The following is a 57671-nucleotide window of genomic DNA, read 5'->3' on the forward strand; positions in this document are numbered from 1 at the left end:
TGATCCTTGACGCCCTTCGTCATGCCCGCAGGGGTTTCAGGGATTTCCCATCAACGATCTAGGGCTGCGCCCCATCGCACCGGCTGTCGCAGCGCCTCAAAACCAGATGCGGGGCGGGCGTCGGGAGGCCTAGGGTTCCGGCGACGCCAACGGAAGGTGGGCCCTGTGCGACTGGGACCGGAGTTCCGGCGGATCTGGCTGGGCAACGCGTCCTCGAACCTGGCGGACGGGATCACCTTCGTCGCGCTGCCGCTGCTGGCCGCGACGGTCACGCAGGACCCGCTCGCCGTGGCCGGGCTGAGCGTCGCCTACACCGTGCCCCGGGTACTGGCCGTGCTGGGGATCGGGGTGCTCGTGGACCGGGCGGACCGGCGGCGCCTCCTCCACCTCTCGAACTTCTCGCGGGCCGTGGTCTTCGGCCTCCTCACCCTGCTGGTCTCGCTGGACATGGCGCCGCTGACCGTCCTGTACCTGGTGTTCGCCGTGATGGGTGTGGTCGAGACGGTCTCGGACAGTTCTGCCTTCGCGGTCCTGCCGCAGGCGGTGCGACCACAGGGTCTGGACCGGGCGAACTCGCGGATCGCCGGGACGCAGATCGTGGTGGACGAGTTCGTGGGGCCGCCGCTGGGCGGGTTCCTGTTCGCCGCCGCCGCACTGGCGCCGAGCGCGGTCAGCACACTCGCCTTCCTCGCGGCGGGTGTCGCGTACTACTCGCTGCGGGGTGACTACCGGCAGGCCGGGGGGCCGCGGGAGAACGTGCTCTCCGAGGTCCGCGAGGGCGCGGTGTGGGTGTGGCGCGACCCGGTGGTCCGCACGCTGGTGGTGATCAGTGCCCTCGCGAGCGTGGCGTACATGATCCCGTTCTCGTACCTGGTGCTGTACGCGGGACAGGTGCTGGGGCTGGGCCCCACCGGATACGGGCTGCTGTTGTCGGCCTCGGCGGTGGGCGGGCTGGCGGGCGCGTGGATCGCGGGGAGGCTCCGCGCGCGTTGGGGCTACCACCGCTCGATCACCGGTGCGCTGCTCACCGGAGCGCTGGCGTTCGCGGCGATACCTCTGACCGACCACGTGGTGGTGGTCGCGGCACTGCTCGCCGTCTACATCGGCCACTCGGTGGTGTGGAACGTGCTGGCCGCCTCGGTACGCCAGAAGGCCGTCCCGGCACGGCTGATGGGCCGGGCCGGGTCGGTGAGCCGCCTTCTGGGGATGTCGGGGCTGGCGCTGGGCGCTCTCCTGGGAGGCACTCTGGCCTCGCTGTTCGGCCTGCGGCCGCCGTTCCTGGTGGCGGGAGCGCTGTTCCTGGCCGCCGCGGTGGTGTGCGTGCTCGCGGCGCCGGGGTTCCGGGAGTGGGAGCGGGAACAGCAGGCCCGGGAAGCCACCGACGAGCACGGATAGCGCTAGAGGCGGACGGTCTCGCGCTTGGCGTCGGTGAGCATCCTCGGGTCGCGGTCACGCAGCAGGGCGATGATCGGGGCGACCGTGTCGGCCTGCTGGGCGTACTCGCCCTCCTCGGCCATGAGCCCCACGACCTGGAAGAACAGCACCAGGCCGTTGTCGGTGTCCAGGATGCGCATGTCGGCGTCGGGGACGAGGGCCAGCGAGGTCATGTCGCCGTTGGACTCCTCACCGCCGAGCGGGGACGGGGTGACGATCCAGTGGCCGACGTCGAGCTGCACACCGGCGACGTACTGCCCGGCCAGGGCGTGCAGGACACGGAGGATCCACGCGGGCACGGTCTCGTCGCCGTCCTCGCGCGGGATCCGGCAGGTGAACTCGAACCCGGCGCCGGAGACGCGCTTCTCCTCGCTGGTCTTCTCCCCCAGTTCGGTGAGGCCGAAGGTGACGAGCAGCCAGTACCCCTCCATCGGGTAGGCGAGCACCCCGTCGATCCCCTGCTCGGACCCGCTCGGCGGGAACTGGATGGTCAGCGGCTGGACGTCCGGGTGGTGCTGCGCCCAGCCCTCGTAGATCTGGGTGAGTCCGGGCAGCAGTTCCAGCATCGTGCGCTCTCCAGGTTCGGGGTCGGTGCACCTCAGAGGATATGCGGACGGAGCTCGGCAGCGACCGGGGCCGGGACGGGGCGGCATGGCGGTGCCGCCCCGTCCCGGCCCACGGGATCAGACGCCGGGATCAGACCCCGGCGAGCACCCGGCCGATGTCACGGGCGGCGGCCAGGGCCTGGGCGTGCTCCTCCTCGGCGAGGTCCTTCAGCCCTTCCATCCCCGGGGTCGTGGCGGCCAGGGTGAGTTCGCGCTTGATCAGGGTGAGGTCGGCCTGCCAGACGTCGCCGACCACACGCTTCAGGTAGGGCGTGGAGTGGTCCCAGCCCTCACGCGGGGTGCCCGGCCCGTACCCGCCGCCGATGGTGGTGACCAGCGCGGTGGGGGTGCCCTTCAGCACCGGGTTGGTGGGCCCTGCGCCGGCGATGACCAGGTCGACCCAGGTCTTGAAGTGCTGGGAGACGCCGAAGTTGTACATCGGCACGGCCAGGATCACGGCGTCGGCGCTCTCCAGTTCCTCGGCCAGCCGGGCGGCCAGGGCGAGGGCCTCGTTCTGGGCCGGGGTGCGCTGATCCTCGGGGGTGGCCCCGCCCGTGGTCGCCTGCACCCAGGCGTCGGCGGGCAGCGGCGCGGCACCCAGGTGGCGGCGGTTCACGGTGCCGCCGGGGTGTGCCGCGGTCCACTCGGCCTCGGCCCGGTCAGCGATCTCGGCGCTGCTGGAGACGCTCGGGAAGATGCTGCCGTCCAGTCGGAACAGGTTCATGGGTCTGCTTTCTCCAAGGGGTGTCGGGGCCGCGGGTCGAGCAGGCGCCCGGATGCGACTCCACAGGACAGTAAGCGGACTTTACCCCGCTTGTGCCGTTAAGCGGACTTTACCCCGCTTTATATTCCCGGGGTACATTGAACCCGTGGATGTGCCTGTGGTCCCCTTCGGAAAGCCGCGCGGCGAGCGGGCCGACGCTGCCCGCAACCGCGAGCACCTGCTGGCGACGGTCCGCGCGATGATCGCGGAGGACGGGCCGGAGAAGGTGACCATGGACGCCCTCGCCGAGCGCGCGGGGCTGGGCAAGGGAACCGTCTTCCGCCGCTTCGGCACCCGGGCGGGCATCTTCAGGGCCGTGCTGGACGACGCGGAACACCGCTTCCAGGAACAGGTGCTGTACGGCCCGCCGCCCCTGGGGCCCGGCGCCGACCCGAGGGAGCGCCTGATCGCCTACGGGAGCGGCCGCATCAGTCTGCTCAGGAGCAACCACGCCGTCGTCCGCGCCGCCATGGACCGCTCCGGGACCCCCGCGGCGGCCGTCAGCATGTCACCGGCGCACATCCGGATGCTGCTCCGCCAGGCCGATCCGCCCCTGCCCCATTCGGACCACCTCGCCCTCCAGCTCGCCGCCGCCCTGGAGGGCCCGCTGATGCTGTACCTGACCTCGGAAGAGGTGGCCGGCCCCGCAGGGGAGTCCGACTGCGGCCGGCTGGCCGACAGCTGGCGGACGCTCGTCGAGCGCCTCTTCAACGGCTGAGGCCGTCCTCCGGAGCGTGCCCTCGGCACCCCCGGCCCGCCCCTGAACCTGTCCTCCGGGTGACACTTTCCGACCCCGGCCGTGGCGGGTCTTGTCCCTCCGCGGAGTGGAATGTAGCTTCCTTCCGAAATCAGATGCCCGGATGAAAACTACCTTCACTGCCCCTGGCGGTAGCGCCCCCTCGAACCCGCTCACATGAGGTGGACAGCGTGCACACTCCCCCGACCCTCCCCCGCCGGCCTGCCCGGAACCTTCCCTCGGCCCTCGCCGCCGTGGCCGCCGCGGTGCTGATCGCCGTGTCGCCCCAGACGGCGCTGGCCGCCCCCGCGCCCGACAACGACCCCGACACCCCGGTCCAGTTCGTTCCCACACCGGCCGACACACCCGCCGAACGCGCCGAGGCCGACCGGGAGGCGCTGGAGCAGAAACTGGCCGCCACGGCCATCCCTCCCGGGCCGCTGACCTTCGGCGCCCAGCCCCTCGCGGCCGCACGGAGCGCCGCCGAGAGCGCGGCCGCCGGGGCCTCCTGCGCGATCTCCCAGGAGCAGGCGACCGCCCTGGCCCTGGCACCGGTCTGGCCCGAGGTCTCCGCGGGCTCCTCCCTGGCGCCCTCACCCATGACCCTGTCGAGGTACGACAACCAGTCCGGCCTGTACGACCCGGCCGGACGCGACGGACTGTTCTTCAACCCCGGTGTCGGCCTCTGGCAGATGGACTCGGCGGGGTTGGGGGCCGGCAACACGGCGGGCGAGGCCATCGACTCCGTGTGGGTCTCCGACTTCGTGGTCCCCTACATCGTGAACAAGTACTGCACGGCCCTCAACGGGGGTTCCGCCGCGCCGGCGGCCCGGGCCACCGCGTGGGCGGACTGGAACGCCTGCTCCGACGGCGACTGCGACACCATGTACTGGCGCGCGATGAACACCGGGATCGGCTCGGACCCGGGTGTGGGCCGCTACGGCGGCGCCGAACCGCGCACGTGCGAGTTCCGCGGCTCCTCGTACGACTGCCTCTTCGTGGACGTGGCCAGGGCCCAGGGCGCGGACTGGTGGACCAGGCCGGGCAGCGGCCGCTCCCCCGTGCCGCACCCGTTCTACGTGCTCAGGACGGCGTCGGGCGGTGGCACCCAGGAGGTCCGCGTCTGGCTCGCGGAGGACTCCGGCCACGGGGTGGACGTGACCGTCACCCGGCCGTTCGGCGGCAACGCCCGGGACGCGCTGTCGTGGACCGACGGCCAGGGGTTGTGCGACACGACCGCTGGACGGGGTTCCTGCTGACCGCGGAAAGCAACACATGAATTCGGGCTCTGGTGCCTTTCGGAACCAGGGCCCATATCTGCTTCCCGGTGTTTACCTTCTTACGTGGGGGAGAACCTGGGGCCACACCAGGGAAAAGGATCAATACAACCTCTATCGACTCGCGCCGACGCATGTTATTTTCTTTCCCGCCCGGGGGATCCGCAAGGAAGATACGAACGAAGAGGCCACAATGCCCCATTCGACGGCGCCAGAGATCGACCTGCCCGAGCTGAACTTCGACGACATGGAGGTGATGAGCGTCCGCGAGGCGGTCGCCGTCCCGGAGACCGGCGCCACCAGCGGCTCCAGCTCCTGCACCTCCACCTCGTGCTGCGGCTCCAGCAGCTGCTGCTCCGGCGGCTCCTGCGGCTGACGGAGCACTCCGCGGACTCCGCCTGAGCCCCGAGGACGGGCCACACACTGTCCCCGGACCACCATCCCCTTAAACCCTCCGACTGGAATTTACGCACAACCCCCAGATCAAAGCGTCAATTCCCCTACGTACCACCTGGCGCGCCCTTGACGGTGACGCGCCCGTATCCCCCGACAACCCAGAAGAAGGTGCCCGATGGCGATTCAGGAATCCCCGACGATCGAACTCCCCGACCTGAACTTCGACGACATGGAGGTGATGAGCGTCCGCGAGGCGGTCGCCGTCCCGGAGACCGGCGCCACCAGCGGCTCCAGCTCCTGCACCTCCACCTCGTGCTGCGGCTCCAGCAGCTGCTGCTCGTCGGGCTCGTGCGGCTGACCGGATGAACCGCTGACCGGCGGACCCCGCCGGTCGACCCGGGCGGCCCCTCCACCGGGGCCGCCCACCCCCGCACACCCCATGCCCTACCCCCCAGAAGAAGCACGACGAGGGCCGCACGTGTACGCGATCAACGCCACGGACATCACCAAGGACTACGGGAAGGGAGAGGTGCTCCACGGCATCTCCTACCAAGTGCCCACCGGACAGATCGCCGCCCTGCTCGGCCCCAACGGGGCGGGCAAGACGACGCTGATCGAGATCCTGGAGGGCCACCGGGGACGCACCTCGGGACAGGTGGAGGTGCTCGGGCTCGACCCCGGCAACCGCCGCGACTTCGCCGAACTCCGCACGCGCATGAGCGTGGTCCTGCAGCAGACCATGCTGGAGCCGGGGCTGTCGGTCCGCGACATCCTGCGCCGCCACGCCTCCTACTATCCGGACCCGCTCGGCGTGGACGAGGCCCTCGAGCAGGTGGAGCTCACCGAGAAGCGGTCCGCCCTGGTCAAGTCGCTCTCCGACGGCCAGCGCCGTCGGCTGGACCTGGCGTTGGCGCTGACCGGCCGACCCGAGCTCCTCTTCCTCGACGAGCCCACCACGGGGCTGGACCCCGTCTCACGCCGCCGGATCCGCGCCCTGGTGTCCGGGCTGAGGGAGAGCGGCACGACCGTGGTCCTCACCTCCCACGACCTCACCGAGGTGCAGGAGCTCGCCGACCGCGTGGACGTCATCCGGGACGGTGCCTTCATCGCCTCCGGCACCCCGGGCGACCTCGTCCGCGGTTCGGCGGCGTTCACGGTGGTGGAGTTCGCCCGGCCCACAGGGGTCGGCGACCGCCTGCCCGAGGGGGCCGAGCTGGTCGACGACCGGGTGCGCATCCTCACGGACGACCAGGACGCGGTGGTCGAACGCGTGCAGTCCTGGGCCAGGGACGAGGGGACGCGGATCAGCGGCCTGACCATCGTGCCGCCCAGCCTGGACGACGCCTACGTGGCGATGTTGGAGAGCGGAACGGCCGAGAACGGCACGGCCAGGAGCAAGGCGGGGAAGAGCGAATGAGCACCACCGAGACCGACCCCGGGGCCGGCCCCCGCGCGGCACGCACACGCCGCCCGTCCACGTTCTGGCTGCACGTGGACGGCGAGCTCAAGGAGTTCTGGCGCTCCCCCATCACCCTGGCGTTCATCGTGCTCATGCCGGTGATGTTCTACGTGGGCTTCGGGCTGGCGTTCCGCTCCCAGGCGGACGCGATCCTGCGCCTGGGCGATCACGAGATCACCCAGGCCAACATGAGCTTCGGCGGTGTCCTCGGCTTCGCGCTGATGTCCGTGGCCTTCGCCAACGTCGCGATCGGCCTGGCCATCCGCCGCCACCACGGGCTGTTCAAACGCTTCCGCACCACTCCGGTCAGCCCAGCGACGGTGATGGGCGCCTACCTGGTGAACACCCTGCTCACCGCCGTGATCGTGCTGGGCGTGGTGACCGCGATCGGCCTGCTCGGCATGGGGGTGAGCATCGACCCGGCGCGTCTGCCCCAACTGCTGACGGCGCTGCTGCTCGGCTTCGTGTGCCTGGCCCCGCTGGGCGCGGCAGTCTCACTGCTGCCGCCCAACGCCGACGCCGCCGTGCCCATGGTGAACGGCATCTTCTTCCCGACCGCGTTCCTGGCGGGCGGGTTCATGGTCCTGCCCCTGGGCGACACGGTGGGCGCGGTCGTGGACCTGCTGCCGGGCCGTCCGCTCACCCTCCTCGTCCAGGGCGCCCTGTCCGAGTCCGGCCCCGTGTGGGACTGGTCGGCGGTGTGGCTGCTGCTGGCGTGGTCGCTGCTGGGAACCGTGGTGGCACTGCGCTGGTTCCGGTGGGCCTCGGAGCGGGAGCCGCGCGGGTTCGGTTCGGCCAAGCGCAAGGACAAGAAGCCCGAGGAGACCGGGGCTTGAGCACACCTTCCACCGACATCCCCCTGACACCCGACCCCTCACGGGCCTTCGAGATCGTGGAGGGGCCCTACCTGGTCTCCCGCGTGAACCCGTACCCCCACCGGCTGCTGCGCGGCGGGGAGGCGGACGCCGCGCCGTTCCGTACCCTCGCCGAACTGGAGCGCAAGCGCGACGACCTGCGCGAACCACTCCTCGAAGCCCTGCACCGGGCCGCCCCTGAGCTGGGCGCGCACCGGAGTGCGGCGCTGTCCGCCAAACGTGCGGTGTTCAACCGGCGCCCGCCCCGCGACGACCTGTACGGCCACCCCGTCACCCGTGAGATCCCGCTCCTGGGCGAGTGGGCGGCCAACTGGCACCGGGCCCTGGCCGCGGCTGAGCGGGTGGACGCCGAACACGAACCCGCGCTGCACGCCGAGCGCGCGGTTCTGGCCGAGTGGGCCCGCGACCCCGCGGTGGACCGGGCCACCGCGCTGTCCAGCCCCGACCTGCACCGCGCGGTGGCCGCCCGTGCCGCCACGTCGGCGGCTCCGAACAAGCGGATGCGCAAGGCCGAGGCCGCCCTGGTCCGGTACTTCTCCCGGTCCACGGTGAAGGTCAGCCCGTACTCGATGTACACGGCGGTGCACTTCGCGCCGTTGGAGGACCCGACCGCTGGTCCGGACCCGGACCAGCCGCTCCGCCTCACCTCGCACGCCGAACTCCGGCGGCTGCTCCCCCGGCAGGCCGCCCGGGCCCTGGCCGCCGACCCCGAGGCCCGGCTGGGCCTGGAGTGGGCGCTCACCGGAGGAGCCCGCAGGGAAGCCGACGGCCGGGGCGAACGCCTGGTGGTACGTCGACGGCGCTGGGCCCCGCCCGTCGCCGGGCTGCGCGCGGAGGCCTTCGGCGAGGAGGAGGTCCGGCTGCCCCTGACCGGCAGCTGGGACCGGCTCGTCACGGTCCTGGAGAAGCGGGCGGCGGTGCCCGTGCGGCTGGACCGGCTGCGCGACGCGGTCGCCGCCGACCTCGGCTGTGGTCCCGATCGGGCGCTGGACGTGCTGGACCAGCTGATCGGGGTGGGTGTCCTGGTCCCCCGGCCGCCCGTGCCCGAACAGTCCCCGGACTTCACGCGCCACTGGCACGGGCTGGCCCGGACGCTTCCGGGTGAGGCGGCGGGCCGGGTGGCGGCCGCCTTCGAGGAGACGGACCGGGTACTGGCCGGTTTCTCCAGCTCCGACGGGGCCGGGCGGGCCGGCGACGTGCTGCGGCTGCAGCGGCTGTGGTCGGCGGCGGTGGGCGCGGAGGGTTCGGCCACCTCACCCGTGGTGGAGGACTGCCTGGTCTCACGCGGTGTCCCGGTGGGACGCGCCGAGACCCGGGGGTGGTCGGCGGATCTGGGGCGGCTCATGCCGCTGCTGTTCGCCCTGGACGACCAGCGGGTGCTCTCGGGCGCGTTGGAGCAGGTGTTCGTGTCCCGGTACGGCCGGGGCGGGCGCTGTTCCGACCTGGAGGGTTTCGCCCAGCACGCGCGGGCGGCCTTCCCCATGACCCAGGCGCTCATGGGCGACGACCCCGCCGCCCTGGCCGGGGCGGACGAGGAGCTCACCCGGGTCCTGGCAGCACGCCGGCGGGCCGTGGACCACCTGGTGGAGCTCGGCCGGTCCGGCGGAGAGCGGGCTGAGGTCGACCCGGGGGTGGTGGACGAGGTCGCGGCGATGCTGCCGGACCGGGAGTTCACCGCCCGCCGCTCCTTCGCGGTGTTCGGCCAGGCCGTCCCCGGCGGGAGCGGCGGCGACGGCGGCCTGGTGGTCAACCACCTCTACGGCGGCCGGGCCCGCTACTTCAGCCGGTTCCTGGGGCAGATGCCGCAGGCGGTCCGGGAGCGGGTCGCCGAGCACGTGCGGCGTCTGGGCCCGGAGGGCGCCGACACCGTGCACATGCGGTCGGCGCTGGGGTTCAACGCGAACCTGTCGCCCCCGCTGGCCGACGAAGAACTGTCCCTGCGCGACGAACCCACGCAGCTCCCCGGTCCCGCCACCCGCGACCTCACCCTGGTGCACACCCCTGGGGGCCTGCGCCTGGTCCGGGAGGACGGACGCGAGATCGACCCCGTCTACACCGGTTTCCTGGTGCCGCACGCGCTGCCCTACGACGAGATGCTCGTGGCGATGGTCGCGGACTCACCCTTCTTCTCCTTCGGTGACCTCACCATCGACCTGCACGAACGCTGGACCGAACAGGGGTTCCGGGACGGGACCCCCAGGATCTGCTTCGGCGGCCTCACCCTGTTCCGCCGCAGGTGGGGCATGGGCACGGACGAGTTCGCGCTCCGGGCCGAGGAGACCACCGCCGAGCTGCACCGGCGGCTGAACGTGGAACGCGAACTCCGGGGCATTCCCGAGCAGGTGTTCGTCCGCCCGCTCCAGGGGGCCCGGCTCGGTCCTCTGGAACGCGCCATGGCGCCCAAACCCCAGCACGTGGACTTCCTGAGCAGGCTGCACACCGGGACCGCCGCCAAACGCCTGGCCCACCTGGGGCCGGCGCTGCTGGTGGAGGAGATGCTCCCCGGCCCGGACCACCACCGGGTGCGCAGTCCGGCGGGAGCGCACACCAGCGAGCTGTTCCTCGAACTCTCCACGGTGCCGCACGGCGCGCACACCGTTCCCCCGCCCGCGCGCACCGCCCCCGTTCCCTCCCCCCATCCCCCAGGCGAAGCGAGGCTGACCCCTTGACCGTCGGACTCAGAGTCAACTACCACGACAGCGACAAGAGCGCCCTGCTCGGCGACTGCCTCGTCCCCGCCGCTCGCAGGGCCGCCGCGCGCGAAGGGATCACCGCGGCCTGGCTGCACCTGCACTGGCGGCGCGGCCCGCACTGCGTCCTCTACACGGACGGCGACCCGGCCGCGGTCGAGGCCGCGGTGGCCGAGGCCGGGGAAAGGGTCCGGGACTTCCTGGAGCACCACCCCTCCCGGAGTGTGCTCGACCCCGCCCGGTACGAGGCGTTCTCCCGTCACATGGGACGCCTGGAGCTGGTGGAGGGGCCCTACACCCCGATCGAGGCGGACAACACCACGCGGCTGCTGGTCGGCGACCCGGTCGACACGTTCCTGCGCGGCCCCGAGGCGATCGCGCTCAAGGGCCGGGTGCTCACCGACGGCCTCTCCCGGGTGGCCGGTCAGGTGGGCGGGCGCGGCGGCGAGCGCGCGGTGTTCGCGAACGTCTTCGCCGGGATGGGGGCGATCGCGACGCGTTACCCCGAGTGGGGGCTCAGATCCGGCTACCAGGCCTTCCTGTCGCACTGGAAGGAGTACTTCCACTGGTCGGACCCGGAGGCAAGGGCACAGGAACAGCTGGCGGCCTCCTACCGGACCCAGCGCGAAGGGCTGGTGGAGTCCCTGCGCGCGGTGCACGAGCGCACCGGCGAGGACCCGTTCGCCCTGGCGTGGGCCGAATGGGTCGACCGCTGGCTGCCCGAGGCGATCGCCCTCGCCGAGCAGGAGCACATCCTGCCGTTCCCGCACCCGGAGCGGCAGGAGCAGGCGGCGAAGTTCGGCGACGACGTCCGGGTGCGCTGGAGCGGCGCCGACGACCGCTCCTACAGCGACTTCCACCAGGAGTTCCGCAAGCTCGACTTCACCAGGCTCGGTGACGGGTACGGGTTCGCCGCGTTCCGGTTCCTCATCAACTGCTTCTTCGACCTGCTGCCGCTGATGGGCGTCGCCCCGATCCAGCGGTACTCGGTGGCGTACCTGTTCACCGAGGCCGCGCAGGAGGTGGTGGGCGAGCGCTGGGAGGCGACGGTCCGCAGAGTGGTCGACCACCAGCGCAGCGACCCCGAACTGAAGCCGACCCTGCCGTGGGTGGGCGATGCCTGAGACCACCGAGACCCAGCCGCTCCCCGCCGCCGGGACCGCTCCGGCCGTGCGGCTCAAGAGCGCCGTCCGCGCCCGATCGCTCGCCGCGGAGGGGGTGGCCCTGAGCATGGGCGCCACCGCCGTCGTCATCAGGGGAGTCAGGGCCGACACCGTCTGGCAGGCGCTGGAGCCGACCCTGCGCGCCGGGTTCCACCGCCCCGAACTGCTGGAACGCTTCCCCGAGCAGGGGCGCCCCTTCCTCGCGGGCATCCTCGACCAGCTGGCGGAGCACGGTTTCCTCCGCGAGCTCGAACCCGAACCCGCCTCCCTCACCGAGGCCGAGCGGGCCGTCTACCCGCACCTGGAATCGGTGACCCACCGCCCCTACGCCGCACTGGCCGCGCTGCGCACGAGCACGGTGCGGGTGTGTTCGTCGTGCCCGCTGCTGGAAGCGGAGGTCCGGCGGGCCCTGGGCCGCGCCGGGTTCGGTGAGGTCCGGGCCGACACCGCGCCCGCCCCGGAGGGGCCGGTCCTGCTGACCGCGGGGTTGGGGGAAACGGGCGGGACGACCGAACACGTGGTCGCCGCGGACGGCGGCCTGTGGGTGGCCGGGCCGCGCAACCGTCCGGGCACCCCGGACCTGACGGGGCGGTTGCGCGCCTGGTTCGCCCGGCGGGAGCCCGATCCGGCGTACCGGGAACCGGACGGTTCCGCACTGCGGGTCACCCGGACGCTGGTCGCCGCCCAGCTGGCACTGGCCCTGGTCGCCCATGTGGCACGGAGCGTGGCGGGCACCGCGCCGGACGCGGACCCCGAGTTCATGGTGACCACGGACGAGCTGGTCAGCGAACCGCACACGCTCCTCGCCCCGGAGACCCTGGACCCGGCCGCGCCCCAGCCGCTGCCCGCCCCGGAGCCCCTGGACACCGTGCCGGCCGAGCCGCTGGAGGTCCCCGACCGCCTGGACGCGGTCACCGGCCTGTGGGACCGCGTCTTCGGCCCGGTCGACGAGCCGGTCCCCGGGGACCTGTCCCAGCTGCCGGTCGGCCTGGCTCTGTCGGGCGCCCGTGCCGGATGCGGCTTCACCACCGCCCAGGCAAGGGAGAACGCGCTGGTCAACGCCCTGAACCACGTGGTGTGGCGTACCCCGGGAGCCACCGGGACCGCCACGGGTGGAACCCGCACCCGGACCGGTGGAAGCGGCACGGGCGAGGACGACGGACCACCCGGTGGCAGGACCGCCGGAGACTCCGGAGCCGCGGACGGTCGCGGGCTGGGGCTGACGCCCGTCGCCGCGATCGGAGCGGCGGTGGGCGACCTCGTCCTGCGGGCGCCCGAGGAACGGTGGAAGGACGTGGAACCCCCGGTCCTGTCCCCCGCCGCGCGACGGCTGTGGACCGCGCTCACCCTGAGGTTCGGCGTTCCCGTCGAGCTCGCCCTCCAGGAGCTCGACGGAACGGGCGTCCGGCGAACGCGAGTGGTCGCGGACGGCGGTGAACTGCTGGGGACGAGCGCGGCACCCGAACCCGACGCCTGTGTCCAGGAGGCGCTGCTCCGCGCGGTCGCGCGGGTCCGCCTGGCGGAGGAGGCCCCGCACGCGGTCCTGCCCCCGGCGGCGACCGGAACGGAGGCGGTGGCCTCGGCGCTGGTCCGGTGGGCGTTCGAGACGGGCCGGGTACGGGTGTCCGCGCCCGGCGGGGCCGACAGCTGGCGCTCCCGCGGAGTACACTCGGCGGTGGCCACGTGGACCTGACCCCGGCCCCGGTTCCCCTGGGGCTCTCCCCGGTCGGCGCGACCCTGGAGCACCCGTACACGGTGAGCGCGGCGGGCGGGCTCCTGCACACCGCGATGAGCGGCGCCCTGGCCGTCCTCGGTCCGTGGACCCCCGACGGATCCTCGGGCTGCTCCCGCTGCGCCGGGCTCTGGCGCGCCGACGTGGAGGGCGAGCACGCCCCCGACCGCCCGGCACCGCACGACCTCTTCGCTCTGTGGAAGGACGTGTTCAACGAGCTGGCCGCCGCCACCGCCCCCACCGGACTGCGCCTCTGCCTCCTGGCCCTGGACTGCCGCACCGGCGAGGTGACCCGGCACCGGTTCGTCCCCCATCCCCACTGCGGCCGCTGCTTCCCCGACGGGCGGGGGCTCGCGCCGCCGGACTCGGGCGACGACCTCGACCTCGCAACCCCGCTTCCGGTCGTCGGCGACTCCCTGCGCACCCGCGCCATGGACCGGAACGGCCTCCGGGCCCGGCTGCTCGACTTCAGGTTCGGGCCGGTCGCCCACGTCTACCGGGACGAGGAGTCGCCCCTGGCCCTGATGACCTGCGAGACCGTCGCTCCCGGACACGCCCGGCGGGAGGGCGGGTACGGGCGTTCCACCCGGTTCGCCGCCAGTGAGGTGCCCGCCTTCCTCGAAGGGGTGGAGCGGGTCACCGGCGGGCGGCGGCTCTCCGGCGCCCCCGTCGTGCACGGCTCCTACGCGGACGTGGCCGAGGACGCCGTCGACCCCGCCGACCTGGGCCTGCACGAACCCGAATGGTACGGACACCCCTCCTTCGAGCCGGTCGCCTACACCCCGGACACACCCACCACCTGGGTGTGGGGCTGGTCCACGCGGGAGCGGCGCCGTGTCCTGGTGCCCGAGCACGTGGCGTACTGGCACGCGGGCAGCGCCGGGGAACGCTTCCTGTACGAGTCGTCCAACGGCTGCGCCGTGGGCGGGACGCTGGCGGAGGCGGTCCTGTACGGGCTGTTCGAGGTGGTGGAGCGGGACGCGTTCCTGCTCGCCTGGTACTCGCGCACCCGGCTGCGGGCGATCGAGGGTGCCGACGACCCGGACCTGCTGCACCTCACGGACCTGCTGACCGAGCGCGGTCTGGCCCTGCGCCTGCTCGACCTCACCTCCGACCTGGGGGTCCCGACCGTTCTGGCCATGGTCACCGCGCCCGAGGAGGCCGTGCGCGAGGGGCGGGCCCCCGCGCTCAGCCTGGCCACCGGCACCCACCCGGACCCGCGCCGCGCACTCATGGCCGCGGTCGAGGAGACCGCGACCAACGCGCTGATGTACCCCAAGTGGGTGCGGATGCGGCCGTCGGTGTCGGTGGAGCGGTGCCGCCCCATGCTCGACGACTTCACCCTGGTGCGGACCCTGGAGGACCACACCGGCCTGCACGGGCTGTGGGAGGCCCGCCCCCTCTGGGAGTTCCTGGACCACCCGAGCGGAAGCGTCGGCATGGACCGGCTCACCGCGGGCCGGCCGTCCTCCTTCGCCGGGACCGACCTCGCCTCGGTGCTGCGCGAGCGGTTGGCCGCCGTCCACGGGCTGGGGCTGGACGTGGTGGTCGTGGACCAGAGCAGCGCACCGTACACGGAGGCGTCCGGGACCCGCGCGGTCAAGGTGATCGTGCCCGGCGCCCTGCCGATGACCTTCGGCCACACCCACCGCAGGACCCGCTCCCTGGAGCGGCTGACCCGAGCGTCCACGCTGTTCGAGGGAGGGGTTCCGTGGGAGACACCCGGCCGGACGTACCCGGCACCGCACCCGTTCCCGTGAGCGGCGGGACCCTGCGCGGCGAGCTCGAGGACGCGCTCGCGCACTTCCACGCGCAGTCCTACGACAAGGACGTGGCCCAGGTCGAGACGCTGTTCTTCGGCCCCGGCCCGTCCCACGGCCTGGCCCGGCCGGTCCCGGGTCAGGTCCGGCCGCCCCTGCCGGCGCTGTCCCCGCTGCGCGGCCTCGACGCCGCGACCCCCGTGCTCGGTGGAACGTGGTCACCCGCCCAGCGCCTGCTCGCCGCGTGCGTGGAGGCGGTGCGGGTGCGCCGGGTCTCGGCGGCCGACCGGTATCCGGTGCACCGCGCCTACCCCTCGCCCCGGGGCCTGTTCGGAGCGGACCTGTTCCTCCTGCCGGCCGAGGGGGCCGCGTGGTGCCTGCGAGCGGACCCGCAGTCGCACGCGCTCCAGCCGGTCGGGAAGCACGCGGCGCCGCCGGACCTCGAAGCCGCCCTGTCCGGATGCCGTCTGGTGGTGGCGGTGGACCACCACCGCTACCCGCCCGAGTACGGGAGGCTGCGCCCCTCCCTGGCCCGGTTGGAGGGGGGCCACCTGCTGGCGACCCTCGGTCTGACCCTGACCCGTGCGGGGCTGGGACCCCGCACCCACCCGGACCCGGCCCACCCCGCGTGTGCCGAGGCGGCCCCGCTGCTGCCCGAGGGCACGGTTCCCGTCGCGGCCGTCACCCTCGCTCCCGGCCGCGGCACCGCCCTCTCCCCCGAAACCACCGCGCGGGTGGCGGCCTCCGTCGCCCCCGCGGGGCGACCGCTGCGTACGTGGTTGGACGAGCGGACCAGCGGGGTGTCCACCGCCAACCTGGTGACGAGCGCCCACGTGAGCCCGGAGCGGGGTTCGACGGTGACGTCCGGGCTGGTCGGTGCGCTTGCCACGGTCCACGCGGTCCTTCCCGAACCGGGGGCCCTGCGGTTGTACCGGCACGTGCTGGAGGGTGACCGGGTGGACGACCGCGCCGTCCGCGAGCTCTTCGCGGACGGCTCGTACGGGCCCGCACGCCCGGTTCCGCGCACCGGGGAGACCAACTTCTCCGCCACACTCGGCTACACCCTGGCCGTGGACTTCCCCGTCTGGGCCCGGGCCCACGGGGCCGAACACGCGGAGACGGTCCTGCACACCCTCCTCGGGTGGATCGCCCAGTGGGGCTGCCTCGGCGCCGCCGCCACCGGCCTGTGCGCCCGCCCCATGCGCAACTACTCCGAGGAGGACTGGGCGGCGGCCCTGGGGCTGGACCCCGGGCAGACCCCCTCCTACCAGCTGTGGGTGCGCGCCGAACGCGGCACCTACATGGACATCCCCGTCGACGCCGCCTCTCCGGAGCTCCCATGACCCGCACCTGGTCCGCCGTGTACGTCTACCTGCACCGCAGCCGCGCCGACATCGACTCCTTCCTCCTGGAGCACCTGGCCCCGCAGGCGGAGGAGCTGGTCGGGGCCGGGCACGCGCGGGCCTGGTTCTACCTGCGCTACTGGGACGGCGGGCCGCACCTGCGCGCCCGCTTCCTGGACGCCGACGGCGACGCGGTAGCGGGCTTCGCCGACCGGATGCGCGCCCTGGCCGAGGAGACCTCGGCGGCCGCCCTCGACCTGGACAGCGGCGCCTACTACACGAACCTCCCCCAGGCCGATCCCGCCCGCTGGCACGCCGACGGCGACGTGGTGGACGCGGTGTACGAGCCCGAGACGGAGCGGTACGGCGGCCCGCGCGCGCTGGAGGTCTGCGAGGACTTCTTCGCCGTGAGCACGCGGATCGCGCTCGCCGTCCTGCGTTCGGCGCCGCAGCCGCACCAGCGGCAGGTGGTGGCGGCCGACCTGACCTCCCTCGCCTTCGGGGCGCTCGGCTTCGACGACGTGGAGGCGGTCCGGCAGGCCCGCGGGTACTACGCCACCTGGGACTACTCGGCGGAGGTCGCGCGCGGCGGGACCCAGGCGCGGGCCGAGGCGGAGCGGCTGTTCCACTCGGCGCCCTCGCGCTGGCTGCAGCGGCGCCCGCAGGTGGAGCGGCTGGTCGCGGGTGAGGGAGCGTCCACGCACCACCTGTGGGACCGGGCGCTGCGGGACACGGTCGGGCGGCTGCGGCGGATCCGCGCGGAGGAAGGACTGACCAGCGGTCTGGACCGGATCGTCTGGTCGTTGCTGCACATGACGCACAACCGGCTCGGCCTGGACATCGACGACGAACGCCGGATCGCCTGGCTGCTGTCGCTGTCCTACCCCAGGTGGGAGCCGCCGGGAGACTACTTCGACCCCGGGGTGAACGCACCGGACCGGACCTACGCCGCGGCCAGCAAGTACCGCCCGGACACGATCGCGGGCGAGCACCTGCCGCGCCCGGTGGCACCGGAGGGGACGAGGGAAGGAGCCGTGGAGGCCCCTGTGGTCGCGCTCCCCGAACCCGCTCCCCTCACCGCGCCGCTGAGCGAGGTGCTGGCCGAACGGTCGAGCGGGCACGGGGACTACGGTTCGCGGCTGGACCTGGCCGAGCTGTCGGCACTGCTCGGCCACGGGGCGGGAATCAGCCGAACCCGCTCCGACCAGCCCGGACGCCAGGTTCCGCCGCGCACCTACCCCTCGCCGGGGGCGGCCTACGCCACGGAGGTGTGGGTGGTGGCGCGGTGCGTGTCCGGGCTCGAACCGGGGACCTACCGCTACCGGGCCGAGGGTCACCGGCTGCTGCGCGCGGACGGCCCCACGGAGACGGACCGGCTGACCGAGCTCTCACCGTTCCTCCGCGAGCAGGCCGACGGCCGCCCCGGAGCGGTGGCCGGAACAGTGGGCGCGCTGGTGGTCCTGGTGGGCGACCTGGGCCGGCTCCGCGAGGGGTACGGCCAGCGTGCGCTGCGGTTGCTGCTTCAGGAATGCGGCCACCTGGCCCAGAACCTGTCGCTGTGCGCGGCGGCGCTGGGGCTGCGCTCGCTGGTGGTGTCGGGTTTCGCCGACGACGCGGCCAACGCGCTGCTGCACCTGGACGGCGTGGACCGGACAGTACTCACCCTGATTCCGGTCGGGTCGGAACCCGCCCCCTGACCCGCGCCGTGGCACGGCGGCCACATCCGGACATCTCGCTTGAACAGGTCGTACGCACTCTTGACACGGCTTTGGGGACACAAGTGTCCATCGTCACTGGCATCTTTGGCTACTGGGTAGTAACATTGCATTGTTACTAGCCGGTAGATCCGCGTGTACAGAAACCGCGGCCTGGGACACACAGCGGAGCTGTCCATGACGCATTACAAGAGCAACCTGCGCGACATCGAGTTCAACCTCTTCGAGCTGTTCAAGCGCCAGGACGTACTGGGCGAGGGCCCGTTCGAGGAGCTGGACGAGGAGACCGCGCGCACCATCCTGGACGAGATCAACCGTCTGGCCACCGGTGTCATCGCTGAGTCCTTCGAGGACGCGGACCGCAACCCCCCGGTCTTCGACCCCAAGACCAACACGGTCGCGGTCCCCGAGAGCCTGAAGAAGTCCTACCAGGCCTACATGGACGCCGGCTGGTACAACCTCGACCTCCCCCAGGAGCTCGGCGGCCTCGGCGCCCCCCGCTCCCTGGTGTGGGCCGCCGCCGAGCTGATCCTGGGCTCGAACCCCTCCGTCCACATGTACTCCGCCGGTCCCGGCTTCGCGAGCATCCTGAACTCCGAGGGCAACGAGGCGCAGAAGAGGTTCGCCGAGCAGGCCATCGAGAAGCAGTGGGGCGCCACCATGGTGCTGACCGAGCCGGACGCCGGCTCGGACGTCGGCGCGGGCCGCACCAAGGCCGTCGACCAGGGTGACGGCACCTGGCACATCGAGGGCGTGAAGCGCTTCATCACCTCGGCCGAGCACGACATGTCCGAGAACATCTTCCACCTGGTGCTGGCCCGCCCCGAGGGCGCCGGCCCCGGCACCAAGGGCCTCTCGCTCTACCTGGTGCCGAAGTTCCTGGTCAACGAGGACGGCTCCCTCGGCGAGCGCAACGGCGCCTACGTCACCAACGTCGAACACAAGATGGGCCTCAAGGCCTCCACCACCTGTGAGCTCACCTTCGGCGACAAGCACCCCGCCATCGGTTACCTCGTCGGCGACAAGCACGACGGCATCCGCCAGATGTTCCTCGTCATCGAGTACGCCCGCATGATGGTCGGGACGAAGGCGATCGCGACCCTGTCCACGGGTTACCTGAACGCCCTCGAGTACGCCAAGAACCGCGTGCAGGGCAACGACATCGCGGGGGACAAGAACTCCCCGAAGGTCACCATCACCCACCACCCGGACGTGCGTCGCAGCCTCATGACGCAGAAGGCGTACGTGGAGGCCATGCGTTCGCTGGTCATCTACACCGCCACCCAGCAGGACGCGATCCAGATCGCGCACTCCAAGGGTGAGGACGCCACCGAGCTGGAGGCCATGAACGACCTCCTGCTGCCGATCGTCAAGGGTGTGGGCTCGGAGCGCTCCTACGCGCTGCTCGCCGAGTCCCTGCAGACCCTGGGCGGCTCCGGGTTCCTGCAGGAGTACCCGATCGAGCAGTACATCCGGGACGCCAAGATCGACACCCTCTACGAGGGCACCACGGCGATCCAGGCCCAGGACTTCTTCTTCCGCAAGATCGTGAAGAACGGTGGCGCGGCCATCGGCAAGCTGTCCGCGGAGATCCGGGCCTTCGCCGAGAGCGACGCCGGCAACGGCCAGCTCAAGGAGGAGCGCGCGCTCCTGCTGACCGCCCTGGGCCAGACCGAGAAGATCGTCGAGCTCATGGTCGGCCACGCGATGAGCTCCGCCGAGGACTCCCGCGAGCTGTACAAGGTCGGTCTGAACTCGGTCCGCCTGCTCTTCGCCTTCGGTGACGTCGTCCTCGCGTGGCTGCTGCTCCGCCAGGCCGAGATCGCGCTGAACAGCATCGACGGCGCCAGCGACGACGACAAGAACTTCTACACCGGCAAGATCGCCGCCGCGCGCTTCTTCGCCGAGCAGTTCCTGCCGCGTGTGGAGTCCGAGCTGAAGGTCGCCCGGACCGTGAACCTGGGCGTCATGGAGGTCCCCGAGGAGGCCTTCTGAGCCTTCCGGGACCGCTGAGGCCCGCCGCAGCGCCACAAGGTACCGAGTAACCACCGCCGAGGGGCGGGACGATCCGTCGTCCCGCCCCTCGGGCGTTGTACCGGAGGACTCGGAGCGCGGCGGGGTCAGAACGCGACAGGGCGCAGCGCGGCGGCGCTCTCGGCCGCGACCGTCAACGGATCCGTGAGCGGCCGGCCGAGCAGGCCCCGCAGGTCCGGCCCGGTGTCACCGAGGAATCCGTGCCGGACAGCGCTGGCGATCGAGGCGAGCATCGGCCCTTCGAACCCCCGTAGGGAGTCGTCCTGGAGCAGGCGGGAGCGGTACTCGCCCAGGCCGATGGTGTGATGCGGGACCCGTAGCCGTGCGGCAACGTCGGTCGCGGTGATCGGGTCGCCGAGCAGTTCGTAGACCCTGCCGGCGTGCTCGGCGGGCGCGCCGGCGACCACGGCCGCGGCGGCCGCCAGGTCCGTTCGTGCGACCGCCGCCAGGGCACCGGAACCGAACGCGGACTCCAGTCCCTCAGGGGTCCAGCTCAGCAGAGACCCGAACAGTTCCGCGTAGAGGCCGTTGCGGAGGATGGTCCACTCGAGTCCGCCGGCCCTGATCGCCCGCTCCGTGGCCCGGTGGGGGAGTGCGAACCCGAGGTGGTCCCCGGATCCGATCAGGCTCGTGTACACCACATGGGTCACACCGTCGCGCACCGCGGCGTCGAGCGCGGCCCGGTGGCGGGCGACCACCCGATCGTCCTCGGCGTACCCGGCCGAGACGAGAACCAGTGTCGAAACGCCGGTGAGGTCCGGCCCACCGGGTTCGTCGAAGTCCAGTCGGCGCTGCCCGGCCGCGGGGGTACGGCTTCCGCCCAGGGCGGGTACCCCCCGTCCGGCCAGCTCCTGCAGTACGAGGGAGGACAACTGTCCGTTCGCCCCGGTCACCATGATCATTGCGGCTCACTCTCCTGTCGTGGTTCTCTTCAGTAACCACACCCCGATCCTGAACCGGACGCGGTCGGTCCACAAGGAGGCACTTTCATGTCACCGGCGCACACAGAGGTAACCGCTGAGCCGACCCCCGGCACCGCCGGAGGGGCCGCCGAGCTCGAACCGTGCGGACAGCCGGACCACCCCGACTGCGGGATCCGCGACGTCCTGGACCGGGTCGGCGACAAGTGGTCGGTTCTCGTCATCGTCGAACTCTCCAACGGGCCGCGGCGCTTCAGGGAGCTCCAGCGCGCGATCGACGGGATCTCCCAACGCATGCTCACCCTCACCGTGCGCAGGCTGGAGCGCGACGGGCTGGTGCTCCGGACCGTCTACCCGACGGTGCCCGCCCAGGTCGACTACCGGCTCACAGGGACCGGGGCGAGCCTGACCCACCTCGTCAAAGCGTTGTCGGAGTGGTCGCTGGAGCACCGGGACGTGATCGCCCGGGCCCGGCGGACCTACGACCAGGAGCATCCCGACCACGGCATCCGCTGAGCAGCCGGGCCCCCTGCGCCCGATTACGGACGGTCAGGGGTGGGTAGCCGCAATCCCGAGCGCACGTGCGACCGGCGGGCGCGCACGAGGAGGGAGAACGGACATGGGACGACCCGATGCGGAGAGCGTCGAGGCGGCGAAGGGCTTCGACGAGTACGACCGTGTGGCTCTGGTGACCGGCGCGGACAGCGGAATCGGGCGTGCGAGTGCGATCCGGCTCGCCGAAGCCGGCTTCGACGTCGGCATCACCTACCACCAGGACGAGGAGGGCATCCGCAGGACCGAGTCCGAGATCAGGGAGACCGGACGCCGGGTGGCGGTTCGCAGGCACGACCTCAGCGCGCCGGAGCGGGGCGCCGAGGCCCTCTCCGAGATGATCGAGGAGCTCGGCGGGGTGGGCGTCCTGGTCAACAACGCGGGTACCGGCTCCGCCGAACCGCTGCTGGACACCGACTACGCGCGCTGGCGTGAGGTGCTCTCCGTCGATCTGGACGCGCCGTTCGTGTGCTCACAGATCGCCGCCCGCCACATGCGCGACGCCGGGCGCGGCGGGCGCATCGTCAACATCACCAGCGTGCACGAGGAGTACCCGCGGGTGAACGCCGGCGCCTACTGCGCCGCCAAGGGCGGGCTGAAGCTCCTCACCCGGACCCTCGCCCTCGAGCTGGGCCTGTACGGCATCACCGTGAACGCGGTGGCTCCCGGGGAGATCGCCACCCCCATGACCGGCCAGCACGAACAGCCGCCCGAGCTGGACTCGCGAGCCGGCTACCCCATCCCCCGCCCCGGCCACGCCTACGAGGTGGCCGAGGCGGTCGCCTTCCTCGCCCGGCCCGAGGCCTCCTACGTCACCGGCGCCTCGCTCTTCGTGGACGGAGGGCTGTCGCTGATGGGGCCGCAGGCGGGAGGGGACCTCCAGGACGGCACCTGGCGCGCGGGCTGATCCGGAACCCTGCCGGCTCCCCGGCAGCCGCGCCCCGGACACCGGCGGGCCGGGGCGCCGGGCGGGCCCCGGTCCGTCCGGGGCGGGGTCAGTCCCGGACGCGGCGCCGGACGAACACGGCCAGCACGCAGGTGGACAGGAGCGTGGTGACGGCGATGGGGACGAAGGCCAGCTGGTAGGAGGCGGGCTCGTCCGGGAGTGCCTGGAGGATGGCTCCGGCCGCCACGGTGCAGGCCACGGCGGTGCTGAAGCCGCTCATGTTGACCAGGCCGGAGGCGACTCCGGTTCGGCTGGCGGGGATGCCGTCACGGGCGAAGTCGAAGGAGATGGTGGGCGCCACGGTCTGTCCGAGCGCGCTCACGGCCATCACCGCGACACCGAGGGGCACCGGCGCGCCGTCCGGCCAGGCGACCAGGAGGAGCCAGCCGAGGCTCAGGGTCCCGCCGAGGAACAGGGCGAAGTACACCCGGACGCCGGGGTGGCGGCCGATCAGGACTCCGGCGAACGGGGCGACCCAGAGGGCCCCGGCCGCCAGACCGGTGAGGGTGAGCGCGGCGGTGCTCTCGGACAGCCCCAGGCCGCCGACGAGGAACGGGTAGCCCCAGAGCACCATCATCATCGTGAACGGCGCCATGACGGCCGCGTGGTGCGCCATGCCGATGCGGGGCCCGTCGGCCTTCAGAGCCTCCTTGAGCGACGCCCACACGGAGATGGGGTCGGCGACGGTGGAACGGCCCGCGGCGCCGGAGGGGCGGTCACGGACCACCAGGAGGACCAGGAGGGCCATCAGCACGGTGAGGCCGGTGGTCGCCATGAAGGCCGCCACCCAACCGACGCCGTTGAGGGCCCAGGCCAGCGGGGCGGCGCTGGCGACCTGACCGGTACCGCCGACCACCCCGGTCAGGCCGCTGACCAGCGCGTAGCGGGCGCGGGGGAACCACAGGGCGGCGAGGCGGATGACGTTGAGGAACACCAGCGCGTCACCGAGGCCGATGAGGAACCGGCCCGCCACGGCCACTTCGATCCCGGGGGCGAGCGCGAACAGGCACGACCCCAGGGCCATCGCGATCATGCCCATGACCAGTGTGAACCTGGGGCCCAGACGGTCGGCGAGCAACCCGGCGGGCACCTGGAGGACGACGTACACGAGGAGCTGGAGCATCGGCAGGAGGGAGAGCAGGGCCGGACCGACGTCGAACCTGCTCTGCGCCTCCAGGGCGGCCACGCCCAGGCCGTTGCGCTGCAGCATGGCGAGGAAGTAACCGCCCACCGCGACACCCCATACCAGCCAGGCGCGAGCGCCGCCCACCGGCTCCACGGGAACGCGTGCGGGTGTCGAGGTCCGGTCACCGGATGTCTGGGTCTGTGTCACTTCGCTGCTTCTTTCCTTGTCTGCGCCACCCTCCAGTGTCCTCCAGACCGCCGACCGGACCCCGCACCGGGGTGACACGGCACGCGAACCGGGCGGGAATGCCCCTGGCTGCGGCGGGTGTGGGTCCGGCAAAGCCTCACCCCAGACGGGCAAAGACCCGGCAAGCAGCGCAAAGTCACTATGAGTCAGAACCAATGCACCAGGGGTCGCCAAATCGGGTGAGGCTCACGACAGTGAGCACGGGACTACAGTCCCTTTATCTCAAAATCACGCCACGGACAGGTGTTCGAAAATGGCATTTTGACCTGCAGGTTCTTACTCTAAACAGGTCGATATTCATTCGTTAGTTGTGACATCCGTCACACTTAGAAGCCTCGACTACGAGGGGTCAGTTACTGCTAGCATCCGGAACGCGAAGGATAACTACGAGGTAACGACATCGTTCGGGCCTCGCCAACTTCGCGGAGGGAAGTCACCAACGCCGGCCAACGGCGAGGTGAACGGAACTCGCACCGCGGCGACGCGGCCGCAACAAGCACACACGGTCAGCACAACCGCGGTACACCCCACACACACTGGAGACGATCTTGAGTCACTGGCGTCTGAACAACCCCCGGGCCTCCCGGGCGAAGTCGGCACTCGCCAGCCGGATCAAGCACAAGCCCCGCCACGCCTTCTGCGCCGAGCGCGCGATCACGGCATTGCTGGGCGAGCTCTCCTCGGTCGCCTCCCGTCCGCTGTACTGGTCGGGCACCTCCGAGATGGCCGTCGCCTCCGTCATGCGCGACGTCAACGTCTGGTGCCGCGACGGCCGCTTCTTCTGGAACGACCTCTTCCACGGCAGCACGATGTCCCACCCCGCGAGCGACCCCGCCGGTGCCGCCGCCCTCCTGAACCCCTTCGCCCAGGTTCCGGAGCCCGCGCACTACTACACGCACCGCCAGCCGGTCGCCGCCTAGCCGTGCCCGCTGCGGACCTGCGCCCGTCGGCCGCCCGCGGCGCGGACTCCGACCCGGCTCGCCCCCTCCCGCGACGTGTCGCGGAGGACCGGTCCGCCGGCGCCCTCACCAGAAGCCGCACCCCCGCCCCATGACCACACGCGTCGACACCGACACCGTCGTGGTCGGTCTGGGTGCGATGGGATCCCAGGCGCTGTGGCGCCTGGCCCGTGACGGGGTCGACGTGATCGGGGTCGAGCAGTTCTCCCCCGGACACGACCGCGGCTCCAGCCACGGCGAGTCCCGCATCATCCGGACCGCCTACCTCGAGGGCGCCGAGTACGTGCCCTTCGTCCGGGCCGCCTGGCGCGCCTGGGGCGAGCTGGAGGAAGCCTCCGGCTCCCGGCTCGTGGTCCGGTCCGGCGCCCTGATGCTCGGTCGGCCCGGCTCCGGCGCGATCAGCGGCTCCATCGCCGCCGCCGAACAGCACGGCCTCGCCCACGAGCACCTCTCCCCCGCCGCGCTCGCCGAGCGCCACCCCCGGCACGCCGTGCGCCCCGACGAGGTCGGCGTCTTCGAGGAGGCCGCCGGTGTGGTGCTGCCCGAGGCCTCGATCCTCGCCGCCGTCCGCCTGGCCCGTCAGGCCGGTGCCCGTGTGTGGACCCACCAGGCCGTCACCCGCATCGAGCCCGACCCCGACCGTCCCCGGGTCCGGATCGGTGACACCGAGATCCGCGCCCGGCGCGTCATCGTCACCGCCGGAGCCTGGCTGCCCGCACTGGTGCCGGGCGTCGCCGGCCTGGGCGGCGGAATCCGCGTGGAACGCCGTGTGCTCGGCTGGTTCCGCATCACCGGGCCCGCTCCCGGCACCGCACCCCCCGAACCCGTCTTCGCCCGCGACGAACCCGACGGCACCCTCTGGTACGGCTTCCCCAGCATGGACGGCGGCCGGACCCTGAAGATCGGTGTGCACGCGGAGTCGCCCGAGGTCAGAGCGTCCGCTGTCCGCCCGCCCGGTGCGCAGTGGGGTGAACCCGTCGACCCCGACACCGGGCCCCGGCCCCCGGACGAGGCCGACGCGCACCGCCTGGGCGAACTCGCCACCGGCCTGCGCGGGGTGGCGCCCCTGCCCGAACGCATGGCGTCCTGCATGTACACCATGACCCCCGACGAGCACTTCCTCATCGGCCGCCGCGACGAACTGCCCGGCCTGGTCCTGGCCGGCGGCTTCTCCGGGCACGGCTTCAAGTTCGCCTCCGCGGTCGGTCAGGCCGTGGCCGACCTGGCACGCGACGGCCGCACCGAGCTCCCCGTCGGCATGTTCGACCCCCATCGCTGGGACACCCCGCCCACGCGCCTCTGACCCGCCACTCGCACCCGCGCTCTCGCGTACCGGGGCCCCGACGGTTCACCGTGCGCCGGCACACCGGCCGAGAACTCCTCCCGCCCCCGGCCGGAACAGGACACACACCTGGGTGCTTTGTCACCAACCAGCTACATTGGCGGGGTACACCAACCCCCCTCCGGACCTGCCGGAACACAGGCTCCCTCTCCGCGGCCGCACGCAGTAAGGACCCCACAGCCGTGCAACCCCTCACCTCCGACGACCCGAACGCCATCGGCCCGCACCGCCTCCTCGCCCGCCTCGGCGCGGGCGGCATGGGCAAGGTGTACCTGGCCCGCACCCCCGACGGGCACCTGTGCGCTCTGAAGGTGGTCAAGGAGGACCTGGCGCACGACAGCCAGTTCCGGGCCCGGTTCGCCCGCGAGGTCCGCGCGGCGCAGCGGGTGCGCGGCCCCTTCACCCCCGCGGTCGTCGACGCCGACCCGGAGGCCGCCGCCCCCTGGATGGCCACCGAGTACGTGCCCGGCCCCACCCTCAAGGAGGCGGTCCGGGAGAACGGCCCCTTTCCCGAGGAGTCCCTGCGGGTCCTGGTCCTGGGCCTGGCCCGCGCACTGTCCACCATCCACGCGGCCGGGCTCATGCACCGCGACCTCAAGCCCAGCAACATCCTGCTGTCGCCCCGCGGCCCCCAGGTGATCGACTTCGGCATCGCCCGCGCCGTCGAGGGCACCGTCCTCACCAAGACCGGGCAGACCTTCGGAACGCCCTCCTACACCTCGCCCGAACAGATCACCGGGCAGAACGTGACCCCGCGCGCCGACGTGTTCTCCATGGCGGGCGCCGTGCTGTTCGCGGCCGGCGGCGCACCGCCGTTCGGTGAGGGCAGCCCGATCAGCACCCTCAACAAGGTCATGAAGGGCGAACCGCGTCTGGAGGCCGTCCCCGAGGGCCCGCTGCGCGACCTGCTCACCCGGTGCTTCGCCAAGGACCCGGGCCGGCGCCCGGACGCCGAGACCGTCCAGCGTGAACTCTCCGGGCTCCCGCTGCCCTCCGCCGAACACGGATGGCTCCCCTCCCAGGTCAACCAGCAGATCGACGTCAAGGCCGGGGAGACCCAGCGGGCCGAGGCCGCCGACCGCACCACCGTGCCCCTGCACCCGGGGGCCGGTCAGCAGACGGCACCGACGGGCCACGGGGGCGGGGAGGCCGGACGGCCCTGGTGGCGCGGCCGGACCGCGACGGCCGTGGCCGCCGCTACCGCGGCCCTGCTCCTGCTGGGCGGCGGCGCCTTCGCGCTGACCGCCCTCCCCCTCGGCTCAGAGGACACGCCCGCGGACGCCGCCGACGACGGAACCGGCTCCGAGGGCGACGACGTCGCCGAAGGCGGGGACGGGGAGGAGCAGGACGGCCGGAGCGAACTCGAGGAGACCGCGCTCCAGGGATTCCTCTACACCCTCGGCTTCTCCGAGGACGGGGAGGCCCTCCACGTCTTCGGCTCCAACACGCTCTCCTCCTGGGACTGGCGGGAGGGGGTCTCGCTCGACCACTACGTGCCCACCCCGACCGGCGCCATGATGACGCCCGACGGGTACGTCGCGGGCACCAACAGCCAGTTCGTGGAGGTGTGGGACGGCGGCAGCGACAACCGGGTCGCCGTGCTCGGCAACGGCGAGGACGAGGAACGCGGCCAGTTCGACATGCCCGCGCTGACCGCCGACGGCAGCCGGGTGGCCACGCTCGGCACCGACGACGGCACCGTCGAGGGCACTCCGCACATCCAGGTCTGGGACGTCGGGGCCCGGGAGGTCCTGAACGAGTTCCCCATCGAGGGCGTCCTGACGGACCTGTTCTACACCCCCGACGACTCCGCCCTGGTGGGTGTGGTCTCCGAGCCCGGCTACACGACCCACATCGGGGTCCTGGTCTGGGACCCCGAGACCGGTGACGAACTCCAGCGGTTCGACGGCGCCGACTTCTACAACGTCTCGTTGGCGGAGGACGGTACGAGCCTGGCGATGGTCACGGACCGCACCGAGGCCCACATCGCGGACATCGAGACCGGAGAGGTCCGGGACCTGGAGTCCACCGGTCTGGAGTACGAGGAGCTCTACGAGGTCCAGTTCTCCACCGACGGCTCCCTGGTCTACGGGGCCACCTCCGAGTTCAGTGACGCACCGGGGTTCGTCTGGGACGCCGAGAGCGGTGACCTCGTGCCGACGGACGGTCTGGTGCTCAACAGCCCCATCGGAGTCCACCCCGACGGCGAGCTCATCGCCACCACCACCTCCCCCGAGGGGGGCGTCTACACCATCCTCATCCTGGACGCCGACTTCGACGTCGTCGCCGAGGTGAGCTGATCTCCCGGAAGGCACCATGCAGCAACCCGCCCCCAACGACCCGAGCCGGGTAGGCCACTACCGCGTCGTCGCCCTGCTGGGCTCCGGCGGCATGGGACGCGTCTACCTCGGAACGGACCCCTCGGGTTTCCCCGCCGCGGTGAAGGTCGTCCGCGCCGAGTACGCGTACGACCCCGGTTTCCGTGAGCGCTTCGCCCGCGAACTCGAACTCGCCCAACGGGTCTACGGCAACTACACGCCCCGGGTCCTGGCCGCCGACACCTCGGGCCAGACCCCGTGGCTGGCCACCGAGTACGTGATGGGCCCCTCCCTCCAGGACCTGGTCCAGGACACCGGGCCCCTGCCCGAGCACGCGGTGCGCTTCATGGGCCGCGGGATCGCCCAGGCCCTGGAGCGGGTGCACGCCACCGGGCTGGTCCACCGCGACCTCAAGCCCGGCAACGTCATGGTCTCCGCCGCGGGACCCCAGGTGATCGACTTCGGTATCGCCCGCGCTATGGGGGACGCGCAGGGCGGTGAGGAGGAGAGGATCATCGGCACCCCGGGGTACATGGCCCCCGAGGCCGTGAACGGCGAGGAGAGCGGCCCGGCCGCGGACGTCTTCGCGCTCGGCGGGGTCCTGGTCCACGCGCTCACCGGAAGCGGCCCGTTCGGCGACGGCCACCCCTCGGCGGTGCTCTACCGGATCGGCAACCTGGAGCCCGACCTCAGCGGCGTCCCGGCGTCGCTGCGCGGGATCGTCGCCGCCTGCCTGGAGAAGGACCCCGGCCGCCGGCCCGACGCCGCGCAGGTCCTCCAGGCCCTCGGCGGGCCCACCGCGCCCGCAGCCACCGCCGCCGCCTGGCTGCCCCCGGCCGCCGCCGCACGGATCGACGGGGTCGCCCGGGAGTACGAGAACGCGGTCCGATCGTCGAGCGTGTCCGGCGGGAAGGGCACCCTCGGCCGGAGCCTGCTCATCGCCGGGGCCGCCGCCGTCGCGCTGGTCATGGTCGCCGGGGTCGGTGTGTGGGCGGCGCGGGACGCCGGACTGATCGGTTCGGGACCGGGCGAGGCCGCACCCGAACCGGAGCCGGAGAGCCCTCAGCGCGACGTCTGCGACCCCTCCGAGCACATCGCCCCCGAGTTCACCGAGGCGGCCAACGAGGAGATGACCGCGCCCAACGACGACGAGGGCATGTTCCACACCGGGTTCTCCAACGACGGCGAGGTCCTCGCGGTCGCCGGCACCGGCGGCGTCGCCCTGTGGGACTGGCGGGAGCAGGAGGAGCTCGCGCTGATCGAGACCGAGATCGCGCCCCTGAAGGGCCACCCCCAGTTCAGCGCCGACGACTGCCTCCTCGCCTACGCCTCCGACGACGGCGCGTACGTGTACTCGCTGGAGAGCGGGGAGGTGACGGTGTTCTCCGAGGGGTACGAGGTCGGCTCGGTCGCCTTCACCCCCGACAACGCCCAGCTGGTCGTCGGCAACTACGACCTCCAGGTGGACTCCGGCGTGCTCGTGTACGACCTGGAGACCGGGGAGCTGGTCACCACCTACACCGACGGCGGGCGGACCATCGTGTCGGTCGCCGTCTCCCCGGACGGCGGACACATCGCCGCGCAGGACATCCTCGACACCTCGACGATCTGGAACACCGGGACCGGGGAGAACGTCGCCTCGGGGGAGGACATCCCGAACACCGACACGCGCGCCCTGAGCTTCGCCGACGAGGAGACCCTGGTCTACCCCGACGTCAACGGCGCGCACAGCCAGAACGTCGTCTCCGACGTCGAGCAGAGCACCTCGTTCCTCGCCGAGGACCTGGAGGAGGGCTTCTCGATGCACGAACACGAGTACAGCCTGGAGGCCGACCGGGTGTACGCCACCTACCTCCCCGAGGACCTCGACCCGGAGAAGGGGTTCATGAAGGTCTGGGAGTACTCCACCGGCGAGGAGCTGACCGCGGAGGCCGATGAGGGGTTCATGTGGGAGATCGCCGTCCACCCGCAGGGCGAGGTCATCATCGGTGTCCCCGCCACCGGTAACGGCATGTGGGTCGTGGACGCCCAGGAGATGCGCATCCTCGACCGCTTCTTCTAGCGGGTCCGCCCGGGGCCCGTGCGCCCCGCTCCCCGAACCCCGCACCGCCCCGTACCGCTCCCTCACCCCTCCTGACCCGGTAAGGCCCATGTTCCCTCTGCACCCGCACGACCCGCCCTCCGTCGGCCCGCACCGCCTGTACGCCCGCCTCGGCGAGGACGCCTACGCACGGGTCTACCTGGGTGCGGCCGGGGTCGAGGACCCGGTCGCGGTGAAGGTCGTCCGACCGGAGTACGCCACCAGCCCTGCCTTCCGCTCGGCCTTCACCCAGCAGGTGGAGGCCGCCTACGGGCTGAACAGCGCCCACGTGTGCGCGGTCCGCGACGCCGACCTGCGCGGCGCGGTGCCCTGGGTCGCCGTGTCCCGGCCGCTCGGCCCCGCCCTGGCCGACCTGGTCCGCCACAACGGCCCCCTGCCGGTGGACGCCCTGCACCCCCTCGCCCTGGCCCTCGCCCAGGGCCTGGCCGACCTGCACGCCTCGGACCGTGCGCACGGTTCGCTGTGGCCGGACGGGGTGCTGCTGTCCGGCCGGACCGCTCTGCTGGCCGACCCCGGGCTGGAGTGGGCGATCAGCGACGCCGAACAGCGTGCCCCCCACCCCGCGTTCGCCGCGCCCGAGGGCGGGGCCACCCCGGCCACGGACGTGTTCTCGTGGGCCTCCACCCTGTGCTTCGCCGCCAGCGGCGTGGAGGGCCCCGACGGCCTCGCCCGGGTCCCCCTGCAGCTGCGCGGCCTGGTCGACACCTGCCTCAAACGGGACCCCCGGCTGCGCCCCAGCGCGGACGACCTGGTCCGGATGCTGGGCGGCCCCTCCGGCCCCCAGGACTGGTCACCGCCGGTCCGGGCGGCGATCGACTCGGTCGCCGACGCCCAGCGGTCCATGCTCAGCACCGCCGCGGTCACCCCCCGTGCCTCGACCGGGGACGGCGGCCCTCCCACCCGGAAACGCGGTCGGCTCATGGCCGCGGGCGCGGGTGTCCTGGCCCTGGTGGTGGTCGCGGCCGCCGGGGCGGTGTTCGCCCACAACCGGCTCGGCGGCGCCGCGGACCAGGGCCGGCAGAGCCAGGGAGGGGAGGACGACGGGGCCGGCGCCCTGATCACCGACGCCGGGTGCCTGGACGGCACGGGGTACCCGGCACCCGAGGAGCCCCTCCCCGAGGACACCAGCTTCCGGGATCCCCGGTTCTCACCGGACGGGGACGTCCTCGTCACGGCCTCGAGCGCGGGGCTCTCCGTCTGGGACTGGAAGGAGGGTGAGGAGGTCGCCCGGCCGGCGGAGGACTCCTCCCCCCTCGCCCAGCCGGTGTTCTCCCCGGTCGGCTGCACCGTGGCCGCCACCCGGAGGGTCGAGTACGAGGGCCGCGAGTACCCGGTGAGCGTCGGGTACACCTACGACCTGCCCGCCGGCACCACCACCGAGCACCTGGGCCCGCAGGACGGCCCGGACGACAGCGGCCGGTGGCTGCTGAAGCCGCTGGACGTGACGGGGATGGCCTTCTCCACGGACGGAGGCCTCCTGGCGGTGACCGTGAGCGCCGGCTACGGCGAGGACAGCACCGTGGTGGTCGACACCGCCACCGGCGAGGCGGGCGAGCCGATGGCCTCGGGTGTGCACCACGGCACCGTGTTCGTGGACGACGGGCACTTCGCCACCAACGACCGCGGTGAGATCCACGTCTGGGACGCGGAGACCGGCGAGGAGGTCCACGTCGTCCAAGGGGCCGTCGGCAGCTCGCTGGCGGTGGTCCCGGGTGAGACCCAGGTCGTCCACCTCACCTCGGACCGGCAGATCGTCGTCCGCGACTACACCACCGGCGAGGAGGTCGCGTCCTTCACCCGGGAGGAGTACGAGACCGACGACGACCCCCTGCTCACCGAACTCCTGGCGGACCCCGCCCGGAACCGCGTGTACGCGACCTGGCAGGTGACCACCGGTGAGGGCGCGTGGCGGTACTCCACGTACGTCTGGGACACGGCCACCGGGGAGAACCTCGCCGAGGGCAACGAGAACATCGGGAAGTACACCGCCCTCGTCCCGCACCCGGACGGCGAGGTGCTCGCCGCCACCACGGTCGCGGAGAGCGACCTGGTGCTGGTCGACCCCGACACCTTCGAAGTGGTCAGGGAGCTCGGCTGACGGGACCGCGGTGGAACGGCGGCAGGGGGCGGGAGCGCGACCGTTCGGGGACCCGGAGTGACACGGACCGGGCCCCGGGGACCGGAAAGCCCGCCAAGGCGGGCAAACTGGTACCCGATCCCCGTCCTTGAGGAGCTGAACCGCCGTGCGCCCCCTCTCGCCCGCCGATCCCACCCGCGTCGGCCCCCACCAGGTGCTGTCCAGGATCGGGGAGGGCGGCATGGGCGAGGTCCTGCTCGTCCGCACCCCCGCCGACGGCCTGGCCGCGCTCAAGCTGGTCCGGGACGAACTCGCCCACGACCCCGAGTTCCGGGCCCGGTTCGCCCGCGAGGTCCGTGCCGCGCAACGCGTGCACGGACCCCACACCCCCTCGGTCCTGAGCGCCGATCCCGAGGCCGCCGTGCCGTGGATGGCCACCGAGTACGTGCCCGGCCCCACCCTCAAGGAGGCGGTCCGGGAGAACGGCCCCTTCCCCGAGCCCTCGCTACGGGTCCTGGCCCTGGGCCTGGCCCGCGCGCTCCAAGCGGTCCACGCGGCCGGGCTCATGCACCGCGACCTCAAACCCGGCAACGTCCTGCTGTCGCCGCGCGGCCCCCAGGTGATCGACTTCGGCATCGCCCGCGCCGTCGAGGGAACCGTCCTCACCAAGACCGGCCAGGCCTTCGGAACGCCCGCCTACGCCTCCCCCGAGCAGGTCGTGGGGAAGGGTCTCGGACCGGCCGGCGATGTCTTCTCCCTCGCCGGGGTGGTGGTCTTCGCCGCCACCGGCCGGCCCCCGTTCGGCACCGGCAAGGCGGTCGAGCTCCTCGCCCGGGTCGTGGGCGGTGCACCCGAGCTCGACGCCGTGCCGCAGGCCCTGCGCCCGTTGCTGGCCCGCTGCCTGGCCAAGGACCCCGCTGAACGGCCCACCACCGACGAGGTCGTCCGCGTCCTCTCCGCCCAGCCCCTGCCGTCGGCCGAACACGGCTGGCTCCCCCCTCGGGTCGACCAGGCCGTCGAGGCCCACCGCTCGGAGGTCCGCGCGGTGGTCGACTCGGCTCCCGCTCCGAAGGCGCAGCCGGTCCCGGGTTCCGGCGGGACAACCCCCGGGACCCCCCTCACCCCGCCGCCGGGCGGCCGGGCCCGCACCGCGCTCATCGCCGGGGCCGCCGCACTGGCCGTCGTCACGATGGCCGGAACCCTCGGCCTGCTCGCCGCCTCCCCCTGGCCGGGGGAGGCCGCCTCGGCCGGGGAGTCGGGCGGGGATCCGGTGGGGGACACCGGGCCCGGGGACGTCGGCCCCGGGGCACCGCAGCAGTCCGACGTCTTCGGCACCGGCCTCGTGGACGTCGCGTTCGCCCCCGACGGGGAGAGCCTGTACGTGGCCGGGGCCGACCATCTGGTCCAGGTGGACTGGCGGACCGGCGAGGAGCTGCACCGCTTCGACTCGCGCCCCAACAGCATGGCCGCGGGCCCCGACGACACCCTCGTGGGCGCCTTCGGCGACGCCACCCTGGTCTGGGGGCCCGACCGCGAGATCACCCACTACCTGGAGTCCCCCGACCTCCAGCAATGGTTCGGCCCCCAGCTGAGCGCGGACGGCACCCGGCTGGCGATCTCGGTCGGCGACGCCGACAACGACCCCATGGTCCAGGTGTGGAACCTGGAGACGGAGGAGGTGGAGTTCGAGTTCGAGGCCGCGGGTTACGGGAACAGCCCGGACATCAACGCCGACGGTACCCTCCTGGTCGCCAATGAGACGACCGACGACGACGTGTCGACCGTGTGGGACCTGACCACCGGGGAGATCGTCGTGGAGTTCCCCAACGACGACTTCCCCGAGGTGATGAACGAGGCCACCCAGCACCGGCACCTGAGGTACCTGGCCTTCCACCCCACCGACCCGTCGTTGCTCGCCGTCAAGACCAGCAACACCGACATCGCCCTGTACGACCTGTCCACCGGCGGGATCCAGCCTCTGGAGGAAGCGGACACCGGCGGCAACTACCTGTACGAGATCCAGTTCTCCGCCGACGGGTCCCGGCTGGTCGCCGCCGGAACGACAGGGGCCGCCGCCCGTGGAGGCCGGGTGTGGGACACCGCCACCGGCGAACTCCTGACCGGAGAGGCGGTGCAGATCTTCTCCCAGGTGGCCTTCCACCCCGAGGGCACGGTGATCGCGACCCTCACCCCCCAGCCCGACAACGACCGCCTCCTCGTGCTGGACAGCGAGACCTTCGAGGTCCTGCACGAGTTCACCGGATAACCCCCGGACGGCCCCCGCTCTCCCGAACCGACCACCGCAACCGCAAGGATCCCGGTCCCGTGCTTCCCCTGACCTCCGCCGACCCCGCACACATCGGCCCCCACCGGCTCCTCGCCCGCCTCGGCGCGGGCGGCATGGGCGAGGTCTACCTGGCCCGTACCCCGGCCGGCCGCCTCGCCGCGCTCAAGGTGGTCAAGGAGGACCTCGGCCGCGACCAGGAGTTCCGGATCCGGTTCGCCCGCGAGGTCCGCACCGCCCAGATGGTCGCGGGCCCGTTCACCCCCGACGTGGTGGACGCCGACCCGCACGCGGAACTGCCCTGGATGGCCACCGAGTACGTGCCCGGCCCCACCCTGAGCAAGGCGGTCAGGGAGAACGGCCCTTTCCCCGAGGCCTCGCTACGGGTCCTGGCCATCGGCCTGGCCAACGCCCTCCAGGCGGTCCACGCGGCCGGACTCATGCACCGCGACCTCAAGCCGGACAACGTCCTGCTGTCGCCGCGCGGTCCCCAGGTGATCGACTTCGGCATCGCCCGCGCCGTCGAGGGCACCGTCCTCACCAAGACCGGTCAGTCCTTCGGCACCCCCTCCTACACCTCGCCCGAACAGGTGATGGGCCGGGAGACCAGCCGGGCCAGCGATGTCTTCTCCCTCGCCGGGGTGGTGGTCTTCGCCGCCACCGGCGAACCGCCCTTCGGCCGCGGCCGCGCCGCCGAGGTCCTGCCCCGCGTGGTCGGCGCGGATCCGCAGTTGGACGGGGTCCCGGACGGCATCCGACCCTTCCTGGCCCGCTGCCTGGCCAAGGACCCCGCGGAACGGCCCACCGCCGACGAGATCGTCCGCGTCCTCTCCGCCCAGCCCCTGCCCCCGGCCGAACACGGCTGGCTCCCCGCCCAGGTCAACCAGGCCATCAGCGCCCACCAGCACGAGGCCCACCAGGTGGTCCAGGCAGCACCCGGCGGCCCGTCCCAGACCGCCACGACCCCTCTGACCAGCCCGGTCAAGCCGCGGCGCACCGGGCTCATCGCCGTCGGCGCCGGAGCCGCGGCACTGGTCCTGGCGGCGGGTATCGGTCTGGCGGTGGCCTCCCCCTGGTCGGCCGACGAGGAGGGCGACGCGGCAACCGCCGGATCCGAGGAGGACGGTGGGAACGGGGGCACCGGCGCCCCCGAGGGCCCTGGCGACGCGAACGGCATGGTCGAACCCGGAGACACCGCGGCCGGTATCGAGGGCAGCGTCTACAGCCTCCAGTTCACCCCGGACGGCACCGGCCTGTACGTACACACAGGAGTGGAGGCCACGTTCTGGGACTGGGAGAACGGTGAGATGCTGCAGCGGCTCGACCCCCGCCCCGGTTCGATCGTGCTGTCCGACAGCGGCCACGTCGTCACGTCCTACACCGATACCGTCGCGGTCCTGGACCCCGACCGCGAACTCCTCGCCCTCTTCGAGCACGCCGAGGAGGACCCCGCGGACATCCGGTTCCACGACACCCCCTCGATGAGCCCCGACGGCTCCCTGGTCGCCCTCACCGTCGCGACCGAGGACATGAGCTCCCGCCTCTACCTGTGGGACTGGGAGGAGGACACCGTCGTGCACACCGCCGAACTCCCGGAGATGCCGTCCTCCACCCGGTTCAGCCACGACGGCTCCCACCTGGTCATCGCCTACCGGGACCTCTACCCCCGCATCGTGGTGCACGAGACGGAGAACTGGGAGGAGGTCCTCGGTCTGCCCGAGGAGGAGCCCGAGACGGAGCCCGACGACCTGACCGCCTCCGACGTCCACCGGTACGCCCTGTCTCCCACTGAACCCCTGATCGCGGTGAACGTCCTGCACGACACCGTCGTCCTGTACGACCTGGAGACGGCCGAGTCCGTCCAGGAGCTCCGATCGCCCACCAGCGTCTACGCGCTGGCCTTCTCCGCCGACGGCGGCACCCTGTACTCCGGGGGCAGCCCCACCACGACCAGGAACATCAGCGGCGGACGCGCCTGGGACCTGGCCACCGGCGACGAGCTGACCTCAGGGCACACGATCCTCGACGACACCGTCGCCGCCCATCCCGACGGTGAGCTGATCGTCACCGCAGACGGCCAGGACCTGCTCTTCCTGGACGCCGAGACCTTCGACGTGGTCCACGAGATCAACTGAGCCGGCCGACCGACGGAACCGCCTCGTAACCGCCCGAATCCACCCAGTAGGCTTCCGCGCGGAACCCCGTACCGAGAACGCGAGCACCGACATGTCCTCATCCCTCACCGAACCCCCGGAGCGGATCGGTCCCTACCGGATCGTCGCCCCGCTGGGCTCCGGCGGCATGGGCCACGTCCACCTGGCACTGGGCCCCGCCGACCAGCCCGTGGCGGTCAAGGTGGTGCGGCCCGAGTTCGCCTTCGAACCCGAGTTCCGCGAGCGCTTCGCCCACGAGGTCCACCGGGCCCTACAGGTGACCGGCGGCGACCTCCCCCGCGTCCTGGACGCCGACACCGTCGGCCCCTCGCCCTGGCTGGCCACCGAGTTCGTCCCGGGCCCCTCCCTCCAGGAGCTGGTCAGGCGGATCGGCGCCCTGCCCGAACCCACCGTCCGGTACCTGGGCCGCACGATCGCCCAGACCCTCGCCCACCTGCACGCCTCCGGGGTGGTGCACCGCGACCTCAAGCCCGGCAACGTCCTGGTCGCCGCGGTCGGCCCCAAGGTGATCGACCTCGGGATCTCCCGGGCCATGGACGAGTCGCCGGGCAGCGGGGCGGCGGAGTTCGCCGGTACCCCCGGCTACATGGCCCCGGAGACAACCCGCGACGAGGCGTCCGGCCTGGCCGCCGACGTGTTCGCCCTCGGCGCCGTCCTGGTCTTCGCGCTCACCGGCCGGGGCCCGTTCGGTGACGGCCACCCCTCCGCCGTGATCTACCGGATCGGCCACCGGGAACCGGACCTGAACGGGGTGCCGCCGTCCCTGCGCGGCCTCCTCTCCGCCTGCCTGGACAAGGACCCGACCCGCAGGCCCACCGCCGCGCAGGTCCTCCAGGCCCTCGGCGGCCCCGTACCGCCCGCGGTCTCCGCGAGCGCGTGGCTGCCACAGACCGCCGTCGCCGTCCTGGACGGGGTCGAGCACGACCACCGCGCCGCCCTGCGGCCCTTCCTCGAGGCGCGCTCGGCGCCCCACAGGAGCGTCGGAGGGCGCACGCTCGCCCTGGCCGGAGCCGCCGCAGCGACCCTCGTCCTGGTCGCCGGGGCCGGACTGTGGGCCGTGACCGGTCCCCTCGACCGCGGCGGGGAGAACGCCGCGGCGGCCAGGAAGCACGAACCGGAGGCGGAGGAGAACGCCGCCCCCGCCCGGCGCGAACAGTGCGACCCGACCGTCCACCTGGCCCCCGAGTACGCCGAGGCGGTCGGCACCGAACCGTCCTTCCCCGACGGAGCCTCGTCGATCCGCTTCTCGGGCGACGGCTCGGTCCTCGCGGTCCAGCGCAGGGACGACGTCGTCTCCCTGTGGGACTGGGAGGCCGGGACCGCCCTGGCCGACATCCCGATCCCCGGGGAGGCCTACCGGCCGATCGTGTTCAGCCCGGACAACTGCTTCCTCGGCGTGCCCTCACAGGCGGGCGCCCACGTGTACTCCCTGGAGACCGGCGAGCACAACGTGCACTTCGAGGGCAGGAGCGCCCGCTCCCTCGCCTTCTCCCCCGACGGTTCCAGCGTGCTCGTCTCCGACGACACCTTCGAGGACAGCAACGGGGGCACCTACCCGGTGGACCTGGACAGCGGAGAGGTGCTGCCCCGCTACTCCTCCGACGCGGGCCGCAGCCTCCGCTACTCCCCGGAGGGCACCCGGCTGGCCGCGATGACCGGCTACTCCCTGACCGTGTGGGACACCGACAGCCGGGAGCAGCTGCTCAGGTCCGGCATGCTGACCTGGAACACCTGGAACCAGGTCGCCTTCCTGGACGAGGACACCGTCGTGGGCATCCTCGACGACGGACCGGTCGTCTTCGACCTCACCTCCGACGACGACCCCCTCCTCTACGTGCCCGACGAGGAACCCGAGGGCGTCCTGGCCAAGGTGGAGGCCAACCCGAAGCACGACCTGATCTACGGGCTCTACATCAGTGAGGCGGACGAGGACGGAGGTGCCTATATCTCCGCGCGGGTCTGGCACCGCTCCACAGCCGAGGACCTGACCCCCGAATACGAGGACCGGGTCCCCTTCGCCTTCATGACCGTCCACCCCGACGGCGACGTCATCGCCAGCCTCTCGCCCGAATTGGACGAGATCAGCATCCTGGACGCCGTCACCCTGGAACCCATCGAGACCTTCGAGTGAGCCGGACGGACTGACGAGGCCATGCTCCCCCTGCACCCCCACGACCCGCCCGCCGCGGGCCGCTACAGGCTCCTGGCCCGGCTCGGCGAGGACGCCCGCACCCGCTCCTACCTCGGGGCCGCCCCGGGAAGGCCGCCCGCGCGGATCCTCATCCTGCGCTCCGGCCAGGCCACCGACCCCACCACCCGCTCCGCCTTCACCCACCGAGTGCAGAGCGCATCAGGGCTGAACAGTGCGTACGTGGCCGCGGTCGTCGATGCCGACCTGGACTCCCCCGTGCCCTGGGCAGCCACCGAACGCCCCTTCGGCCCCGACCTGGCCACCTTGGTCCGAACCCACGGCCCGCTCCCGGTCGGCGCCCTGCACCCCCTCGCTCTGGCCACCGCCCAGGGGCTGACCACCCTGCACACCGCGCAGCGCGCACACGACACCCTGACCCCCGCGAACATCCTGCTCACCGCTGACCACGCCCTGCTGGCCGATCCCGGGCTGCTCCCCTCGGTCGAGGCCCACGACCCCGCGGGAGGTGTGTTCGACCCGCCCGAGGGCGGCGGGGCCCCGGTCGGAGACGTCTTCTCCTGGGCCGCGGTCCTGTGCTTCGCCGCCAGCGGGATCGAGGGCCCCGAGGGCCTGGACCGGGTCCCCCTCCAGCTGCGCAGCGTGGTGGAAGCCTGCCTGCGCGAGAACGCGAACCTGCGGCCGAGTGCCGCCGACCTGGTCAGCATGCTCGGCGGGACAACCGCAGCGGTGCCCTGGCCACCGGAGCTGGGTTCGGTCATCGGGGTTTCAGCGGCGGCCATGCGCCAGGCCCTGCCCGCCGAGTCCGCCGCTCCCTCGCCTCACGGTCGGGGCCGGTTCGTCGGTCTGACTGCCGCAGCCCTGGCCCTGACCCTGGTCGCGGCTGTCGGCGCGGTGTGGGGCTACGGACGCCTGGCCGGTCCCGGCGGCCAGGCAGCCGCCGACGGCTCCACCGAGGGTTCCGGGCCGGGTGCCGGCTGTCTCGACGGAAGCGGCTTCCCCGAACCGGGCGAGTGGACCGGGGAGCTCAACGCCGACGAGGCCGCTTTCTCCCCCGACGGAGACGTGCTGGCCCTGGCCGGGCTCGAACACGGCCTCAGCCTGTGGGACTGGCGCGAAAGAGAGCTGATCGCCGCCCCGACGGACGGTCGGGTCGGCAAGGTGGAGTTCTCCCCAGTCGGCTGCACGCTCTCACTCGTCTCGGCCAAGGAGTTTGAGGAGGACGAACAGGACGAGCGGCAGCACTACTGGGTAGCGACCACCTTCGATATCCCCAGCGGGCAGACCCTGGAGCATCGGGGCCCGGAGCCCCCGCCGCGCCCGGACGGAAGCCAGGATCGGACTTCGGTGAACATCACCGCCTTCAGTTCCGACGGCCGTTGGCTGGCCCTGGGTACCAACCCCGGCATCGAGGTCAACCGGGACGACTCGATCGGGATCGTGGACATGGAGACCGGTGAGCTGGTCCGCACGTTCAACGACATGGACCACAGCAGCTACCTGGGTTTCCTTGGCGAAACCAGGGTCGCCAGCTCCGGACTCGACAGCATCATCGTCTGGGACACGGAGACCGGAGAGCGGGTCCAGACCATCCGTAACGTCTCCACCAGAGCGATGGAGACGCTTCCCGGTGAGAACCAGGTCGTCTACATCAGTGGCAGTGAGGTGATCTGGCACGACCTGGAGGACGACTCACATCTGGGTACCTTCCTCATGGAGGACCATGCCGAAGGTCCCTTCGCCTCCACTATCAGAGCGATGACCGTCGACCCCGACCGCGGTCGGGTGCACGTCGCCTGGCGGTACACCTCCGACGAGGAGGACCTGGAGGCCCGTACCACCTTCTACCGCGCCCACCTGTGGGACGTGGAGACCGGCGAGGACCTGCTGGCCGGGAACGAGGACCCCATGCTCCTGGGTGCCGCCTTCCACCCCGAGGTGATCGCCGGGATCGGCGCCGACGGGAACGTGAACCTCATCGACCCGGAGACCCTGGAGATCACCGACACCCTCGGATGAGGCGAACACTCCAGACGCCCCACGATCCCGACTGCGGGCGAGGTCCGCTATAGCGTGACATCACGCACCCGTCCTCGGAGAGGAACCACCGCATGCCCAGGAACAAGGCCCAGCGCGGCGCGATGGCCGCGCTGACCTCGCTGCTCGACAACACCCGATCCCTGGCCGGCTCCACCACGGCCTTCGGCGCCCCGGTGACCTCCGGCAGCACCACCGTGGTCCCCGTCGCGCGGGTCACCTCCCTGAGTGTCATGGGCGGCGGCACCGGGAACATCCCGTTCTTCGGCGGCGACGGCGCCGGAGGCACGGGCTTCACCCGGGTGCGCCCGTCGGGCTTCCTGGTCGTCAGCCCCGACTCCGCGAGCTTCCGCCCCATCCGCCAGCCCGCCGCGGCCCTGGCGATTCCGCTGGCCGTCATCACCGCCGTCGCGGTCACCCGCATCGTCTCCGTGTCGGTGAAGGAGGCCCGCCGCCGCAAGCGCATCGCCGCCGCCCAGGCCCAACAGCAAGAAGAGGTTCGTTAGGGGGACTTCCCCCGGAGGCATCACCCGAGGGCGATCAGACCCGCCTCCGGGTTCTCCCGGCTCATGAGGACGACCGCACCGGGAATCCTGGTCCACTCGAACTCCCCGGCTCCACCGTCGAGCTTCAAAAAATCCGCCTCGACGGTATCTGATCCCCCTCCCCAGTTCGAAGAAGACCCAGTTGGACCAGCCGGAAGATCAGCACCGACCGTTCTGGGTTCTTTGATCACCAGAACCCCTCCGACTACCTGGCATCGAAGTACGCGGCCGTCTTGACCGGCTCCCGGAGGTCGATCCGGTGCCCCTCGAGCCCTGTCGCGTCACCCACGGACCTCACCCGTGACCGGATCGAACACGTACCGCTCGCTGAACGCCTCGTCCTCGCACCGCGGCCCTCGGGCGTGACTCACGGGAAGCAACTGCGGCCCCTCCCACCAAAGAAACGGCCGAGTCCTACTCATCATGCTTCCTCGTTCCCTCCGGCCTGGGCCTGAAGACCTCGCGGTTCAGATTGGTAAGGGTCGTTCGCCTGGTTCCATACGGGTTGAGAACTCTACTTTCGCCTGTGTGGGATCTGTATCCGGACCAGTTCCCTGCGGACAGAGCGCCCTCGAACTCCCTGATGATCGGACCACCTCCCAGCTCAAGCAGTGGGATGTCCTGCGCAGCCTACTCTGCTGCCCTCAGCTGGCCCATCTCAGACAGCTTTTGGGATTCACTCTAAGAAAGTCCAAGAATCCCAGAAAGGTTTCCCTGGGCATCTTTCGCAACAGCAACAACGGCCCCAGGGACAACCAGGATTTGATCAATAGATTCAAAATACCCAGGAGAATCAGCAGTTAAATCAATTTCTACCGCCTCATTGCCCTCATCCAGCCAGGAAAATTGATGCGCAAACATTTCGGAATTAGTTTCACCCCCTCCGCAAATAAGCAAGACTCCTGACGCCAAGGACGCCACTTGCCCATCGCGAAAAGAAGCGTTCTCCGGGCACGCCTCAGAGGGAGATGTCTTGGCCACCTCTCCCTCCTCTTCGATCAGGCGGTAGTGCCCATCACGAAACACGGTGGCAGTTCCTGAACTCATATTGATGTCCAGCACCTCACCAGAAACCCATGGGACCCTCTCTCCGGAATCAATCTTGATCACATTCGTCCCATCAGAATCAATATTCTGAAATACGTAATTGCCATCCGAGCTGAATACGAGCCCATCTCTCTGCCTAGTAGTGTTCGCAGTGCCTTCATACTCTTCTTCGAATCTCCAGACTTCTTCCCCGGTCTCGAGATCGAAAGCGATGATTCCAGCGGACATCAATCCATCCGGACCCGGGGTGATCCCGTCAGCACTGACCGTCTCTGCACAGGTCAACGGCCTGACCACAAATCCAGGAATTACTTCAGGAGAACCGAGATACATCTCAAAATCGCTCGACGACGAACATGTCATCAGCTCTGTCTGAGCCCATATTTCCTTACCGTCGGAAATAGACTTCGCACTCATCAATTCGTGACTGCCCCAACCTGCGGGAGTAGCGATACGAACCTCTTCATCAAATTGAGAGAACATAGACCCAGGAAACCACTGTGCATTTTCGGCAGAACTCTCCTCGAGGACAACATCTTCTAGGACTTCCCCGCTGGAGCCATCGAGCATCAATGCACGAATAGAGTCGCCAGAATCGCTCTTGACGACGAACTCGAGGATTGCGATCTCACCGTTGTTGGAAAAATGTATGTTAGGGCTACTCCCCTCCTCGCGATATCTCCACACCTCCTCTCCAGAAACACCCGAGAGCGCTACAAGCCCGTCTTCGTATACAAGCGCAATGCCAATTGGAATGGGATGAACATCAAGTACTTTTTCTTCACTCGAAAGGATTCTATGCCATGCAACCGAAGAGACCCCGCCGGGAACCGGCCCCGGAGTTACCCCTTCCTCAACAAAATGCTCTACATTTTCCTCGCCCTCTCGCTCCTCCTTGGATACATCGCCAGCACATCCGGAGATAAATAGAATCAAGAGAAAAAAGATTCCCAAATGCCTGAGCAATTCGCACCACCAAGAAGTTCTTGCATATCAACATAGCCTGGCGAGAAATCTCTGGTTACAGGACTTCCCCCATCAGCTCCGGGAGCCATATCCGGCCCTGCTCGAACATCACCATCTTGGATCCACCACTGTTTTTTCTACGGCATGCATGAAGATCACATTCGCCGGGCACAACAATGACTCGCGCCTACACATCCATGAGCGGCGGAAACGTCATCTCGTTCGAGCTTTCACGGACCCGACCATCATCGACCTCGAGGCCAACCGCATCATTACTGCTTCTGTGGAAATGTCTCACTGCAAGCAAGATATGGCCGAACAGACGGGAAGGGCAGGTCTCCGCCGGGCGATGTCACTGGAGGCCGATGACCTTGACGCCCTCACCCTGGGAGTCGCTCCGGTCGACCAGCAGCACGGCACCGGGAACGGCCTCGAACTGGCCCTCCGGCTGCCTGGCCTCGAAGTACAGGGCCGCCTCGACCGGTTCGGGGAGGTCGATCCGGTGCGCCTCGCCACCGCCCCACGGGGTGACGCTGACCGGTGTCTCCGGGTCCTCCGGCTCGAGCTTGACCACCGCCTCCTCGAGAGCGAGCACGTAGCTGCCGGCCGACGCCGTGGGCACCGCCTGTTCCTCGGTGGCCAGGGTCTGACCGTCGAACCGCCGCAGCTCGTACCCGGCGGCCTCGTCATGAGGAGCACGATGTGACACCAGGAACCCGTCCTCCAGGGTGCGGGCCAGGAACCAGCCCTCCTCCAGCCCTGTCGCGTCGCCCACGACCTCACCCGTAGCCGGGTCGAGCACGTACTGCTCGCTGAACTGCTCGTCCTCGTACTCGGGGCCCCGGTCGTGGTAGACGGGCAGCAGTTCGCCCGCCCCGCGCACGGAACCCCGTTCCGCGGTCAGGAACTCCGCCTCGGCGTCCTCCAGGTGCCACAGCACCGCCCCGTCGGCGGGGTCCAGGGCGAGCAGTTCGGCATCACCCGAACCGCACCAGGCCCGTACAACCACCGCCTCGGAGAACACCACCGGACGGTCGGCCCCGTGCACCTTCGAACCCTCACACGTGAACAGGTCCTCGGTCCGCCACAGCTCGGAACCGTCCTCCTCCGAGAGCATCGCCCCCGAGAGCCGGTCACTGCCCTCCAGGTGGAAGACACCCCCGTCACCCGCGACCCCCTCGAAAGGCCCGGGCTTCTCGACGTCAGCGGCGATCGGCTCCTCGAAGTCGCCGACGATCTCCCCGCTGACCCCGTCCAGGACCACCCGGCGCCACTCGACCTCGGGGGAGAGCTCCTCGTCGCCGGACGCCTCAGAGTCCTCGTCCGGGGCTTCCTTCGGGTACATCACGTGGACCCGATCACCGGTGGAGGACACGTCCGTCAGCGCACGGACGTCCTCGTCCTCCACGGTGAAGCTCCACCGCTCCTCACCCGTCACACCGTCCAGAGCCACCACACCCCGCGCAGAGCGCACCAACACGCCCCGCGGAAGCGCGGTCACCTCGACATCACCCGAGTACCCCTCGGCGGTCCACTCCCAGGCCACCTCAGAGATCGACCCGGGCACGGCGGCGTCCGACCACTCACCCTCCAACTCCTGGTGACTGGCCGAGACACCCCCGAATCCCGGCACCGAACACGCGCCGAGAGGGGCCAGGAACACCACGGCGGCTCCGGCCCCCGCCCACCGGGCGAGCGCCCAGGTCCTACTCATTGTCCGCTGTCCTCCGCCCGCCGTTGCAGCTCCTCGGCCAGTTCCGGATCGAGCTCACCCAGGTCATCGACCCGCTGGAGCTGGAATCCCTCCAGGTACGACTCGAGGACCAGGCCGCCCAGCCCGTCGTCGGCATCCGCCAGCAGGTCGACGATCTCGGCTCTCACCGTCGCCTCGATCTCGGCGTCGTACTCGACCTTCAGTTCGCCGTTCTCGATACTCAGGTACTCGTAGCCCTCGAGGTCCTCGGCGGTGATGGTGTCGTTGCGCACGTAGTGGTCGACAATGGCGGACCCGGTGAAAACGGTGTTCCCCATGACGGAGTCGTCGAATTCGGCCGTCGGCTCCGGTGGCGGCGGAAGCTGCAGGTCCAGTCCGGACGTGGCGGCGTCGGTCGCCGCGGTCTTGGCCGCGTCGACCAGCTCACCGACGACCAGACCGGCGACGGGGTTCTTGACGTCGATCAGGTCAGCGGGCTTGAAGAGGAGGTCCACGAAGAGCTCCCGGCCCGCCACCTTCCTCTCATGGGCCTCGATACGGGCCTCGGTCTCACTGTTCAGCCTCGACGAGGCCTCGTTGACCAGCGCCTCGTTGATGGCGCGGGTCAGACGGCTCCTCTCGTCTCCCTCCACCGACGCGTACTGGTCCCCGCTCATCATCTCGGTGACGCCCTGGTGGGCGTTCATCTCGGAGATCGCCGTCATCGACGTCGCGGCCTCGGGGCTTCCGGCGATGAACTCGAGGAACCTCACCTTCTCCTCATCACCGACGAGCATCGCACCGGACCGGTCGCTGATGGTGACACCCTCCTCGCCGGCGAGGCCGAAGTCGTCCACGTAGGCGCCGAAGACGTTGACGAGGCCGTTCGCCATCTCGTGGTTCACCTGCGTGAACGACAGCCCGCTCTCGCCGTAGTGGTCGGTGTACATACCGCCGGTCAGGTCGGTCATACGCTCGTAGCGCTCGTCGTCCGTGAGGAACTCGATCAGGTCCCTGGCGGTCTCGTCGACCGCGCGGGTGTCGTCGCCCGCCTCCTGCCGGGCCTCCATGATCCAGTCCGTGTAGCCGCTCGCCGCGGCGCCGTTGTCGGGCCACTGGTTCGTGAGGATGGCTTCGAACGCCGCCTCGCGCTTCTCGTCCTCGTGGACGTCGCCGAGGCGCGGGTGCTCGAACCAGTCGCCGGGGCCGGAGATCATGTCCGCGTTGGCGCCGTCGTTCCTCGTGGCGACCCCCAGGGCCGCCTGCATGTGCTCGATGGTCTCGGGGGAGAGGAAATAGGTGTCCTGGGTGCTGAGTTCGTGGCCGACGGTGAGCCCCAGGGTCAGGGACAGTCCACGGCCGCCCTCGACTCCTTCGGGGACGTGACCGAAGAGGTTGCCGACCGCCTCCCAGTCGATGTCGCGCATACCGAAGTCGGGGTCGCCCTCGACGGCCGCGCGGACACTGGCCGGAAGGTCGTAGTAGCCGCCGGGTACGGAGTCGTCCCCGTTCTTCAGGCGCGGGTCGCTGAGGACGAGGATTCCGGTGCCGAGCGCGGCCAGCAGGGGCACCGCGTCCTCTCCCATGAACTCGTCCATGGGGGCCAACCGAGCGAGGTCGGCGACGGGGACCGGGCCGCCCTCCAGCTGGTCGTAGAACTCCTTGAGGAACTCCATGTCCTCGGGGTCCATGTCCTGGCCCTCGACGCTGTTGGCCTGTTCGGCGCGCCAACCGATGGCTGAGAGCACGGCGAGCATCTCGTAGTAGTCGTCGTCGAGTTCCTTGTCCCCGTTGACGTACGGGACGATGCTGTCGGCCATCGCCACCGGGTCGACGTCGTCGGGCAGGTCGGCGGCCGAGCCGCCGAGGTTGAACTGCGACCACGTGACGTAGCCGCCCTCCATCAGGCGCCCCACGGCCTCGGCGGTGGGTCCGTCCTTCAGGTCGTCGGAGAGCTGCTCGCCGGTCTCCTTGAACAGCTGGTAGGCGGTCTGCTCCTCGCCTTCCAGCTCCTGCTTGAGTGACGCCAGGGCCTTCTCCGCGGCCTCGGCGGGGGAGTCGTTCCAGATGAACTGGATCCGGGGCGGAGCCTTGTCGAGGTCGGCCGCGAGGGTCGGGGCCTCCTCGTTCCACCGGTTGATGATCCGGAGGCGCTCGTCCTTGTAGGTCTTGACCGCGTCCTTCCAGTTCTCGACGATGGCGGCGCAGAAACTCATGTTCGAGGAGACCTCGGACCACAGGGCGAGGTCCTCCTCCGAGAAGTTCTGGATGCTCCACTTGAGGACGTCGGAGAACTGCTGGGCGGTGTCGTCGAAGTCGCCGTGGAGGTCGTTCGCCCGGCCGAGGATGCGGGCCGTGAACAGGTTCAGCTCCTCGACCAGACCTTCGAGCGGGGACGCGTAGACGTCCGGATCCCCGTTCATGGACAGCGTGTACGACATCGAGCTGTACTGCTGGGTCTGGCCGGACACCTCCACAGCCGTGACCTCGCCGCCGCCCGCGCTGGTCGTCACCGACCGGTTGCTACTCATGCTCTCCACCCATACTTGCCACCCATGGTTGTCTCAGTGGCGGCCGCCCGGCCGCGCTTCGGCGGTCCTTGGCCGCGGTCCTCGGCCGGCTCATGGGCACGGAGGCACATCGGAGGAACGGTTCCCATCACTCGCACGCGTCAGAAGTTGACGTCCGGGATGTCGGTCCACGCGCCCTGGTAGGTCTCGTCGGCCTCGTAGTCGGTCTCCACCACTCGGGAGATGCCGCCCTGGATACCGTTGGCCAGCTCGATCCCGTTGTTCTGCAGGGTCTCGATGTCCGGGGCGTTCTCGCGTTCGAAAGTGTAGAAGCCCGGGCGGAGCATCCAGCCGGCCTTGTCGATCGCCTCGCCCATCAGCAGTTCGAAGGTGTCGGACAGCCCGACCATGGCTTCTGCCATGGCCTCGGCCTCCTCGGCCCGGGACATCCCGGCCCAACTGTTCACACTGACTTCATCGAGACTCACGAGCCACTTCCTCTCTTTTGGGGGGAAAGATGCGGTTGGGGGTCAGAAAGTTCCGGTGCGCTCTCCGACGAACTGGAAGAGGCCCATCGCCCACGCGAAGACCGGGAACATGGCGATGACCACCACGATCTCGGTCCAGTTGAGCGTTCGCCGCAGGGAGGCCCTGGGGACGTCGGCCAACCGGATCGCGCTCAGGGTCCCGAGCACGGCACCGCCCACCAGCACCGCGAAGGGGAGCCACGGCCCGAGGACCGGGTACTCGCCGATGGCGGAGATCCCGGCCGCCCCGATCCCGATCACCCCGGAGATACGGAGCGGCAACACGTGGCGGATCCGGTCGAAGAGCCTCGAGCGCAGGAGCAGCAGGACCGAGATCAGGCCGCAGAGGAGCAGGTCGGGGAGGGTCTCGGCGTAGTAGGCCAGCAGCACCATCACCAGGCCGGAGCTCGCACCGGCACCGGTGATGATCCCCAGCAGGAGCCGGTCGCTGTTGTCGAAGGTCTCCTCGAACCGGCCGGTGGACACCTGCCCGGACCGCCCGACCTCGTAGTCGAGCCCGGACAGGCCGCCCATGACCATCGCGCTCCGCGGGAGGACCCCCACGCACAGCACCAGGACCAGCGCCATCGCGCGCACACCCTGGACGGGTTCGACGAAGATGCCGACGGTGACCAGGACGCCCGCGCCCAGGGTCAGGACACCGAGCCCGGCGATGTAGGCCAGACCGGTCCGGTCCAGCGCCCAGCCGACGATCCCGACCAGGAGCGCTCCGCAGAGCGCGAACGCGCCCCGGACCAGGGGGTCGTCCCCGCTCAGCAGCCCGCCGGCGAGTACGGCGGTGACGGCGCCCCACACGCACGCCGTCGCGAACAGCACGTGGGCCACCACCGGCAGCGGCCTGCGGGCCGCGAACACCATGACCGCGAGGGTGTACATGGTGCCCAGCGACGCCACCGCGAGGTGCCCGGCGAACGGCCGGAGCCACATCAGCAGGGCGAGCATGAGCAGCGGGCCCAGGGCCGAGACCAGCAGACCGAAGGAGAGAGTGGTCGTGGGGTTCCAGATCCACGCGTGCTCGTCGACCTCGTCCTCGACCGCGCCCCGCACGTCGTCCACGTTCTGCCTGCGGGCGGGAGCCCCACGCGGGTGCAGCGTCAGCACGTCCCCGTCGTACACACCCGCGCTCTCCAGGGGGGCGTCGGCGTGGATCGGCTCACCGTCGACGGTGCTCAGCGTCCACGAACCCGGATCGGTCCCATCGTCCTCCGGGACGCAGACCTCGATGATGCGGGGCATCAGCGTCGCGACGGGAACCGTTCCGGGCAGGGCCAGGTCGGCCCACTTCGTCGGCCCGGTGACCGTGACTCGGCAGTATCCGCTCACACCAGGGATTCCTTTGTTCTCTACGCTGGGCTCGGTCCTACTCGCGGGCTCTCATGCGCGAATGGGACGGTTCATGATGATCGCGAGATTATCCTGAACGTAGCCACTCAGACACCAGTGCCCCCATCGGTGGACGGAAGAGAGAAAGCTTGTGGCGACCAGATCGGTCCCGCGACCTGCGCGCACCACCCCCAAGTCCCCAGGGGACCGGTCCCTGGTCATAGCGACACCACCACAGCTCCCCGAGAACGCCCCCGCGGGCAGTTCCGGGGCCATGATCATCATGCCGATCATCACCGGCTCGGGCTCTCTCCTGATGTCCATCACCATGGGCCACCGGCCGCTCATGGCCGTGGCCGGGGTGCTCATCATGGTCGCCAGCGTGATCGTCGGCATCATCATGTTCGTGTCCCAGTACAACGGCCCCCGCAAGCGCATTCGTGAGCAGCGGGAACGGTACCTGGACTATCTGGACCAACTGCGCGAGATCATCCGGGACGTCGCCTCGACCCAGCGGGCCGACAACGCGTTCCGCCATCCGGATCCGGATCTTCTCACCGCACCGGCACGCTCGCGTTCCCGAAGATGGGAGCGGCGCGCGAGCGATCCGGACTTCCTCGAGGTCCGGGCCGGAACCGGGCTGCGTCCGCTGACCCGGCGCCTCCAGCTCAAGGTCGACACGTCCAACCCCCTGGTCGTCTACGACCCCGTCTGCCAGGGCGCGGCCGAGCAGCTGATCGACCTCTACGCCCAGGTCCCGGAGATGCCGCTGGTGATCCCGCTGCGGGAGCACGGTGTGGTGTCCATCGTGGGCGACCGCGCCGCCGGACGCGGGCTGGCCCGGGCGCTCGTCGCCCAGATGGCCGCCTTCCACTCCCCGCACGACCTGCGGATCGGCGTGGCCCGCGACGCACGGCTGCGCGCCCACTGGGAGTGGCTGAAGTGGCTGCCCCACAACACCTTCGAGGACGCCCAGGACGGCCCGCTCCCGGCCCGTCTGGTCACCGTCAACAGCATGCAGATGGCCGACCTGCTGGCCGAGGAGATCGAGGCCCGCACGGTCGACCTGCAGAGGCGCCGCCAGAAGCCGCCGGGCCCCGGCACCCGGCGGCTGGTCGTCATCGTCGACGGGGAGCACCAGTCGACCCTGTCGGGCCTGACCGCCCAGGCTCCCGTCACCTCGCTGGCCGAACTCGGTATCCACGTGATCGCCCTGGTGAGCGACCGGCGGGAGGAGCCCGAAGGGGTCGACCTCCGACTCGTGGTCGACGCGGACGGCACCCTGGCCGAGGACACCGATCCCGCGCACGAGGAGGAGGGCGACGGGCACAGCCCCCTGAAGGGGCGGGCCGACCGGTCGAGCGTCGCCCACCTGACCACGCTGGCCCGTCTCCTGGCGCCGTTCGGCATCTCGGTCGCCGACAGCGACGACGCGATGCACGAGACGGTCGGCCTGCCCGAGATCCTCGGTGTGCCGGACGTGGCGCGCCTGGACACCGGGCGGACGTGGCGGCCGCGCAGTACCGGCGACTACCTCAGGGTTCCGATCGGCGTCGGCCCGCACGGCAACGTCGTCCTGCTGGACCTCAAGGAGTCGGCGTTCGGCGGCATGGGCCCGCACGGCCTGGTGGTCGGCGCCACGGGTTCGGGAAAGTCGGAGATGCTCCGGACCATGGTCGCCTCGTTGGTGATCAACCACGACCCCGAGCACCTCGCGCTGCTGCTCGTCGACTTCAAGGGCGGCGCCACCTTCGCCGACACCGACCGGCTGCCGCACAGCGCCGGGCTCATCACGAACCTGGCCGACGACGACTCGCTGGTGATGCGGTTCCGTGAGGCGACCTTCGGAGAGCTGACCCGGCGCCAGCAGGTGCTCAAGGACGCGGGGAACCTGCCGAACCTGCACGCCTACGAGGCGGCCAGGGAGAACGACCCCACCCTCCGGCCGATGCCCCATCTGCTCATCATCATCGACGAGTTCTCCGAGCTGCTCACCGCGCACCCGGACTTCGCGGAGCTGTTCGTGGCCATCGGCCGCATCGGCCGTTCCATCGGGGTCCACCTGCTGCTGGCCACGCAGCGCCTGGAGCCCGGCAAGATCAAGGGCCTGGAGTCGCACCTGTCCTACCGGGTGGGTCTGCGCACGTTCTCCGAGGCGGAGAGCCGCGAGGCGATCGGGGTCGGGGACGCCTACCACCTGCCGCCGGAGCCGGGATCGGGCTACCTGAAGGTGGACACCTCGGTGTTCGAGCGGTTCAAGGCCGCCATGGTCTCCCAGCCGTATGTGCCCCCCGTGCCCGAGGAGGAGCAGGAGGAGAAGGAGGTCCCCGTCCTCCCCCTGCTCTCCTACAACGGGCTCGACAAGGCCCTGGGGACCGGTTCGGCCCTCTCCTCGCTGATGGACTCCCTCGCCCCGGACGCCAAGGGCGAGCGGTCCCAGCCCAAGGAGGAGTCCAGGACCACGCTGCAGGTCACGATCGACCGCATCGTCGAGTCGGGCGCCGACCGCGTGCGCCCGGTCTGGCTGCCGCCGCTGCCCGAGGTGCTGTCGCTCGACACCGTCCTGCACCACCTGGGCGAGTCCGAGGGCATGGACTCCGAGGGCGTGGAGCCGGAGCCGTCCGAGGTCCGGGCGGTCATCGGCCTGACCGACATCCCGCGCGAGCAGAAGGTGGTGCCCACCGAACTGGACTTCACCGGCGGGGAGAGCAACATCGTCCTGCTGGGCGGCCCGCAGTCCGGCAAGTCGACACTGCTGCGCACCCTCATCGCCGGCCTCGCCTGGCGCTACCCCCCGGGCCGGGTCGCCGTGTACGCGATCGACTACGGGGGCGGCGCCCTCCAGGCGATGGAGGACCTTCCGCACGTCGCGGGTGTGGCCGGCCGCACCGATCCCGAACGCGTCCAGCGCGTGCTCGTCGACGTGCGCACCCAGCTCGACCGCCGGCAGCGGCTGATGCGCAAGCACCGCCTCGACTCACCGGCGGCGCTGCGCCAGGCGCGCGCGGACGGCTCCGTACCCCGCGGCACCATCGGCGACATCTTCCTCCTGATCGACGGCTGGGCCGCCGTGCGCGAGGACTACGAGGAGGCCGACGACCTCGTCATGGACATCGCCACGCGGGGGCCGTCCCTGGGCATCCACACCATCCTGTCGGGGGCCTCGAACACCCAGATCCGGTCGCGCCTCCAGGCGCTGTTCGGCGGTCGGATGGAGCTGCGCCTCAGCGACCCGATGGATTCCGGGCTCTCCCGGAGGGTCGCCGAGACCCTGCCCAAGGACGTCCCCGGACGCGGCATGCGCGCCGACGAACGGCACTTCCACATCGCCCTCCCCCGCGTCGACGCCCGCGTGAGCACGGACGACGTCACCGACGGGATCGCGGACCTGGTCAAGCGGGTCCGGGAGCGTTGGCCGCAGAGCGCGGTACAGGGGGTCAGGACCCTGCCGGAGAAGGTGCAGCTGGACCGCCTCGTCAAGGGCCACCAGATGAGCCGGCGCAACAACCAGCTGGTCCTGGGCCTGGCGGAGAGCACGCTGAGCCCCACCATGACCAACCTCGCCAAGGACCCCCACGTGCTGGCCTTCGGCGATCCGAAGACCGGCAAGAGCGCGTTCGTGCGGGGCATGGTCAAGCAGATCATCCAACGCTCCCCGGAGGAGATCGGCGTGGTGATGGTCGACTTCCGCCGGAGCCACCTCGAGCTGGTTCCCGAAAGCCACCTGCTCTCCTACTGCACCAACGCGGACCAGACGGCGGCCGTGGCCAAGAGCCTGGCCAAGTCGCTCAAGGAACGGCTGCCCGGCCCGGACGTGACCCCCCGCCAGCTCCGCGAGCGCAGTTGGTGGAAGGGCCTGGACCTGTACATCGTGGTCGACGACATGGACATGCTCGGCACACGGAACAACCCCCTGGCCCCCCTGGCGCCCTTCATCTCCCAGGGCTCCGACCTGGGGCTGCACATCGTGGCCGCCCGCAGGACCGGCGGAGCCGGCCGGGCGCTCTTCGAACCGGTGACCCAGGCGCTGAACGATATGGCCACTCCCGGCATCCTCTTCTCCGGGGACCGTCGCGAGGGCCGCCTCTCGAACGGCATCGCCTCCAAGGAGCTCCCCGCGGGCCGGGCCCAGCTGGCCCTGCGCGGCAAACGCCCGGAACTACTGCAGGTGGGGTGGAGCGAACCACCCGCCTGAGGAACAGAGAGGAACCATGTGTGCCCGACCGGCAGCCCTGCGTGTGCCCTTCGGTTCGGAACCACCGGTAAAACCTTGATCACCGCCGGGAATCCGGTTCGTTGACCGGGCGACACCGGTTTGACTATCGTCCACATCGACCGACACAAGACGTCCCTCGCATCACCGTCTTCTCCCTGAACCCGGCGGTCGCATTCCCCATCACCCGATAAGGAACTGACCATGAGCAACGACCATCTCGATCTATCGAACGTCAACGCGATGGGCGAGGGCAGCACGGGAACCCTCGACCAGGCCGACGCGATGACCCAGGACATCCGCAACCTCGTGGGGGACATCGAGGGCATCCCGGAAGGTCTGCGCGGCCCCGAGGCCCCCTTCAGCTCCGCGGGCTCGAGCCTGGTGGAGGCCTTCAGCGGCCTGATGACCTGGTGCCAGACCAACGGCATGAACCTGTCCGACGCCCAGGCCGAGCTGAACCGCATCTCGGGTGAGGCGGAGGAGACCTACACCGCCGCGGCCGCCGAGATCGACCCCCTGGCGCGCGGCGTCAACGGCTGAACCCCTTCAGCGAATCGGTAGTCAGTTCAAGGCCTGAGAGGAAGACGACATGTCGGACCAGCACTTCAGCAGAATCAGTTCGATGGAGAACACCTCCATGGACCTCTCGGACGCCCACGGGCGTTTCGAGAACATCATGGAGGCGCTCATGACCACCGCCAACAGCACCTTCGGTGCGTGGGAGGGCGCGGGTCGTGAAACCGCCATGTCCAACAGCGAAGAGTTCAACAGCAAATACGAGGAAGTGCAGGGCGCTTTCCAGAACCTCGTGGGCGCCAACGACGAGGTGATCGACAAGATGCGCGGAATGCACGGCAAGCTCGAATCGATCTTCCTCCGGTAAGATCTCCGACGATGTCTACCGCCGTACCCTCTCCTCCGCCGGCCGACCCGGATCCGCACCTCCCCGAGGCCTTCCACTACACGCCGGACGAGGAGAAGTACGTCCTCCAGGCCGATGCCCTGCGGCATCGCCAGCTGCGGTCCGCGATCCTCTACGGGTCGAGCCGCTACTGGCGCCGCCGTCAGCGGGTCTGGCCGGCCGTGATCGGCGGGCTCATCCTCACCGCCCTGGTCTGCGGGGTCATCGCGCTCATCGGAGCCTTCGACCGGCAGCAGGGGGTGAACGAGGAACGCGGGATCGGGCAGTACCGCCAGCAGTCCGCCCCGGCCCTCGTGGTCGACACGCCCCTGCTGCCGCACCGGCTCTGACGTACCGGCCTGATACACCCACCACCACGAACAGGGGGCGAAACTTCCGTGTCCGGCTCCGCACCCGCCCCGTCGTGGGCCCCTGGGTACGACACCGCAGGACCGGTCCGCCAGGGCCTCCGCGCCCGGATCGTGCGCGCCACCCGGACCACCAGCGGGGCCGACGTCGTCCTCAAGATCCTCTCCCTCGAAGAGGGGCGGACCGAGCTCGAGTGGTTGCGCGACCTGTCCTCCGTGCCGGGGGTGGTGCCCCTGGTGGACGCGGGGAACACCACCACTGGCGAGATGTTCGTGGCCCTGCCCTACTACCCGGACGGGTCCTTCGCGGACATGCTGTCCCGGATGGGGCCGGCACCCATCCTGGAGGCCTCCGCCGTGGCGAGGAGCGTCGCGGTCGCCCTGGGCGCCCTGCACGCCCGGGGCTCGACACACAACGGGGTCGCCCCCGGCAACGTCCTGCGGGCCGGCCGGACCCCGGTCCTGACGGGGTTCGGTGTCACCCATCCGACCGGACAGTTCCTGGCCCCGCCCCCGCCGGGAGCTGAGGCGTTCGTCCACTCGCCACCCGAGGCCCTGAGGGGTGAGCCCAGGAGCCCCGCCTCCGACGTCTACATGCTGGCGTCGACAGTGTGGACGCTGCTCGTGGGCCGTGCCCCCTTCGCCGCCACCGACGGCAGCCCGTTCGACCCCCGCGCCTACGCCGGCCGGGTCCTCAACGAACCCGCGCCGCCGGTGCCGCGCTCGGACGTCTCGCGCAAACTGCGCGGCGTCCTCTCCCGTGCCCTCTCCAAACAGGCGGAGCACCGGTACCCGACCATGGCGGAGTTCAGCGCCGCCTTCGAGCAGGCCCGGACCTCGCGCCCCGCGACGACGGTGTCCGGCGGGACCGGTGGTCAGCCCGCCCCTCCGGGCCCGCAGAGCTCCATGACGGGTCCGAGGGCTCCCCTGAGCGGGCCCCAGGCCCCGTTCACACCTGCGCCCCCGATGAGCGGACCCCAGGTCCCGCCCAACGGGCCTCCCGCTCCCCTGAGCGGGCCCCAGACCCCGATCACACCTGCGCCCCCCATGAGCGGACCCCAGGTCCCGCTCACACCTACCCCTCCGATGAGCGGACCACAGGTCCCGCCCAACGGGCCCCCCGCTCCCGTGAGCGGACCACAGGTCCCGTTCACACCTGTGCCCCCGCCACCGCCGCCTGTCGAGGCCGACCACCCGGCTCCAGCCGCGCCCAGTGCTCCGCCGGCCCACGAGACGCCCCGCCCGGTCGAGCGCGCCCTGCCCACACCCGCCGAACGAGCGGCGCGGGGAGCGGTTCCCGAGACCTCCGCGAACACCACGGCGGACATCGCCATGGCGCGGCTCCGGGGCGAGGAGATCTCCCCCCTGATCACCTGGTCGCGCCTGAAGGGGTGGTCGGGCGTCACCGAGGACTCCTACCTGCCCGTGGACGAGGAGGATTCCGAGGCCGAGACCGAGGCCGGACCGGTGTGGGATCCGGTCGCACACGAGCCCCCGGGCCGACCGCGCTGGCGCGAGCACCTGCACATCGCGGTGACGGTCTGCGGTGTCCTCGTCGTGGGCCTGGCGGCCAGCGCCTTCGGCGCGGTCAACTCCCCCGAGCCCTCGGTCGCCGCGGCGGAGGCCGAGGAGACCGAGGAGGCCGCCGATCCCGCTCCGGAGGAGGCCCCGCCCGAACCGGTGGCCGAGCCCTCGCCCCCGCCCGAGGTGAGCCCTCCGTCCGAGGTCCGGCTGGAGGACACCCTCAGCGCCGTCACCGTGTCCTGGACCGACCACACCGGCGGCACGGGTTCGTACTTCGTCGTCGGCGGAAGGCAGGGCTTCGAGCCCCTGACCCTGGCGCGGACCGGCCCGGGCGCGGTGACCGCGCAGATCACCGTCGACGACACCCAGGCCGAGTACTGCTTCACCGTGGTCGCGGTCGACGGCGGTTCGGCACCCGCCGAGGAGGTCTGCACGACGCGTGCGGCCGAACGCCAGGCCGAGGCCGACCGCCTGGCCGAGGAGGAGGCCGCCGAAGAGGAGGAAGAGGAGGAGGAAGACGACCCGCAGCCCTCGCCGTCGCCTTCGCCGAGCCCTCGTGACTGAGTACCGCCGCCGGTCCGCGACCCGTCCCCGGATAACGTGGGAATCAGGGACAACCGTGACGCCCCGCCGGTGATCCCATTCTCTGGAACCACTCGCTTCCCCTTCATCCCGGATCCCTCTTCTCCGAAAGGCGAACCATGCGGCGCTCCCTCGCCTTGGCCTCGGCCGTGTGCCTGCTCGCCGTGACGGCGTGCGATTCCTCCTCGGACTCCTCCGACGGGGAGCCGGAAACCGTCGAGGAACTCGCCGAGGG

General features: G+C 71.1%; 41 protein-coding genes (1 of these 41 running past the window's edge). 32 read left to right on the forward strand and 9 right to left on the reverse strand.

The features are described 5' to 3' along the window. Positions 1 to 165 precede the first annotated feature (165 nt). Positions 166 to 1395, forward strand: coding sequence for an MFS transporter (locus D458_RS0130810; RefSeq protein WP_017590573.1), 1230 nt, complete (start codon positions 166 to 168; stop codon positions 1393 to 1395). A 2-nt stretch (positions 1396 to 1397) separates the two neighbouring features. Here D458_RS0130810 and D458_RS0130815 read toward each other — a convergent pair whose 3' ends face one another. Together D458_RS0130815 and D458_RS0130820 are read right to left on the reverse strand one after the other, a co-directional pair. After that, entirely contained in the window at positions 1398 to 2000 is a 603-nt protein-coding gene (locus tag D458_RS0130815; protein ID WP_017590574.1) for a suppressor of fused domain protein, read from the reverse strand. 130 nt (positions 2001 to 2130) lie between these two features. Continuing rightward, positions 2131 to 2763, reverse strand: a complete 633-nt coding sequence (locus D458_RS0130820) for an FMN-dependent NADH-azoreductase (RefSeq protein ID WP_017590575.1) — start codon at positions 2761 to 2763, stop codon at positions 2131 to 2133. A 145-nt stretch (positions 2764 to 2908) separates the two neighbouring features. Between D458_RS0130820 and D458_RS0130825 the strand changes: the two genes are divergently transcribed. The 13 genes from D458_RS0130825 (at position 2909) to D458_RS0130885 (ending at position 19943) form a co-directional block, all read left to right on the forward strand. Further along, entirely contained in the window at positions 2909 to 3520 is a 612-nt protein-coding gene (locus D458_RS0130825; RefSeq protein WP_152521294.1) for a TetR/AcrR family transcriptional regulator, read from the forward strand. Positions 3521 to 3729: 209 nt separating this feature from the next. Then, entirely contained in the window at positions 3730 to 4797 is a 1068-nt protein-coding gene (locus D458_RS0130830; RefSeq protein WP_026119852.1) for a hypothetical protein, read from the forward strand. A 211-nt stretch (positions 4798 to 5008) separates the two neighbouring features. Continuing rightward, entirely contained in the window at positions 5009 to 5191 is a 183-nt protein-coding gene (locus tag D458_RS0130835) for a thiazolylpeptide-type bacteriocin (protein WP_017590578.1), read from the forward strand. 195 nt (positions 5192 to 5386) lie between these two features. Continuing rightward, positions 5387 to 5569, forward strand: a complete 183-nt coding sequence (locus D458_RS35945; protein ID WP_026119853.1) for a thiazolylpeptide-type bacteriocin — start codon at positions 5387 to 5389, stop codon at positions 5567 to 5569. A 120-nt stretch (positions 5570 to 5689) separates the two neighbouring features. Continuing rightward, complete coding sequence (locus D458_RS0130845; RefSeq protein ID WP_017590580.1) at positions 5690 to 6628, forward strand: ABC transporter ATP-binding protein; 939 nt, start codon at positions 5690 to 5692, stop codon at positions 6626 to 6628. After that, entirely contained in the window at positions 6625 to 7506 is an 882-nt protein-coding gene (locus tag D458_RS0130850; RefSeq protein ID WP_017590581.1) for an ABC transporter permease, read from the forward strand. The genes D458_RS0130845 and D458_RS0130850 overlap by 4 nt, the downstream gene beginning before the upstream one ends. After that, the gene (locus D458_RS0130855) at positions 7503 to 10214 is read left to right on the forward strand and encodes a lantibiotic dehydratase (protein WP_017590582.1); all 2712 of its coding nucleotides are present in this window, start codon (positions 7503 to 7505) and stop codon (positions 10212 to 10214) included. Before D458_RS0130850 ends, D458_RS0130855 begins: the two co-directional genes overlap by 4 nt. After that, positions 10211 to 11359 (forward strand): lantibiotic dehydratase C-terminal domain-containing protein, encoded by a 1149-nt coding sequence (locus D458_RS0130860; protein WP_017590583.1) that lies wholly within the window; start codon positions 10211 to 10213, stop codon positions 11357 to 11359. Before D458_RS0130855 ends, D458_RS0130860 begins: the two co-directional genes overlap by 4 nt. Continuing rightward, positions 11352 to 13091, forward strand: coding sequence for a hypothetical protein (locus D458_RS0130865; RefSeq protein WP_017590584.1), 1740 nt, complete (start codon positions 11352 to 11354; stop codon positions 13089 to 13091). Before D458_RS0130860 ends, D458_RS0130865 begins: the two co-directional genes overlap by 8 nt. Next, positions 13082 to 14890: a YcaO-like family protein gene (locus tag D458_RS0130870; RefSeq protein WP_017590585.1), complete on the forward strand. Its 1809-nt coding sequence runs from the start codon at positions 13082 to 13084 to the stop codon at positions 14888 to 14890. Before D458_RS0130865 ends, D458_RS0130870 begins: the two co-directional genes overlap by 10 nt. Beyond that, positions 14842 to 16233, forward strand: a complete 1392-nt coding sequence (locus tag D458_RS0130875) for a hypothetical protein (protein ID WP_017590586.1) — start codon at positions 14842 to 14844, stop codon at positions 16231 to 16233. Before D458_RS0130870 ends, D458_RS0130875 begins: the two co-directional genes overlap by 49 nt. After that, positions 16230 to 17930 (forward strand): thiopeptide-type bacteriocin biosynthesis protein, encoded by a 1701-nt coding sequence (locus tag D458_RS0130880; protein ID WP_017590587.1) that lies wholly within the window; start codon positions 16230 to 16232, stop codon positions 17928 to 17930. The genes D458_RS0130875 and D458_RS0130880 overlap by 4 nt, the downstream gene beginning before the upstream one ends. 195 nt (positions 17931 to 18125) lie before the next feature. Further along, complete coding sequence (locus D458_RS0130885) at positions 18126 to 19943, forward strand: acyl-CoA dehydrogenase (protein WP_017590588.1); 1818 nt, start codon at positions 18126 to 18128, stop codon at positions 19941 to 19943. A gap of 125 nt (positions 19944 to 20068) precedes the next feature. Here D458_RS0130885 and D458_RS0130890 read toward each other — a convergent pair whose 3' ends face one another. After that, positions 20069 to 20884 carry a Rossmann-fold NAD(P)-binding domain-containing protein gene (locus D458_RS0130890; RefSeq protein ID WP_017590589.1) on the reverse strand — a complete coding sequence of 272 codons (816 nt, stop codon included), beginning with the start codon at positions 20882 to 20884 and terminating at the stop codon, positions 20069 to 20071. A gap of 87 nt (positions 20885 to 20971) precedes the next feature. On the opposite strand from D458_RS0130890, the gene D458_RS0130895 reads away from it, so the two are divergent. Together D458_RS0130895 and D458_RS34600 are read left to right on the forward strand one after the other, a co-directional pair. Further along, a complete protein-coding gene (locus D458_RS0130895; protein WP_017590590.1) occupies positions 20972 to 21418 on the forward strand; it encodes a winged helix-turn-helix transcriptional regulator in 447 nt (148 codons plus the stop codon). A gap of 103 nt (positions 21419 to 21521) precedes the next feature. Then, a complete protein-coding gene (locus tag D458_RS34600) occupies positions 21522 to 22361 on the forward strand; it encodes an SDR family oxidoreductase (protein ID WP_017590591.1) in 840 nt (279 codons plus the stop codon). An 88-nt stretch (positions 22362 to 22449) separates the two neighbouring features. Here D458_RS34600 and D458_RS0130905 read toward each other — a convergent pair whose 3' ends face one another. Then, complete coding sequence (locus D458_RS0130905; protein WP_017590592.1) at positions 22450 to 23733, reverse strand: MFS transporter; 1284 nt, start codon at positions 23731 to 23733, stop codon at positions 22450 to 22452. A 587-nt stretch (positions 23734 to 24320) separates the two neighbouring features. Here D458_RS0130905 and D458_RS0130910 point away from each other — a divergent pair. The 10 genes from D458_RS0130910 to D458_RS0130955 all read left to right on the forward strand — a co-directional run bounded on the left by D458_RS0130910 (position 24321) and on the right by D458_RS0130955 (position 41719). Further along, a complete protein-coding gene (locus D458_RS0130910) occupies positions 24321 to 24692 on the forward strand; it encodes a hypothetical protein (protein ID WP_017590593.1) in 372 nt (123 codons plus the stop codon). 130 nt (positions 24693 to 24822) lie between these two features. Then, positions 24823 to 26034, forward strand: a complete 1212-nt coding sequence (solA, locus tag D458_RS0130915; RefSeq protein ID WP_017590594.1) for an N-methyl-L-tryptophan oxidase — start codon at positions 24823 to 24825, stop codon at positions 26032 to 26034. 221 nt (positions 26035 to 26255) lie between these two features. Beyond that, positions 26256 to 28373, forward strand: a complete 2118-nt coding sequence (locus D458_RS0130920) for a WD40 repeat domain-containing serine/threonine protein kinase (protein ID WP_026119854.1) — start codon at positions 26256 to 26258, stop codon at positions 28371 to 28373. Positions 28374 to 28389: 16 nt separating this feature from the next. Beyond that, positions 28390 to 30453: a serine/threonine-protein kinase gene (locus tag D458_RS38040; RefSeq protein WP_026119855.1), complete on the forward strand. Its 2064-nt coding sequence runs from the start codon at positions 28390 to 28392 to the stop codon at positions 30451 to 30453. Between the two features lie 88 nt (positions 30454 to 30541). After that, positions 30542 to 32590 carry a protein kinase gene (locus tag D458_RS0130930; RefSeq protein WP_017590595.1) on the forward strand — a complete coding sequence of 683 codons (2049 nt, stop codon included), beginning with the start codon at positions 30542 to 30544 and terminating at the stop codon, positions 32588 to 32590. Positions 32591 to 32735: 145 nt separating this feature from the next. Beyond that, positions 32736 to 34835: a serine/threonine-protein kinase gene (locus tag D458_RS0130935; RefSeq protein WP_017590596.1), complete on the forward strand. Its 2100-nt coding sequence runs from the start codon at positions 32736 to 32738 to the stop codon at positions 34833 to 34835. 59 nt (positions 34836 to 34894) lie between these two features. Further along, entirely contained in the window at positions 34895 to 36988 is a 2094-nt protein-coding gene (locus tag D458_RS0130940) for a WD40 repeat domain-containing serine/threonine protein kinase (RefSeq protein WP_017590597.1), read from the forward strand. A 91-nt stretch (positions 36989 to 37079) separates the two neighbouring features. Further along, positions 37080 to 39158 carry a WD40 repeat domain-containing serine/threonine protein kinase gene (locus D458_RS0130945; RefSeq protein ID WP_026119856.1) on the forward strand — a complete coding sequence of 693 codons (2079 nt, stop codon included), beginning with the start codon at positions 37080 to 37082 and terminating at the stop codon, positions 39156 to 39158. A gap of 21 nt (positions 39159 to 39179) precedes the next feature. Beyond that, on the forward strand, positions 39180 to 41195 hold the full coding sequence (locus D458_RS0130950; RefSeq protein ID WP_017590598.1) for a hypothetical protein: 2016 nt from the start codon (positions 39180 to 39182) through the stop codon (positions 41193 to 41195). 92 nt (positions 41196 to 41287) lie between these two features. Continuing rightward, a complete protein-coding gene (locus tag D458_RS0130955) occupies positions 41288 to 41719 on the forward strand; it encodes a GerW family sporulation protein (RefSeq protein WP_017590599.1) in 432 nt (143 codons plus the stop codon). Between the two features lie 720 nt (positions 41720 to 42439). On the opposite strand, the gene D458_RS36625 is transcribed toward D458_RS0130955, so the two are convergent. The 5 genes from D458_RS36625 to eccD form a co-directional block, all read right to left on the reverse strand. Then, entirely contained in the window at positions 42440 to 43771 is a 1332-nt protein-coding gene (locus D458_RS36625; RefSeq protein WP_152521295.1) for a PQQ-binding-like beta-propeller repeat protein, read from the reverse strand. Between the two features lie 352 nt (positions 43772 to 44123). Beyond that, positions 44124 to 45485, reverse strand: a complete 1362-nt coding sequence (locus D458_RS0130975) for an outer membrane protein assembly factor BamB family protein (protein WP_017590602.1) — start codon at positions 45483 to 45485, stop codon at positions 44124 to 44126. Then, the gene (locus D458_RS0130980) at positions 45482 to 47995 is read right to left on the reverse strand and encodes a TPR repeat region-containing protein (protein WP_152521296.1); all 2514 of its coding nucleotides are present in this window, start codon (positions 47993 to 47995) and stop codon (positions 45482 to 45484) included. Before D458_RS0130980 ends, D458_RS0130975 begins: the two co-directional genes overlap by 4 nt. Positions 47996 to 48135: 140 nt before the next feature. Further along, entirely contained in the window at positions 48136 to 48462 is a 327-nt protein-coding gene (locus tag D458_RS0130985; RefSeq protein WP_239648113.1) for a hypothetical protein, read from the reverse strand. A 42-nt stretch (positions 48463 to 48504) separates the two neighbouring features. Continuing rightward, the gene (gene eccD / locus D458_RS0130990) at positions 48505 to 49845 is read right to left on the reverse strand and encodes a type VII secretion integral membrane protein EccD (RefSeq protein ID WP_017590605.1); all 1341 of its coding nucleotides are present in this window, start codon (positions 49843 to 49845) and stop codon (positions 48505 to 48507) included. Between the two features lie 274 nt (positions 49846 to 50119). Between eccD and D458_RS0130995 the strand changes: the two genes are divergently transcribed. The 6 genes from D458_RS0130995 to D458_RS0131020 all read left to right on the forward strand — a co-directional run. Continuing rightward, positions 50120 to 54040, forward strand: a complete 3921-nt coding sequence (locus D458_RS0130995) for a type VII secretion protein EccC (RefSeq protein ID WP_017590606.1) — start codon at positions 50120 to 50122, stop codon at positions 54038 to 54040. 222 nt (positions 54041 to 54262) lie between these two features. Beyond that, complete coding sequence (locus tag D458_RS0131000) at positions 54263 to 54601, forward strand: hypothetical protein (RefSeq protein WP_017590607.1); 339 nt, start codon at positions 54263 to 54265, stop codon at positions 54599 to 54601. 49 nt (positions 54602 to 54650) lie between these two features. After that, the gene (locus D458_RS0131005; RefSeq protein WP_017590608.1) at positions 54651 to 54944 is read left to right on the forward strand and encodes a WXG100 family type VII secretion target; all 294 of its coding nucleotides are present in this window, start codon (positions 54651 to 54653) and stop codon (positions 54942 to 54944) included. 11 nt (positions 54945 to 54955) lie between these two features. Further along, entirely contained in the window at positions 54956 to 55312 is a 357-nt protein-coding gene (locus D458_RS0131010) for a hypothetical protein (protein ID WP_017590609.1), read from the forward strand. A 48-nt stretch (positions 55313 to 55360) separates the two neighbouring features. Beyond that, positions 55361 to 57418, forward strand: coding sequence for a serine/threonine protein kinase (locus D458_RS0131015; protein WP_017590610.1), 2058 nt, complete (start codon positions 55361 to 55363; stop codon positions 57416 to 57418). A 137-nt stretch (positions 57419 to 57555) separates the two neighbouring features. Then, positions 57556 to 57671, forward strand: partial view of a hypothetical protein gene (locus D458_RS0131020; protein ID WP_017590611.1) — the start only. Its footprint extends 1033 nt past the window's final position; 116 of the gene's 1149 nt are visible here — the first part of the coding sequence; its start codon is at positions 57556 to 57558; its stop codon lies beyond the right edge, outside the window.

The organism is Nocardiopsis ganjiahuensis DSM 45031 (assembly GCF_000341085.1).
GTDB classification, from domain to species: Bacteria; Actinomycetota; Actinomycetes; order Streptosporangiales; family Streptosporangiaceae; genus Nocardiopsis; species Nocardiopsis ganjiahuensis.

Bases quoted from the DNA above. Each gene is read 5' to 3' on its own strand.
- D458_RS0130885 (WP_017590588.1), top strand. From the start codon at position 18,126: ATGACGCATTACAAGAGCAACCTGCGCGACATCGAGTTCAACCTCTTC.
- D458_RS0130850 (WP_017590581.1), top strand. From the start codon at position 6,625: ATGAGCACCACCGAGACCGACCCCGGGGCCGGCCCCCGCGCGGCACGC.
- solA (WP_017590594.1), top strand. From the start codon at position 24,823: ATGACCACACGCGTCGACACCGACACCGTCGTGGTCGGTCTGGGTGCG.
- D458_RS0131005 (WP_017590608.1), top strand. From the start codon at position 54,651: ATGTCGGACCAGCACTTCAGCAGAATCAGTTCGATGGAGAACACCTCC.
- D458_RS34600 (WP_017590591.1), top strand. From the start codon at position 21,522: ATGGGACGACCCGATGCGGAGAGCGTCGAGGCGGCGAAGGGCTTCGAC.
- D458_RS0130980 (WP_152521296.1), bottom strand. From the start codon at position 47,995: ATGAGTAGCAACCGGTCGGTGACGACCAGCGCGGGCGGCGGCGAGGTC.
- D458_RS0130945 (WP_026119856.1), top strand. From the start codon at position 37,080: ATGTCCTCATCCCTCACCGAACCCCCGGAGCGGATCGGTCCCTACCGG.
- D458_RS0130865 (WP_017590584.1), top strand. From the start codon at position 11,352: ATGCCTGAGACCACCGAGACCCAGCCGCTCCCCGCCGCCGGGACCGCT.
- D458_RS0130955 (WP_017590599.1), top strand. From the start codon at position 41,288: ATGCCCAGGAACAAGGCCCAGCGCGGCGCGATGGCCGCGCTGACCTCG.
- D458_RS0130895 (WP_017590590.1), top strand. From the start codon at position 20,972: ATGTCACCGGCGCACACAGAGGTAACCGCTGAGCCGACCCCCGGCACC.
- D458_RS0130820 (WP_017590575.1), bottom strand. From the start codon at position 2,763: ATGAACCTGTTCCGACTGGACGGCAGCATCTTCCCGAGCGTCTCCAGC.
- D458_RS0130950 (WP_017590598.1), top strand. From the start codon at position 39,180: ATGCTCCCCCTGCACCCCCACGACCCGCCCGCCGCGGGCCGCTACAGG.
- D458_RS0130815 (WP_017590574.1), bottom strand. From the start codon at position 2,000: ATGCTGGAACTGCTGCCCGGACTCACCCAGATCTACGAGGGCTGGGCG.
- D458_RS0130930 (WP_017590595.1), top strand. From the start codon at position 30,542: ATGTTCCCTCTGCACCCGCACGACCCGCCCTCCGTCGGCCCGCACCGC.
- D458_RS0130880 (WP_017590587.1), top strand. From the start codon at position 16,230: ATGACCCGCACCTGGTCCGCCGTGTACGTCTACCTGCACCGCAGCCGC.
- D458_RS0130975 (WP_017590602.1), bottom strand. From the start codon at position 45,485: ATGAGTAGGACCTGGGCGCTCGCCCGGTGGGCGGGGGCCGGAGCCGCC.
- D458_RS35945 (WP_026119853.1), top strand. From the start codon at position 5,387: ATGGCGATTCAGGAATCCCCGACGATCGAACTCCCCGACCTGAACTTC.
- D458_RS0131010 (WP_017590609.1), top strand. From the start codon at position 54,956: ATGTCTACCGCCGTACCCTCTCCTCCGCCGGCCGACCCGGATCCGCAC.
- D458_RS0131000 (WP_017590607.1), top strand. From the start codon at position 54,263: ATGAGCAACGACCATCTCGATCTATCGAACGTCAACGCGATGGGCGAG.
- D458_RS0130995 (WP_017590606.1), top strand. From the start codon at position 50,120: ATGATCATCATGCCGATCATCACCGGCTCGGGCTCTCTCCTGATGTCC.
- D458_RS0130835 (WP_017590578.1), top strand. From the start codon at position 5,009: ATGCCCCATTCGACGGCGCCAGAGATCGACCTGCCCGAGCTGAACTTC.
- D458_RS38040 (WP_026119855.1), top strand. From the start codon at position 28,390: ATGCAGCAACCCGCCCCCAACGACCCGAGCCGGGTAGGCCACTACCGC.
- D458_RS0130890 (WP_017590589.1), bottom strand. From the start codon at position 20,884: ATGATCATGGTGACCGGGGCGAACGGACAGTTGTCCTCCCTCGTACTG.